Annotated in this window: 56 protein-coding genes; 21 read left to right on the top strand and 35 right to left on the bottom strand. The window is 65.4% G+C overall.

Annotated features, from left to right (window positions below):
• Window positions 1-43: 43 nt before the first annotated feature.
• On the bottom strand, window positions 44-1,042 hold the full coding sequence (locus FYJ28_RS15990) for a DMT family transporter (protein ID WP_326831775.1): 999 nt from the start codon (window positions 1,040-1,042) through the stop codon (window positions 44-46).
• 71 nt (window positions 1,043-1,113) lie between these two features.
• Here FYJ28_RS15990 and FYJ28_RS15985 point away from each other — a divergent pair, with 71 nt between their 5' ends.
• The gene (locus FYJ28_RS15985) at window positions 1,114-2,010 is read left to right on the top strand and encodes a LysR family transcriptional regulator (protein ID WP_154580022.1); all 897 of its coding nucleotides are present in this window, start codon (window positions 1,114-1,116) and stop codon (window positions 2,008-2,010) included.
• Between the two features lie 48 nt (window positions 2,011-2,058).
• Here the strand turns inward: FYJ28_RS15985 and FYJ28_RS15980 are convergent, their stop codons facing one another.
• Complete coding sequence (locus FYJ28_RS15980; RefSeq protein WP_154580021.1) at window positions 2,059-2,658, bottom strand: hypothetical protein; 600 nt, start codon at window positions 2,656-2,658, stop codon at window positions 2,059-2,061.
• Window positions 2,659-3,170: 512 nt separating this feature from the next.
• Window positions 3,171-3,638: a GNAT family N-acetyltransferase gene (locus FYJ28_RS15975; RefSeq protein ID WP_195840708.1), complete on the bottom strand. Its 468-nt coding sequence runs from the start codon at window positions 3,636-3,638 to the stop codon at window positions 3,171-3,173.
• A 171-nt stretch (window positions 3,639-3,809) separates the two neighbouring features.
• Between FYJ28_RS15975 and FYJ28_RS15970 the strand changes: the two genes are divergently transcribed.
• From FYJ28_RS15970 to FYJ28_RS15955, 4 genes are all read left to right on the top strand, one after another.
• Window positions 3,810-4,640, top strand: coding sequence for a class II glutamine amidotransferase (locus tag FYJ28_RS15970; RefSeq protein ID WP_154580019.1), 831 nt, complete (start codon window positions 3,810-3,812; stop codon window positions 4,638-4,640).
• Window positions 4,641-4,840: 200 nt separating this feature from the next.
• Complete coding sequence (locus tag FYJ28_RS15965; protein WP_195840707.1) at window positions 4,841-5,287, top strand: DUF2975 domain-containing protein; 447 nt, start codon at window positions 4,841-4,843, stop codon at window positions 5,285-5,287.
• The gene (locus FYJ28_RS15960; RefSeq protein WP_055240678.1) at window positions 5,287-5,493 is read left to right on the top strand and encodes a helix-turn-helix domain-containing protein; all 207 of its coding nucleotides are present in this window, start codon (window positions 5,287-5,289) and stop codon (window positions 5,491-5,493) included. Before FYJ28_RS15965 ends, FYJ28_RS15960 begins: the two co-directional genes overlap by 1 nt.
• A gap of 132 nt (window positions 5,494-5,625) precedes the next feature.
• Window positions 5,626-6,465, top strand: a complete 840-nt coding sequence (locus FYJ28_RS15955; protein WP_154580017.1) for a formate/nitrite transporter family protein — start codon at window positions 5,626-5,628, stop codon at window positions 6,463-6,465.
• Window positions 6,466-6,482: 17 nt separating this feature from the next.
• Here the strand turns inward: FYJ28_RS15955 and FYJ28_RS15950 are convergent, their stop codons facing one another.
• Together FYJ28_RS15950 and FYJ28_RS15945 are read right to left on the bottom strand one after the other, a co-directional pair.
• Window positions 6,483-7,265, bottom strand: a complete 783-nt coding sequence (locus FYJ28_RS15950) for a hypothetical protein (RefSeq protein WP_154580016.1) — start codon at window positions 7,263-7,265, stop codon at window positions 6,483-6,485.
• A 34-nt stretch (window positions 7,266-7,299) separates the two neighbouring features.
• Entirely contained in the window at window positions 7,300-8,319 is a 1,020-nt protein-coding gene (locus FYJ28_RS15945; RefSeq protein ID WP_154580015.1) for a helix-turn-helix transcriptional regulator, read from the bottom strand.
• A gap of 99 nt (window positions 8,320-8,418) precedes the next feature.
• Here FYJ28_RS15945 and FYJ28_RS15940 point away from each other — a divergent pair, with 99 nt between their 5' ends.
• On the top strand, window positions 8,419-8,886 hold the full coding sequence (locus FYJ28_RS15940) for a VOC family protein (RefSeq protein WP_055240681.1): 468 nt from the start codon (window positions 8,419-8,421) through the stop codon (window positions 8,884-8,886).
• Between the two features lie 922 nt (window positions 8,887-9,808).
• On the opposite strand, the gene FYJ28_RS17455 is transcribed toward FYJ28_RS15940, so the two are convergent.
• Window positions 9,809-10,768: an AfsR/SARP family transcriptional regulator gene (locus tag FYJ28_RS17455; protein WP_326831774.1), complete on the bottom strand. Its 960-nt coding sequence runs from the start codon at window positions 10,766-10,768 to the stop codon at window positions 9,809-9,811.
• A gap of 131 nt (window positions 10,769-10,899) precedes the next feature.
• Between FYJ28_RS17455 and FYJ28_RS15930 the strand changes: the two genes are divergently transcribed.
• Complete coding sequence (locus FYJ28_RS15930; protein ID WP_154580014.1) at window positions 10,900-11,691, top strand: SDR family NAD(P)-dependent oxidoreductase; 792 nt, start codon at window positions 10,900-10,902, stop codon at window positions 11,689-11,691.
• On the opposite strand, the gene FYJ28_RS17660 is transcribed toward FYJ28_RS15930, so the two are convergent.
• The 6 genes from FYJ28_RS17660 to FYJ28_RS15900 form a co-directional block, all read right to left on the bottom strand.
• Window positions 11,675-11,965 carry a pentapeptide repeat-containing protein gene (locus FYJ28_RS17660; protein ID WP_326831777.1) on the bottom strand — a complete coding sequence of 97 codons (291 nt, stop codon included), beginning with the start codon at window positions 11,963-11,965 and terminating at the stop codon, window positions 11,675-11,677. The genes FYJ28_RS15930 and FYJ28_RS17660 overlap by 17 nt on opposite strands.
• An 891-nt stretch (window positions 11,966-12,856) precedes the next feature.
• Window positions 12,857-13,651 (bottom strand): NAD(P)H-dependent oxidoreductase, encoded by a 795-nt coding sequence (locus FYJ28_RS15920; protein WP_326831773.1) that lies wholly within the window; start codon window positions 13,649-13,651, stop codon window positions 12,857-12,859.
• A gap of 1 nt (window position 13,652) precedes the next feature.
• Window positions 13,653-14,258: a TetR/AcrR family transcriptional regulator gene (locus tag FYJ28_RS15915; protein ID WP_154580012.1), complete on the bottom strand. Its 606-nt coding sequence runs from the start codon at window positions 14,256-14,258 to the stop codon at window positions 13,653-13,655.
• A gap of 150 nt (window positions 14,259-14,408) precedes the next feature.
• Window positions 14,409-15,890: a benzaldehyde dehydrogenase gene (locus tag FYJ28_RS15910; protein ID WP_154580011.1), complete on the bottom strand. Its 1,482-nt coding sequence runs from the start codon at window positions 15,888-15,890 to the stop codon at window positions 14,409-14,411.
• 80 nt (window positions 15,891-15,970) lie between these two features.
• Window positions 15,971-17,569, bottom strand: coding sequence for a benzoylformate decarboxylase (gene mdlC, locus FYJ28_RS15905; protein WP_154580010.1), 1,599 nt, complete (start codon window positions 17,567-17,569; stop codon window positions 15,971-15,973).
• A 262-nt stretch (window positions 17,570-17,831) separates the two neighbouring features.
• The gene (locus FYJ28_RS15900) at window positions 17,832-19,112 is read right to left on the bottom strand and encodes an ArgE/DapE family deacylase (protein ID WP_154580009.1); all 1,281 of its coding nucleotides are present in this window, start codon (window positions 19,110-19,112) and stop codon (window positions 17,832-17,834) included.
• 87 nt (window positions 19,113-19,199) lie between these two features.
• On the opposite strand from FYJ28_RS15900, the gene FYJ28_RS15895 reads away from it, so the two are divergent.
• Window positions 19,200-20,138, top strand: a complete 939-nt coding sequence (locus FYJ28_RS15895) for an MFS transporter (protein WP_154580008.1) — start codon at window positions 19,200-19,202, stop codon at window positions 20,136-20,138.
• A gap of 12 nt (window positions 20,139-20,150) precedes the next feature.
• Here the strand turns inward: FYJ28_RS15895 and FYJ28_RS15890 are convergent, their stop codons facing one another.
• From FYJ28_RS15890 to FYJ28_RS15885, 4 genes are all read right to left on the bottom strand, one after another.
• A complete protein-coding gene (locus FYJ28_RS15890; protein WP_326831772.1) occupies window positions 20,151-21,308 on the bottom strand; it encodes a N(5)-(carboxyethyl)ornithine synthase in 1,158 nt (385 codons plus the stop codon).
• Window positions 21,305-21,451 carry a hypothetical protein gene (locus tag FYJ28_RS17165; RefSeq protein WP_195840706.1) on the bottom strand — a complete coding sequence of 49 codons (147 nt, stop codon included), beginning with the start codon at window positions 21,449-21,451 and terminating at the stop codon, window positions 21,305-21,307. Before FYJ28_RS17165 ends, FYJ28_RS15890 begins: the two co-directional genes overlap by 4 nt.
• Before the next feature lie 142 nt (window positions 21,452-21,593).
• Complete coding sequence (locus FYJ28_RS17565) at window positions 21,594-21,719, bottom strand: hypothetical protein (RefSeq protein ID WP_268235039.1); 126 nt, start codon at window positions 21,717-21,719, stop codon at window positions 21,594-21,596.
• 197 nt (window positions 21,720-21,916) lie between these two features.
• Window positions 21,917-23,485, bottom strand: coding sequence for an LTA synthase family protein (locus FYJ28_RS15885; protein WP_326831771.1), 1,569 nt, complete (start codon window positions 23,483-23,485; stop codon window positions 21,917-21,919).
• A 210-nt stretch (window positions 23,486-23,695) separates the two neighbouring features.
• On the opposite strand from FYJ28_RS15885, the gene FYJ28_RS15880 reads away from it, so the two are divergent.
• Window positions 23,696-24,706 (top strand): NADPH:quinone reductase, encoded by a 1,011-nt coding sequence (locus FYJ28_RS15880; RefSeq protein WP_154580007.1) that lies wholly within the window; start codon window positions 23,696-23,698, stop codon window positions 24,704-24,706.
• 27 nt (window positions 24,707-24,733) lie between these two features.
• Here FYJ28_RS15880 and FYJ28_RS17450 read toward each other — a convergent pair whose 3' ends face one another.
• Both FYJ28_RS17450 and FYJ28_RS15875 read right to left on the bottom strand, forming a co-directional pair.
• Complete coding sequence (locus tag FYJ28_RS17450; RefSeq protein ID WP_326831770.1) at window positions 24,734-25,084, bottom strand: DinB/UmuC family translesion DNA polymerase; 351 nt, start codon at window positions 25,082-25,084, stop codon at window positions 24,734-24,736.
• On the bottom strand, window positions 25,021-25,806 hold the full coding sequence (locus FYJ28_RS15875) for a DNA polymerase IV (RefSeq protein WP_326831769.1): 786 nt from the start codon (window positions 25,804-25,806) through the stop codon (window positions 25,021-25,023). Before FYJ28_RS15875 ends, FYJ28_RS17450 begins: the two co-directional genes overlap by 64 nt.
• Before the next feature lie 83 nt (window positions 25,807-25,889).
• Here FYJ28_RS15875 and FYJ28_RS15870 point away from each other — a divergent pair, with 83 nt between their 5' ends.
• The gene (locus tag FYJ28_RS15870) at window positions 25,890-26,102 is read left to right on the top strand and encodes a hypothetical protein (protein WP_154580006.1); all 213 of its coding nucleotides are present in this window, start codon (window positions 25,890-25,892) and stop codon (window positions 26,100-26,102) included.
• Between the two features lie 19 nt (window positions 26,103-26,121).
• Here FYJ28_RS15870 and FYJ28_RS15865 read toward each other — a convergent pair whose 3' ends face one another.
• On the bottom strand, window positions 26,122-27,420 hold the full coding sequence (locus FYJ28_RS15865) for a hypothetical protein (protein WP_154580005.1): 1,299 nt from the start codon (window positions 27,418-27,420) through the stop codon (window positions 26,122-26,124).
• Between the two features lie 77 nt (window positions 27,421-27,497).
• Between FYJ28_RS15865 and FYJ28_RS15860 the strand changes: the two genes are divergently transcribed.
• From FYJ28_RS15860 to FYJ28_RS15845, 4 genes are all read left to right on the top strand, one after another.
• Window positions 27,498-27,989 carry a hypothetical protein gene (locus FYJ28_RS15860; protein WP_055240695.1) on the top strand — a complete coding sequence of 164 codons (492 nt, stop codon included), beginning with the start codon at window positions 27,498-27,500 and terminating at the stop codon, window positions 27,987-27,989.
• Window positions 27,990-28,670: 681 nt separating this feature from the next.
• Window positions 28,671-29,111, top strand: coding sequence for a helix-turn-helix transcriptional regulator (locus FYJ28_RS15855; protein ID WP_154580035.1), 441 nt, complete (start codon window positions 28,671-28,673; stop codon window positions 29,109-29,111).
• 14 nt (window positions 29,112-29,125) lie between these two features.
• Window positions 29,126-29,533 (top strand): VOC family protein, encoded by a 408-nt coding sequence (locus FYJ28_RS15850; RefSeq protein ID WP_154580004.1) that lies wholly within the window; start codon window positions 29,126-29,128, stop codon window positions 29,531-29,533.
• Window positions 29,534-29,665: 132 nt separating this feature from the next.
• The gene (locus FYJ28_RS15845; RefSeq protein WP_326831768.1) at window positions 29,666-30,271 is read left to right on the top strand and encodes a class I SAM-dependent methyltransferase; all 606 of its coding nucleotides are present in this window, start codon (window positions 29,666-29,668) and stop codon (window positions 30,269-30,271) included.
• 345 nt (window positions 30,272-30,616) lie between these two features.
• Here FYJ28_RS15845 and tatA read toward each other — a convergent pair whose 3' ends face one another.
• The 9 genes from tatA to FYJ28_RS15800 form a co-directional block, all read right to left on the bottom strand.
• Entirely contained in the window at window positions 30,617-30,841 is a 225-nt protein-coding gene (tatA, locus tag FYJ28_RS15840) for a Sec-independent protein translocase subunit TatA (protein ID WP_154580003.1), read from the bottom strand.
• Window positions 30,831-31,820, bottom strand: a complete 990-nt coding sequence (locus FYJ28_RS15835) for an alpha/beta hydrolase (RefSeq protein ID WP_195840705.1) — start codon at window positions 31,818-31,820, stop codon at window positions 30,831-30,833. The genes tatA and FYJ28_RS15835 overlap by 11 nt, the downstream gene beginning before the upstream one ends.
• On the bottom strand, window positions 31,817-32,491 hold the full coding sequence (locus FYJ28_RS15830; RefSeq protein ID WP_154580001.1) for an N-acetylmannosamine-6-phosphate 2-epimerase: 675 nt from the start codon (window positions 32,489-32,491) through the stop codon (window positions 31,817-31,819). Before FYJ28_RS15830 ends, FYJ28_RS15835 begins: the two co-directional genes overlap by 4 nt.
• The gene (locus tag FYJ28_RS15825; protein ID WP_154580000.1) at window positions 32,484-33,440 is read right to left on the bottom strand and encodes an ROK family protein; all 957 of its coding nucleotides are present in this window, start codon (window positions 33,438-33,440) and stop codon (window positions 32,484-32,486) included. The genes FYJ28_RS15830 and FYJ28_RS15825 overlap by 8 nt, the downstream gene beginning before the upstream one ends.
• A gap of 5 nt (window positions 33,441-33,445) precedes the next feature.
• Complete coding sequence (locus FYJ28_RS15820) at window positions 33,446-34,378, bottom strand: dihydrodipicolinate synthase family protein (protein WP_154579999.1); 933 nt, start codon at window positions 34,376-34,378, stop codon at window positions 33,446-33,448.
• Window positions 34,379-34,405: 27 nt separating this feature from the next.
• On the bottom strand, window positions 34,406-35,215 hold the full coding sequence (locus tag FYJ28_RS15815) for an ATP-binding cassette domain-containing protein (protein WP_154579998.1): 810 nt from the start codon (window positions 35,213-35,215) through the stop codon (window positions 34,406-34,408).
• Window positions 35,212-37,332, bottom strand: a complete 2,121-nt coding sequence (locus FYJ28_RS15810) for a dipeptide/oligopeptide/nickel ABC transporter permease/ATP-binding protein (protein WP_154579997.1) — start codon at window positions 37,330-37,332, stop codon at window positions 35,212-35,214. Before FYJ28_RS15810 ends, FYJ28_RS15815 begins: the two co-directional genes overlap by 4 nt.
• Window positions 37,333-37,334: 2 nt before the next feature.
• On the bottom strand, window positions 37,335-38,294 hold the full coding sequence (locus FYJ28_RS15805) for an ABC transporter permease (protein ID WP_326831767.1): 960 nt from the start codon (window positions 38,292-38,294) through the stop codon (window positions 37,335-37,337).
• An 84-nt stretch (window positions 38,295-38,378) separates the two neighbouring features.
• Entirely contained in the window at window positions 38,379-39,989 is a 1,611-nt protein-coding gene (locus tag FYJ28_RS15800; protein ID WP_229780517.1) for an ABC transporter substrate-binding protein, read from the bottom strand.
• 208 nt (window positions 39,990-40,197) lie between these two features.
• Between FYJ28_RS15800 and FYJ28_RS15795 the strand changes: the two genes are divergently transcribed.
• From FYJ28_RS15795 to FYJ28_RS15785, 3 genes are read left to right on the top strand one after another with little or no spacing between them, the layout of a single operon-like run.
• Window positions 40,198-40,932 carry a FadR/GntR family transcriptional regulator gene (locus FYJ28_RS15795; RefSeq protein ID WP_154579995.1) on the top strand — a complete coding sequence of 245 codons (735 nt, stop codon included), beginning with the start codon at window positions 40,198-40,200 and terminating at the stop codon, window positions 40,930-40,932.
• 11 nt (window positions 40,933-40,943) lie between these two features.
• The gene (locus FYJ28_RS15790) at window positions 40,944-41,672 is read left to right on the top strand and encodes a glucosamine-6-phosphate deaminase (protein WP_154580032.1); all 729 of its coding nucleotides are present in this window, start codon (window positions 40,944-40,946) and stop codon (window positions 41,670-41,672) included.
• Window positions 41,673-41,688: 16 nt separating this feature from the next.
• The gene (locus FYJ28_RS15785) at window positions 41,689-42,912 is read left to right on the top strand and encodes an N-acetylglucosamine-6-phosphate deacetylase (RefSeq protein WP_154579994.1); all 1,224 of its coding nucleotides are present in this window, start codon (window positions 41,689-41,691) and stop codon (window positions 42,910-42,912) included.
• Window positions 42,913-42,933: 21 nt separating this feature from the next.
• Here FYJ28_RS15785 and FYJ28_RS15780 read toward each other — a convergent pair whose 3' ends face one another.
• The 3 genes from FYJ28_RS15780 to FYJ28_RS15770 form a co-directional block, all read right to left on the bottom strand.
• Entirely contained in the window at window positions 42,934-43,221 is a 288-nt protein-coding gene (locus FYJ28_RS15780; protein ID WP_055243146.1) for a DUF1905 domain-containing protein, read from the bottom strand.
• A gap of 148 nt (window positions 43,222-43,369) precedes the next feature.
• A complete protein-coding gene (locus tag FYJ28_RS15775) occupies window positions 43,370-44,404 on the bottom strand; it encodes an isopenicillin N synthase family dioxygenase (RefSeq protein WP_154579993.1) in 1,035 nt (344 codons plus the stop codon).
• Window positions 44,405-44,613: 209 nt separating this feature from the next.
• On the bottom strand, window positions 44,614-45,507 hold the full coding sequence (locus tag FYJ28_RS15770; RefSeq protein ID WP_154579992.1) for a hypothetical protein: 894 nt from the start codon (window positions 45,505-45,507) through the stop codon (window positions 44,614-44,616).
• Between the two features lie 116 nt (window positions 45,508-45,623).
• Between FYJ28_RS15770 and FYJ28_RS15765 the strand changes: the two genes are divergently transcribed.
• Together FYJ28_RS15765 and FYJ28_RS15760 are read left to right on the top strand one after the other, a co-directional pair.
• On the top strand, window positions 45,624-45,923 hold the full coding sequence (locus FYJ28_RS15765; RefSeq protein WP_055239850.1) for a type II toxin-antitoxin system VapB family antitoxin: 300 nt from the start codon (window positions 45,624-45,626) through the stop codon (window positions 45,921-45,923).
• A complete protein-coding gene (locus FYJ28_RS15760) occupies window positions 45,916-46,593 on the top strand; it encodes a LytR C-terminal domain-containing protein (RefSeq protein ID WP_154579991.1) in 678 nt (225 codons plus the stop codon). The genes FYJ28_RS15765 and FYJ28_RS15760 overlap by 8 nt, the downstream gene beginning before the upstream one ends.
• Here FYJ28_RS15760 and FYJ28_RS15755 read toward each other — a convergent pair.
• Window positions 46,590-47,342: a DsbA family oxidoreductase gene (locus FYJ28_RS15755; protein WP_154579990.1), complete on the bottom strand. Its 753-nt coding sequence runs from the start codon at window positions 47,340-47,342 to the stop codon at window positions 46,590-46,592. The two genes, FYJ28_RS15760 and FYJ28_RS15755, sit on opposite strands and share 4 nt — an antisense overlap.
• 34 nt (window positions 47,343-47,376) lie before the next feature.
• On the opposite strand from FYJ28_RS15755, the gene FYJ28_RS15750 reads away from it, so the two are divergent.
• Window positions 47,377-47,748, top strand: coding sequence for a VOC family protein (locus tag FYJ28_RS15750; RefSeq protein ID WP_154579989.1), 372 nt, complete (start codon window positions 47,377-47,379; stop codon window positions 47,746-47,748).
• On the opposite strand, the gene FYJ28_RS15745 is transcribed toward FYJ28_RS15750, so the two are convergent.
• The 3 genes from FYJ28_RS15745 to aceA all read right to left on the bottom strand — a co-directional run bounded on the left by FYJ28_RS15745 (window position 47,745) and on the right by aceA (window position 52,479).
• A complete protein-coding gene (locus FYJ28_RS15745; protein WP_154579988.1) occupies window positions 47,745-49,223 on the bottom strand; it encodes an amino acid permease in 1,479 nt (492 codons plus the stop codon). The genes FYJ28_RS15750 and FYJ28_RS15745 overlap by 4 nt on opposite strands.
• A 184-nt stretch (window positions 49,224-49,407) precedes the next feature.
• Entirely contained in the window at window positions 49,408-51,042 is a 1,635-nt protein-coding gene (gene aceB, locus FYJ28_RS15740) for a malate synthase A (protein WP_154579987.1), read from the bottom strand.
• 129 nt (window positions 51,043-51,171) lie between these two features.
• Entirely contained in the window at window positions 51,172-52,479 is a 1,308-nt protein-coding gene (gene aceA, locus FYJ28_RS15735) for an isocitrate lyase (RefSeq protein WP_154579986.1), read from the bottom strand.
• A gap of 148 nt (window positions 52,480-52,627) precedes the next feature.
• On the opposite strand from aceA, the gene FYJ28_RS15730 reads away from it, so the two are divergent.
• Window positions 52,628-54,124, top strand: coding sequence for a helix-turn-helix domain-containing protein (locus FYJ28_RS15730; RefSeq protein WP_442778594.1), 1,497 nt, complete (start codon window positions 52,628-52,630; stop codon window positions 54,122-54,124).
• The last annotated feature ends 195 nt before the right edge of the window (window positions 54,125-54,319 follow it).

Genomic DNA, 54,319 nt, shown 5'->3' with positions numbered 1-54,319 from the left:
AGATGGCGTTGGCCGCACGTACTCGTACCGTCATCCTTACACCCTAAAGCGGAGGGTGCGTGACCTGCTGAGTCCGGCCGGTACGCCTTGGTTTGAGCCCGGTTCGGTGGCGGGCTTCCGCCCTTAACCCCAGATACGTGCCGGCGATGATGAGGGCAGCGCCGACGAAGCCCAGCAGGGCAAGCGATTCCTGGCCGATGGTGATTCCAATGAGGACAGCCCAGATGGGTTCGGTTCCCATCAGCAGGCTCGCCCGGGATCCTGATGTCTGCTGGATGGCCCAGGTCTGGACGAGGAACGCGAAGACACTGCACACCAGTCCGAGGTAGAGCACGCCAATCCATTCAGCTGCGCCGAAGCCGTCCACGGTCCGGAGCACGCCCGGGTAATCGGCGGCGGTGTAGAGGAAAGCGCAGACCGCGCCCTGAATCAGCGTCAGATTCAGAGCGCTAAAGCTGCGGCCCCGCGTAAGCGCGGACACCGCCGTGACATGAATGGAGCGCACGGCAGCTGCGGCAAGCACGAGCAGGTCCCCGGCCCCGGGCGCCGCGAATCCGTCTGCTGAGACGAGCAAACAGACACCCACGACGGCGATGACACCGGCGACGAAAACCATCCGCGGCAGCTTCACCCGGAAGGCAATGCTCTCGGTAACGGGCGTGAACACAACGACCAGGCTGATGATCAGTCCGGCGTTCGTAGCGCTCGTGCCCGCAATTCCGTGGGTTTCAAGGATGAGCACGGCCGCTTGGGTTAAACCCAGTACGACGCCGGTGACCGCCTCCCGGCGCGACGTCCGGCGGCGGTGCCAGAGCAGCCAGATCACCGCCAGCGCCACAGCGGTGATGAGGAAGCGCAGGGACAGGATGGCGGTCACGCTGACCGTGCCTGTAAGGGTCTTCGCCGCGAGATAACTGCTGCCCCAGACAACAGCGACGAGGAGGAGCAGCAGGTCCACTCTGCGCGCGGAAAGACGCGAGGCGACCCGGCGTCGTCGTTCATTGCGGAGGGCGGCTGCTGGATTCAGTATCGAGGAGGGCACTCCTCGAGTTTGATCAGAGGAGATTCGTAAGACTAGAGGCCAAAACCTGAAATGCCGGTTTAGTCTTTCTTATGGATCTTTATCAGCTCCGGCTTCTTCGGGAACTTGGCGAGCGGGGCAGTCTTGCCGCCGTCGCCCGTGCCTCACATGTCTCGCCGTCGGCAGTCTCCCAGCAGCTCACCGCCCTGCAGCGCCGCATTGAAGTCCCGCTCACCGAACGGCGGGGGCGGAACCTGGTCCTAACGGACGCCGGCCGGGCGCTGGCCCGGGCGGCGGTGGACATCAGCGTTGCCATGAGTTCCGCGGAGCAGGCCGTGGCCCGGTACCTGCAGGATCCCCGGGCGACGGTCAGTATTTCCGCTTTCAACAGTGTGGGCCTCACCTGGTTCCGCCCGCTGCTTTCGGCGCTGGCAGGTGAGGGGAGCCCGCGGCTGGTCTGCTCCGACAGGGACGTGGGACAGGAGAGTTTCCCCGTACTCGCTGCCGACTATGACCTGGTGATTGCGCACCGCCTCGAGCACAGCAAACCCTGGCCGGAATCAATGACCGTTCTTCCGCTGGTGCGCGAGCCGCTGGATGTCGCCATGTCGGAGAAGCACCGGCTGGCACAGAGACCGGGCGTCACTGTGAGGGACCTCGCCGGGGAGGAGTGGGTGTCCGTCCAGGACGGATTCCCGCTGATGCCTGCTCTGCAGGCTATTGCCGTTCACGCGGGGCAGCCCCTGAACATCACGCATCAGATCAATGAGTTCTTTATCGCGGCCGAAATCGTTGCCGCCGGCGACGCCGTGGCGCTGATGCCGCGGCACACTGCGGCACCGCGGCCGCGAAGCGGACTGGTTCTCAAACCGATCCGCGACCTGCCGCTTGCCAGGCATGTGGACCTTCTCTGCAGGCCGGAAGCGCTCCACCGGACTGCTGTGCAGCAGGTCGTCACAGCGCTCCTGGAGATTGTGGCTGCGCCCTGACCCCGGGACCAACCGCCTTCAAACTTTTTCCACAGGGTTCACCCGACGTCACTTTGGGCAGCCACCGTAAAACTCCCGCATGACGGCCGGGTCGCCAGCCTTTGCCGGAGCGATCACGCTGGCCTCAAAGTCCTGCGGGTTGGCATGGTTCTCCTGGATTGCCGGCAGCTGCACGTACCTGGACAGATACGCCATGCCGCTTTCCTGTCCCTGAGCGTCATTTCCGTCCACGGCCTGCAGATATGAACCCATCCAGGCACACAACCAGGTTTCGGCCACCGTTACGTCCTGGTTGCCGTCCAGGATTACAGGCATTTCGATCGAGGGGTTCTCTTCCGGATTCGAGTAATCGACGGAATCGAACGTCCAATCAGCACCCTGGGGCAGAGGCTCCGGAAACTCCTCAATGGCTTCCACCAACGCCTGGTCCATGCAATCCGGCTTGATGGACTGCATTGTTCCGCTGGGGTCCGGCTGGAAGATTTCACCGCCGGGGCAAGGGCGGGGCTCCCACGGGGTTGGTGCTGGGTTGGCTTTCACCTCCGCAACGGCCTGGGCTTCATTGATCTCAGCGTCCGTCGCCCCGCAGCCCGTCAGCAGCGCGCCCAGCAGAAATGCGGCCGCAGCGCCCGCAATTCGTTTCCCCATGTGTTCTTATCCCCCGTTTGTCAGTTAGTCAGACCCTAGACGGCGGCGGGCAGCTTGAACAGGCCCAGTTTCAGCGCGGTGTGCAGGTTGACTGGGGCATATGCCTATCCTTGCCAGTCGCCAGATCCATGCCTGCTCAGAATTCGCTTCTCGAGCGGGCCTGAGATTATGGGCTGGTGGAATCTGACCCGGTACACCCAGTTGATCAGGACGCGGCCATCCGAATGTGGCAGGACTACTCCGCCGCGCACCCGGAGGCTGTGGCCGCATGCCCGGACTACACCGTGGAGCATTTCGGGGATACACGGCGGCTCGCTGACGAGCTCCTCGCCCACGTGCTCAGCGGGAGGAACGCGCGACGTCGGAACTCGTCGCGGACTTCCAGGCCAGTGGTCTGAAGCCGACGAAATAGTCTTCGAACGGTTCAGGTCGTCTGGCCGCCTCAGTACGCAGATGAGGTGAGTGAGGACTGCTGACGGGCACAGTGCCCGCCGCCGCGCGCACTAAGCGCACTAAGAGGCCGAAGCCACGCCCAGCGTCTTGCTAAAGAGGAGGTAGTCGCCCTCCCGGCCCGCGGCGTCGTAACCCGTAACTTCGTAGAGCAGGCGGGCAGGATTGGTTCCGTGGACGCCAAGCTTGACGGCGCCGGCGCCGCCGAGACTTGCCTGCTGTTCGAACTCTTCCAGGAGGACCCGGCCGAGCCCCTGGCGGCGGTGGCTGGCGAGGACCTGGATGGAAACCAGGGTGGCGGCGTCGCCGCCGGGCAGCCACATCGCGAACCCGAGCGGCTGCCCGTCCGCGTCCACGCAGAAAACCGTATGGGGAAGGCAGCTGATCCAGAGTTCAAGGTTGCGGTCCAGCGCAGCCAGCCAGCCCGGAAGGGCCTCCGGCTCGATGGTCTCCATGTACCCGCGCTCCTGGCGGAAAATAAAGGGCAGGTCTCCCACCTCGGCGGGTCGAAGGCGTGCTGGATCGGTCATGGCAACGAGCATCTCACGGCGCACGTCTAGGGACGGCATATCCGGCGGCCAGTAGAACTTCCTCTTGTTCTGTGGTCGACTGAATTTGCGGCCCGGGCGTAAAGACGTTCGCGAAGCCCACCCCTCGGACCGCCGGTTTGGCAAACTCGGCTCGATCCGAAGGAGACGACCATGTGTCGTTGGCTAGCGTATTCAGGTTCCCCCGTCCGCTTGGATGACCTTCTCTATAAACCTGTGAACTCACTGGTCATGCAAAGCAAACACGCCCGCATGGGCGCGGAGACCACCAACGGGGACGGCTTTGGCATCGGCTGGTACGGCACGGAACCGACTCCCGGCCTGTTCCACAGCACGGAGCCCGCCTGGCATGACCGCAACCTGCGCGAGCTGGGACGGCAGGCATCGGCCAGCCGCGTCTTCGCGCACATCCGCGCCACAACAGGTACGGCCATCCAGCAGACAAACTGCCATCCGTTCCGGCACGGCAAATGGCTCTGGATGCATAACGGGGCGCTCGCGGACTTCCCGAAGGTCAAACGCGATATGGCCATAACGGTGGATCCGGGGCTGTATCCGGAGATCGAAGGATCAACGGACTCCGAGATGTTCTTCTACCTCGCACTGACCTTTGGGCTCGAGGAAGACCCCCGCACAGCGGTCGCCGAGGCCGTGGGATTCATCGAGGATGCAGGACGGCGCCGCGGCGTCGAGCATCCCGTCCAGATGACAGTCGCAACCACCGACGGCGACACCACCTGGGCGTTCCGCTACTCCAGCCAAGGCAAGTCGCGGTCCCTCTTCACCAGCAGGGACATAACGCCCCTTCAGGCCCTGTATCCGGAGAACGTGCTGCTGAATAAACTCTCGGACGACTCCCGGCTGGTGGTCTCCGAACCATTGGGCGATCTGCACGGGGCATGGCAGGAGGTGCCGGAATCCACGTGCGTCGTTGTCCACGGAGGCGAGCAGCAACAGTATTCGTTTGCGCCTGCGGCCCGTTGAAGCACGTTGAAGGAGTGCCCCACGGCGGTGTGAACCGGGGCGGGCGGCTGTCAGTCAGGTGCGCTCAGGGGAGGGCCTGCGTTCGGCACGATCCCGGATACCCGGCAGCATCCGCCCGCCGCGGATCTATTGACAATCAATCGATCGAATATCGATCATGAGGCATGGAAAAACTCCCGCAGAAAATTAGCCTCCAGATGGTGCTCGCGACACGTGCGGCACTTACTCTGCTCCTCCTTGCGACTGTCGCCGCGCAGATCGGCGTCGTGAGTACCGGTCGGTCGATGGCATCGGCCTATCCGGAGTTTGCCGATCTGGAAGCGCCGCTGGTTGGGGCGGCCATTCTGTTCGGAATCTGCGTTGACGTGGTACTCGTCATTACAGCAATCCTGGTTGGCTACATTCGGGACGAACGTATTTTCGGCTCAACATCACGCACGTTAATTGACATCATGGCGGCGGCTCTCGCTGCGGCAACTGCCATTGTGCTGGGAACCCTGTTCCTCATTCCCGGGCCCCCGGCGCTTGGCCTGCTGGTGATAGGCGGCGCGCTGGTTGGAGCGACACTGACCATGGTCCTGCTGGTGCTTCGTTCCCTGTTGCGCAAGACGGCGTTCATGCGGGCTGAGCTTGATGGAGTTGTCTGATGCCTATTCGCGTGGTGATCGACTCGCTCCTGGCTGAGCGCGGGCTCTCCGTGGGCGAATTTGCAGACCGGATAGGGATTACACCCGCAAACGTTGCTGTCCTGAAAAACGGGCGGGCAAGAGCTGTTCGATTCTCCACGCTTGACGCAATCTGCCGTGTCCTCGACTGCCAACCCGGAGAGATCCTGGTCTGGGAGGAGGACTGATTCCCCACTATGCCCGAGCCCCGAAGCTTGCACGGCGCGGGGTACTGTCAGCACCCACTCGCGGACGGCGCCGCTGAGCAGTTCTAATGGTCGGGACACGGAACGGTCAGCGCACGCACCGAAGGGAACGGCATGAGCGAAGAACGCCGCAGGGAAATCGGGGAATCTGAAGCTCCCGTCGAGGACGAGCTGCAGGAGTCCTTTGAGAACACCATTACCGAGGGGGCGGAGCGGCTGCACCGCACCTTCCGCAATGTTCTGGTGACCGGGGTTTTTGGCGGCCTTGAGGTGGGGCTGGGCGTCATGGCTTACCTCGCCGTGATGTACCAAACCGGAGATCATCTGCTGGCCGGAATTGCGTTCAGCGTGGGACTAATTGCCCTGTTCCTCGCACACAGCGAGCTCTTTACCGAGAATTTCCTGATGCCGATCGCCGCCGTGGTTGCCAAGGAGGCAAGCCTGCGGCAACTCGGTAAACTCTGGGGCGGGACGCTTCTGGGCAACCTTGCCGGCGGCTGGGTCATTATGTGGTTCGTCATGCAGGCCTTTCCGCAGTGGGAGGACACCATTGCCGAATCTGCACGGCACTTCACCGACGCACCGTTCTCCCTGCAGACCGTTGCGCTCGCGGTCCTGGGGGGAAGCACCATCACGCTGATGAGCCGCATGCAGCAGGGTACGTCCTCCGACCCGGCCAAGATCGTAGCCACAGTGATCGGGGGATTTCTTCTCGCCGGGCTCCAAATGTTCCATTCAATCCTGGATTCCCTGCTGGTCTTCGGCGCCATTCAGTCCGGTGCCGGCATTACCTACCTAGAGTGGCTCACCTGGTTTAGCTACACACTGCTCTTTAACGTGCTGGGGGGACTGGTGCTGGTCACAGCCCTCCGCCTGGTCCGGACCAAGAAACTGCTGAAGGAACGCCGTGCAGGAGCTCCCGCAGACCCGGATGCCTCCCGCCGGAACGGCTAGGCCAGTGGCGAGCCAGCCTACGGTTCCTCAGTGCCGGGCCGGACGCCTGACCACGACGCCGTGCCACCGGAACCGGGGAAAACGGCTTGTTTCATGGCACTGTCTCCGGCGACCGCCGTGGAGACGTAGTAAAGCGAAAGATCAGGCACCTCCGGGTTGTAGGGCCCGTACAGGCCCGGCGCGAGCGCCACGAGCCGGCCGTCCATAAGACTGCCGCTGAACCAGGCTCCGACGCGGTAGTCCACGGACGAGGCATTCACGACCATTGGGTAACCCGGGTACGCGGCACTGGCACCTTCCGCGGCCGGCTTTGCCAGGCCGACCTCGTAGCGGGCACAGACAGAGAGGATGTCCCCGATGGTGTCCGTCCACGCGAAGGGGTCGAAGTTTACGGCAGCCCCGGTTGATGGTTCGGCCAGCGTGAGAACGCCCCCCATCGCCTGGGTCAGCTCTGCCAGCTGTGGTTCCACTACGGGCGGCGCATCCGCCGCGAGGCTCCGGAGCGTTTCGTCGACGGAACCGGCGGCATCCGGCGATCCGGCGAAACCGAAGGTCCCGTCCTCGATCCGCACAAGGGAGATTGCCTGGTACAGCGGTCCCCTGCCGCCGGTCCCGAGCAGTTCGGAGCAGGTTTGCTCTTCCGTTGCCTCAGCCGCTTCGTCAGCTTCTGCGGACTGCCCGGCGGACGGCACGGAGGGCGCAGACGGTGATGCGGTCTGTGGAGAAGCCGCGGACCCGGCATTCGTGCACCCGGTCAGGAGCAGCAGAGCAAGGACAGGGACGGCAGCGGTTTTTCTCATGGTTCCCCCGGGGATCGCAGACAGTTGGATCATCCTAGCTGTCCGGCGGCCGGAGTTCTGCCGGACCGCGGGGAGCACGCCCGGCGTGTGAGGTGCGGGAAGTTCCCGGGCGGGGGCGGGCAGCGCTGATTCGGTCCGCGAAGCCGGAGAGGGAATCAATCAACGCCTCAGGGCCCAGTACAGAGAAAGGAGCGTCGAAGCGCAGGACCCAGGACATCAGCCCTGCCCAGGACCACGACCCGGCCCGCACCCGGCAGGTGCTGTCTGAGACCGGCTCCAGTTCACCGTCCCCTAGCCACGGTGCAACGGAGGCTGCGGGCAGTTCGAGGAGGAACTCGCCGTAACACGGCCACACGGCGTCGGACTCCGATCCCTTTTGCCGGGCGGCCAGGAACGCTGCCGCGTTCCCGCCCGGAAGAGGGCGCCGGGTGAAGGTGCCGCCGGCAGGGAACCTCGGCGTCAGCCGGTCCAGCCGAAAAATGCGCCAGTCCGTTTTGTCCAGGTCCCAGGCCACCAGGTACCAGCGGCCATTACGGGCGACGACGGCGTGCGGCTCCGCACGGCGGGCCGGGCCCGAGGTGTTCCCGCCGTAGTCGAAGCGGACAATCCGCCGGTCCCGAACTGCGGTGCTGAGAGCTTCGAGAACGCTCGGATCCACCTGTGCAGGGGATCCGGCGTCGGTAAAGCGGATGGCATCGATCCGGTGCCGCAGCCGTGAGGGCATCACCTGCCGCACTGTGGTTAGTGCGCGGTCAGCGGCGTCCCCCGTATCCACGCCGCTGGAGGGCGCGGTCTGCAGTGCGACGGCGATTGCCACCGCCTGCTCGTCATCGAACAGGAGGGGCGGCAGGTCGGACCCGGCAGCCAGCCGGTAGCCGCCGTCCGGGCCTTTGACCGCAGTGATGGAGTAGCCGAGCCCGCGGAGCCGGTCCACGTCGCGGCGGACCGTCCGCGGGGCCACGTCAAGGCGCTCGGCCAGCACCTTCCCCGGCCAGTCCCGCCGGGACTGCAGCAGTGAAAGCAGTGCGAGCATGCGTGCTGAGGTCCCGGACATTCTTCGAGTATGCCTGCAGAAGAGGACACATCCTGTCCGCTACCAGGTCCAGGCTGGTTTCAACGGCACAAACTGTGCTGAAACGAGAGGACAGATTCGATGAGCATCACCACCACTACCCACCTGAACTTCCGCGGCACAGCCGGCCCGGCCCTGGAGTTCTACCAGTCGGTGTTCGGCGGCATCCTCACCCGTGCCACCTACGGCGACTTCGGTATGCCAAAGGAGGTTCCGGGCGCGGACAAGATCGTCTTCGGACAGCTGGAAACCGGGAACGGCTTCCGCGTTATGGCCTACGACATCCCCGGCAAGGACAGCACCGACGTCACCGAGACTGCCGGAACCACCCGGCGCGAAAACGGCACCACGGTCACCGACCGCACGTTTTTTCAGTCCCTGCGCGGCCAGAGCCTGGCGGAGGTCACCCCGCTCTGGGACGGACTGGCCGACGGCGCGGACATCATCGAGCCCTTTGCCGCCTCTGCGTGGAGCCCCGGGTTCGGCATGCTGACCGACCGCTTCGGCGTCACCTGGGTGATCGACGTCGAGGCCCCCTACAACGGCTGATCCACATCCCCCGTGAGCTGTCGCAGAGCATCAATCAGCCGCTGGACCGGGCCCACGTCCACGGCACCGCTGCCGGCAGCACGTTCACCGGCGGCCGGCAGCAGGGCGCGAGACGCCCGGCGGCCGGCGGGCCGGTGACGGCTTTCAACCGCAGCAAGCCCGGTAAGGAACCACAGCACTTCCAGCAGCAGATCACGCGGCGGGTCGGGAAGGGTGTCCAAGGCGGAACGTGCTTCCTCCCGGAGCCCCGCCCGGACCAGCAGCAGCGGACGCACCCACTGCTCGTACGGCCCGAAGCCGCCGTCGGGCAGATCCGTGCCACTCCGGACGGCACGGGTCAGCTCGGCCAAAGCCGGAAGGCCAGTGTGGAAGCCCGGCATCTCCGTCCCGTCAGGCGGCGGCGGACCGTCCGTGAAGGTCCACCGGAACCAGCCGGTAAAGACTGTGGCCAAAGAGCGGTCGAACCGGGCCGCGAGGCCGTCGATCCGGTCAGCTTCCCGAGACGCAGCGGCGACATCGTCGATGGCACACAGTGCCTGCATCCGGAGCAGTCGTCCCTGAATTTCGAAGGTTGGCAGCTCCGCCTCCAATGCGACGGCGACGATCTCAGCTCCAAGCGCTTCGCGTGCGGACGCCAGCCCGGCAGTCTCAAAGCTCTGCTGGTACCGGGCGCTGAGGGCAAAACACATCAGGGACGGATCATTCAAATCCCGGGCGATCTGTTCAGCCTCGCGGGCTTCGGCCATCCGGGATGCGGTCCCGCGCGATTCCATCGCCACCGTGGCCAGCAGCCGCGCCCGTACCCGGGCCGAGGTTCCGGGCGGCAGGACGTTCAGCGTCCGTACCGCAGCGTCCACAATCGCGGCCGACTGAACCGGATCATCCGACCGGGTCCAGCTCCCCGGTACCTCGAAGCCGCCGATCACCCGGGCTGCCAGCTCCGGATCACCGAACTGCTCCGCGGCGGTGATGGCAGCCAGGCGCTGCTCCGCTGCCAGCCGGACCGAGCCTGACACCGCCAGCACCGGAAGCAGGCATGCCACTCCTTCAAGCTGCGCCCGTTTCCGGTTTGTCCCGCGGCCGCGACAGCCTGCCACAGGAGCGAGCTGCCGCCGTCGGGCACCAAATCCAGCGACGGATCCTGGCGCAGAATCCGCTGTTCAAGGTCAGCCAGCCGGTGCCCGGGATCCAGTCCCAGGTCATGCCGCAGGGTGGAGCGGGCTTTGGCCAGGAGAGCCAGCGCGTCGCCCTGCCGGGCAGAACGGTAGAGCGCCAGGGCAAGCAGCCGCCAGCCTTCCTCACGCCAGGGATGTTCGCTGACGTGACCATCGAGCAGCGTGAGGACATCCCCGGGGCGGCCCAGGCCCAGCCGGGTTTCCGCGAGTTGCTCAACTGTAGAGGCGCGGAGTTCAGCGGTCCTTGCCCGCTCCGCCCTGGCCCAGCGGCGGGTGCTGAATTCCTGGAACGCGGCACCGCGCCACTCATCCAGAGCCGAAGCCAGCAACTCCTTCCGGGCCGCCAAATCCAGCCCGGCAGCGGCCTGGACTGCATGCTCCGCACGCCAAAGGTCGACGTCGGCCATTTGCGGCGCGAGGGCATACCCGCCGGCGGTAGTCAGCAGAACTGCAGGGGGAGTGCGCGCAGGGCGGTCCGGTTCGAGGATGCGGCGCAGCTCTCCGATGAAGGTACGGACGGCGCCCACCGCACCGGGCGGGGCATCCTCCCACAACTCCTCGATGAGGTACTGGGTGGAAACGGACCTGCCGCGGGCCGCCGCCAGGATCCCCAGGACCTCGCGCTGGCGCGGCTTCGAGAGCCGGAGCGGGGTGTGCTCGATCTCCGCGCAGATTGGTCCAAGGACGCGGATTCGAAGCTTGCTCACCCGCTGATTCTAGTTCGCGTGCTCCCGCTGATCCGGCGCTGATTCAGCCGTGCGAACCTCACCCTAGGGCCGCAGAGGACGAACCGGCGGCCGCATACTCCGCGCTTTGCCAGCGCCAGGAAGGGATAACGATGGATCTGCAGCTTAGAGACAAAACGGCGTTCATCAGCGGTTCCACGCAGGGAATCGGCTACGCCATTGCCAAGACACTGGCCGGTGAGGGAGCGCGCGTGACGCTCAACGGCCGCGACCAGGGGAAAGTCACAGCCGCGGTCGAGGCACTGCGGCGGGAGATCCCGGGTGCATCGGTGGACGGACTCGCCGCCGACTTTTCCGATCCGATCCAGGTGGAGCGGCTCTGCACGGAACTCTCCGACACCGACATCCTGATCAACAACGTGGGCCTGTTCGACCTCAAACCGGTCGCGGACATTTCCGCCGACGAATGGCGGCGCTATTTCGAGGTGAATACCCTGAGCGGCGCACTGCTGTCCCGACGTCTGCTGCCGGGCATGCTGGAGCGCGGATGGGGCCGCATCGTCTTCATCGGCAGCGAATCGGGAGTGAACGTACCGGCTGACATGATCCATTACGGCGCGTCCAAAGCCGCGATGCTGGCCTTGGGAAACGGCCTGGCGAAGCTCACCAAGGGAACCGGCGTAACGGTGAACTCGGTCCTGGGCGGACCCACCTATTCCGACGGCGTTGCCGGCACAGTCGAAGCGCTCGCCGCCCAGACCGGGCTAGCGGCCGCGGAAATGAAACAGGCGATCATCGGGACGAACCAGACCACCCTGCTTCAGCGGTTCATCGAGCCCGAAGAGATCGCAGCCATGGTGACATTCCTGGCCAGCCCGCTGGCCTCCGCGACGAACGGGTCTGCGGTGCGGGTCGACGGCGGTGTGCTCACGGCGATGCTTTAGCTCGGGAAAGCGGGACGCAGCCCGGGTCCCTGCGGCTGAGCCAATGGGACGGGCGGACAAGTTCGACGGGCAGGAGCGTCTGGGCATTACCGCTGGCGGAGTTCAGCTGCGCCTGCGTCAGGTAGAGGGTTTGAGAGAGATCGGCCCCTTCGAGGCGCGCATCTCTGAAGTCAGCTCCGAGGACGTCCGTGCCCGAAAGGTTGCAGCCTCTAAGATCGGCGGCAATCAAATACGCCCCGCGCAAATCCGCTCCGCACAGCGACGCCCCTTTCATTTGCATGCCCATGAGGTCTGCTCCCGGGACAAGAGTGCCGTCCAGGTGATCGTCGCCGGTCGCGAGGTATGCGGAGCGGACTTCCTCACTGACTTCCATCAGCACAGCCCGGACCCGGGCGTGCATATCGCTAAGGTCGACGGAAAGTACCCCGCGCGCATCCGCCGTCACCTCCTCAATTTCCATCCTGATGCTGTCGACCAGGTGCGCCGTGTCCGGGTCGAAGGTTCTGCTGGACGCTTCCGTGAGGTACCAGAGCATTTCATGAAGCTGCCGGACAACTTTGAACGCCGCGAACATGTGTTTGGCTGTTTCCGGCTTGGCTTTCCAACTGATTCCGTGGAAGAGGTCTTGGGCTACATATTGGCCGGCACCGAAGCAGTCGAAGGTGATGCATCCACGAAAGCCCCGCGGAGTCAGGCTGTCATGGATGGTGCATGAGAAGTCGGGACCAAGGTTCCGGCAAGGAGTTCCTGCGGGTTTGTCGATAGCGAAATCCGCAGTGCGGGAAAACCCAGTGCGGTACAGCAGAGCGCGAAACAGTTGCCGCAATCAGGGCGCAGTGATTCCCGGTCAGTGGCAGGTGAGAAAGGCGTGGTGGGGTCGTTCGATGTGACGGGCATGTGGTCTTCTCTGGATGGGTTCGGTGAGGGTCCGGGTGCCAGGGGAACTCATGGAGGAGCTCCCCTGAAGGGCGCACAGAATCACCGCTCCGAATGGAAGCGGACGGGAACCGCTGCATCGACTCTGGTTCACAGAGAAAGTAAGAATGTCACTGCGGAGAAATCTAGCATCAGTCCGGCTGCCCGTCAGCCCGTCCCGGGGAAGCGCAAGGACTCCGATGGATTCGTCCCCGTGTTGAACGGATCAGCCGTGGCGCTCGGCAGCGGGTTAGTCCGCCAGATGAATCCCCAAATCGGTGCGGCCGGGCAGGATGTCCGACTGCAGGGCACGGGTGCTGCGGTAATCGCCGTCGCGCAGGCTCCGGAACCGGTGGGGAGCCTCTTTGTCCAGTGAATCCAGCCGCTCCCGCAGCCGCTTCACCTCCTGGTCCACCTGCGTGGAATCCAGGGCATCGGCGTCGTACACCACATGCAGGTCCAGTACCTCGATCCCCGTGTACCAGAGCACCCCGTGGGTAAGAGGGAAGAGCAGGGAGTCAAGGTCGCCGCTGATGCCGCGGGGGCCAATCGACCGTTCGTCTTCCCCGGCCGTCACGATGACGAGCGCCCGGCGCCCGGCCAGTCCGCCGTCGCCGTAACGCCGAGGAACACCAAGCTCCGGATCCAGGTCCCCGTAGGCGAACTGGTCGGTGAGCACGCGGTCGAACCAGCCCTTCAGGATCGCCGGGGGGCCGTACCACCAGAGCGGGAACTGCAGGACGAGCAGCTCCGCCGCGGCGAGCTTGGCCTGCTCCGCCTGCACGTCAGCCGGCAGCTGGCCGGCGGCATAGGATTCCCCGGCCTGGACTGCGAGGTTGCCCGGTACGCCCGCAAGGTCGCCGAGATCGCCGTCGCCCAGAACGGGGTTAAATCCCTGGGCATAGAGGTCCGACGTCGCCACCTGGTAGCGGGTCGACAGCGCGTCAACCCCCTCAAGGAACAGCCGTCCGTTGAGGGACGCGGCGCGGGGATGGGCGGTTACCCACAGTACGTTGCCCGGCGTCGGGGGATGGGTGATTGGCACGTCAGTCCTCCTTGAAGCCGTTGCCGCCGACGACGGCGAGAACAACCGTGGTGAGTGTGCTGCGGGCCTGGGCGGCACTGATTCTGCCGTCAAGTGCGGTCCGGGCCAGGGCGTCTCCGGCACCGGTGACGGCCTGGAGCCCGGCGAGGCCGAGCGGTCCCGTGAACGGTTCCAGCGCCGTCCGGCACATGGCCAGGTAGGCATCCTCGGCTTCCTGCCGAACTCCGCCCAGGGTGGAGAAACCCGCCAGGGCGGCAACGACGTCGGCCAGCTCCCTGCCTTCGGCAAGGCAGCAGTCGATGTAGGCGCCGGCGACCAGCCCCGCCACCACGGAAAGCTCAGGCTCCGCATCCGCGAGGGCAGCAGCCAGTGTCTTGCGCTGCTGTTCCTCGAACTCGCGGTACAGCTCGGCGAAGACTCCGGCCCGGTCGCCGAAGTGGTCGTAAACCAGGGGCTTAGTCACGCCGGCGCGTTCGGCTAGCCGCCCGAGGGTGAATTCGTCGGTCCCGGCGTCGCGGATCAGTACGCGGGCCACTTCCAACAGCTGGGTACGGCGCTCCTGCTTGGAAAGGCGCCGTCGTGGTGCTGCGCTGGACACTTCGCTCATGCTGGCTCCCGGGAATCGGTAACTTACTAGTGGCAACTTACCGTTGGTAACCGGGAGTGTCCAGGGGTGGCCGCATTATGGCTGACAGCCAACAAGCTAATGGCCGCGGGCGGATTGCTCCGACCGCGGCCACCAAAATACCGGTTGAGTTTAGAACGGGTACGGCGCAATGTCCGGACGCACGGTGAGCCACTGGGTCTCGGTGAAGGCCTCGATGTTGGCGGTGTATCCACCGAACCGGGAACCTGTCCCTGAAGCGCCGACACCGCCGAACGGGGCATTGGATTCGTCCATGACGGTCTGCTCGTTGATGTGGACCTTGCCCGAGTGGACCATGTCCGCGAGCTTCATGGCCTCACCGACGTCACCGAGGATGCTTACCGACAGGCCGTACTCTGACGAGTTCACGATTTCGGCTGCCTCCTCCAACGTGGAAAAGGCCATCACGGGCGCCACCGGACCGAAGATTTCCTCGGCCCAGGCAGGGTTTTCCTTGTCCAGGCCGGTGAGCACGGTGGGGGAGTAGAACAGGTTGTCGTAGGTTCCCCCGGCCTCAACCGTGGCACCCGCCGCCTTCGCTTCCTCCACAATCCGGTGGATGTTGTCCCGCTGGCGGTCGTCGATGATCGGGCCAAGTGCAACCTGCCCGCTCATCGGGTCACCGACGGGCAGGTGCTCTGCCTTCTCGCGAAGGGCAGAAACGTAGTCGTTCGTGAGCGATTCGTGGACCAAATGCCGTCCTGCCGTCATGCAGATCTGGCCCTGGTGAAGGAAGGAACCGAACGCACCGGCACTGGCAGCCTTGGCCAGGTCGGCTCCCGGCAGGACGATCAGGGCGTTGTTGCCGCCAAGTTCCAGATGGGCACGCTTGAGATTGCGTCCGGCAGCCTCGCCCACCTTGCGGCCGGCGGCGGTTGAACCGGTGAAGGAGATGATGCGGACTTCCGGTGCCTCCGTCAGTGCCGCGCCCGTCTCCGCGCCGCCGTTGAGCAGCTGCAGGACGCCGGCCGGGAGCCCCGCCTCTTCGAAGGCGCGCATGATCATCACGCCGCCGGAAACCGGAGTCCGCGGGTCCGGCTTGAGGATGACGGTGTTGCCCAGGGCCAGTGCGGGAGCAACGGAGCGGATGGAAAGGATTAGGGGGAAGTTGAACGGTGAGATGACTGCGACCACACCGGCGGGGGTGCGCCGTGCGAAGGACCAGTGATCGGCATTCGAGGTGAGTACGTCACCGGCCGGGTGGTGCGGCAGGCCGGCGGCATCGAAGCACTCGTTGGCAGCTACGTGCGTCTCCAGGGCAGCCTTGGCTCCGATGGCGCCTGTCTCGCGCTGAACCCATTCACCGAGCTCGGCTGCGTGGGTGACGAAGAAATCTCCGGCCCGGCGCAGTATCGCGGCACGATCCTCGGGCTTGGTGGCTGCCCATTCCTTTTGTGCTTTTGCGGCCCGGGTGGCTGCCGCGAATGCGTCGGCGGCGGAGGCCATACCGACGGTGGCCAGAACAGAACCAGTCGCCGGCTCTTTGACCTCGATTGGTTCTGCAGATCCGGCGGTCCAGCCGGTGGTGTAGATTTTTCCGTCCCACAGCGACGGGTTCAGGATGGAGGTCTGCTCAGATTCGGTGGCGGTCATGATGCTCCCTTGCATTGTTGGTGGGTTGCGCGTTCTGACTGTCTGTGTGGATGACTAACCGTGCCGGTCCAGCCGTCCGGTTAGTCATTGACGATTCGGGCGTCGATCAGCACCGGGCCCTCGGAGGCCAGGGCCTGCCGGTAAGCCTCTTCGAATTCCTGCCGGGTGGTCGTTGCGCTGGCGGGGACACCGTATCCGCGGGCCAGGGCCACGAAGTCGATGCCGCCCAGGGTCAGCCCGGGAACGTCGGGCACGCCCATTCGCTTGGCGAATCCGGCCAACGCGCCGTATCCCGAGTTATTGACGATGACGAAGACGGTACGGGTCTGCCGCTGGGCCGCTGTGTACAGGGCGGTGATGCCGTAGTTGGCTGACCCGTCTCCCACCGTGGCCACCACAGTTGCCCCCGGGTCTCCCAGCGAGAAGCCGACGGCGGCCGGCAGCCCGAAGCCCAGGCCACCCGACGCGGGGAAGTGGTAGCGGCCCGGTTTGTCGATGCAGATCCGTTCCAGGTAGTCCAGGTCCAAGGTTGTCGTCTCGTTGATGTAGACGACCTGCTCGGTGACATGTTCATTCAGCACTTCAAGGATTTCGGTGCCTGTCATCCCTTCAGCGGAGGTCTTGGCCTGCGGCAGCTCGCGTTCGGGGCGGCGGACACCGCGGTCAGTCACACGCTTTGCCAGCGTAGTGATGGCCCGGGCCACATCGGCGACGACGGCAGTGCCGAACGGAGCCCGCGTCGCCTCTGACGGATCCTGGGTCAGCTGCCAAACCTGGGTTCCTTCCTCCAGGTATTCCGCCGGCTCCCATCGGTGATACCGGAACACGGGTGCGCCCACCACCAGCACCAGGTCATGCTCCGAAAGCCGCCGGCGAACCGAGTCGATACCGGGGACGATCACTCCGGCGAAGTTTGCATGCGTGGTCGGGAACGGGCCGCGGGCAGGTGACGGGGCAACATAGACGCTGGCGTCGGTGTGCTCTGCCAGCTCTATCACCGCGTCCCATACGGATGAATCGGAGACGGCAGCTGCATCGACCTGCGGGCCCAGCACCAGCGCCACGCTCCGGGCGCCGTCAACGGCGGAAACCAGCTCAGCGGCGATTTCCTCCGACAGCACTCCCGCGGTGCGCACGGAGCGCTGGGTGAGCAGCCTGTCGGCAGGAAGGGCCGGCTCGTTCCAGTCATCCAGCGGAACCGACACGTAAACCGGGCCCGCCGGCTGTGTTGAGGCCTCCAGGATTGCCTGGGACAGGGTCCGCGGCACATCGGCGGCGGCAAGGGGCTCGTGCGCGTACTTGGTCAGCGGGTAAGTCAGCATGCCCGCATTCACATTTGCGAGCATCGTCTCCTGGCCCACGGTGCGCCGAACCTGCTGGCCGGCGAGGATCACCAGGGGGATGTTCGCGTACCTGGCATTGGTCAGTGCTCCCATGGCGTTGCCGGTGCCCGACGCCGCATGCAGGTTCACCAAAACAGGCTTGCCAGTGGCGCGGGCGTATCCCTCGGCCATTCCCACCACAGCCTGCTCATGCAAACCGAGCACAAAATCGAAATCCTTGCCCAGGCCGGCCAGGAACGGCAGCTCATTGGATCCTGGATTGCCAAAAATCGTCGTCATGCCATGGGCACGGAATACCTCAGCTGAGGTGTCTAGAACGGTCGGACCCTCCGACATTATGTGTCTCCTATCGTCGATACGGGTCATGCCCGCCACCGCAAGGTCGTTGTGCCTCGAATGCGGCACTTGAAGCCCTGTTGTCCTCCCCGGGCCTGCCTCGCTGCGGGCTGCAGGGGATAGTCAGGCGGCGGATCAAGCAGGGCAGCCAGTGTGATTCAGATCATACGTGCCCGGCGGTATGCCGCGCGAAAACCGTTCAGATCCGAACGTCACGCAGTGTCTCGCATCGATGTGCCGGAGGAGTCGTTACCTGCCGCCGCTACGCCCGCGGCGAGACCCCGCACCAGTCGGCAATGAACAGCGCGATCGACTTGGTCACCCTGCGCACGGACTCGAGGTGGACGCGCTCGTCGAAACCATGGATGTCTTCGCTGCGCGGCCCGTAGACCAGTGAGGGGATGCCTGCGTACAAGGTGAAGACCCGCGCATCCAGGTATCCCGGGGTAGTGAACGACTCCAAGTCCGTCCCGAAGGCAGTCTGGTGGGCCTCGGCCAGGGTGCGTTCGGCGTCGCTGCCGGGCTCCAGCACATAACCTTCGGCGTTGAACCCGGTGCGTTGGGCCGCCGGAACCGTCCCGGCCAGTTCGGGGCGTCTGGCTGCGGACCGCAGCGTCTCTTCAATCTCGGCCCAGGCCTCATCGACCCCCTGTCCGGGGTAGATGGAGACGCGCATCTGCAGCTCGCACCACGCAGGTACGCTGGACGGCCAGTCGCCGCCCGCGATGCCGCCCACGTTGAAGTTGATCGGATGGTCCAGGTCGGAAAAGTACTCGTGCCTGCCCCGCTCTGCGTTCCAGCGTTCCTCCAGTTCACGAAGTTCGGCGATGACGGCATAGGCGGCGTCAACAGCGTTGAATCCCTTGGCCATTTCCCGCGGGTGCGTGGGCTGCCCGGCTACCCGGACGGTGAACCAGATAACCCCGACGTTGGCACGGACCAGCATGTTCTCTTCCGGTTCCGGGATGAGCACCGCGTCGGCGGTGTAGCCGCGCATCAGGGCCGAAAGCGAACCGTTCCCCGTGCTTTCCTCCTCAACCACGGACTGGAAATGGATGCGGCCGGCGGGGTCGAAACCGGCGGCACGAACGGCGTCGAAGGCAAAGAGCGCCGCAGCGTGGCCGGCCTTCATGTCACCGGCGCCGCGGCCGTGCATCCACCCGTCGACCACGGCCGGATCCCATGGCGACCGGGACCAGTTCTCCAGCGGTCCGGTGGGCACCACGTCCACGTGTCCATTCAGGATGAGCGACCGGCCGCCGGGCCCCGCCGGTTCATACGTCCCAACGACGTTGCCCGCTTCCGCATAGGAGACCGTTACCGGACCGAACCCGGGATGGGAACTCAGCTCATCGACGTCGAGCGTCCACCTGTCCATGGCCAAACCGCGTTCCTCCATGGCGGAGTACATCAGGTCCTGGGCGGACCTTTCCTGGCCCCGGAGGGATGGAACAGCCACCAGTTCGGCGGTGAACGCAAGCTGCTTCTCGAACGCCGTGTCGACGGCATCGAGGATCTGCCGCCGGATATTCGGCTCCAACATTGTTCTGCCTCTCGGTAGGGTCCCCGGATGTGAAGTGCCCGGCGCTGCCCGGGCCCGTGCATTTGTTCGCCAACCTAAGCACGAACCATGTATTTCACGCACGGATTCGGGAAGGGCGGAGCGACCCTGATGGCCGTCGAATCCGCGCCGGCGCACAAGCGGGGCTTTTACGGCGCCGTCGTGCAGCTTGGTTCACCCACCGGAACCCTGCTGTCCACGCTCATCGTTGCCGCCGTCGTCGCTTTGACCGGACCGCAGTTCCTTGAATGGGGCTGGCGCATTCCCTACCTGGTGTCGATCGTCCTGGTGGGGGTGGGCGTCTGGCTGCGCCTGCGGGTGAACGAGACCATCGACTACCGGGCCGCGTCAGGCACGGCAGCTGCCCACGAGAAAGTACCGTTCCTGCGGCTGCTTGCCGAGGCTCCGGCCCGGCTAATCGTCGGAATCTGCGCCTACCTGATGAACAATGCCGGGTTCTTCCTGCTCACCACATACATGATCAGCTACGTCACCGGAACGCTGGAGCTGGAGGCGACCGTGATCCTGACGTCCATTTCCTGGGGTGCTGTTGCCCAGCTCATCGTCACGACGATCATCGGGAAGATCTCTGACCGCTTCACCCCGTCGAGGATGCTCATCATCGGGTACGCAGTCAGCGTGGTGACGGCCTTCCCGATTTTCTGGCTCGTGGATACCCGGCAGTCACTGGCGATCAGCGCAGCAATGTTCCTGGCCCTGGGCCTGGGATCCATTTCCTACGCAGCCCTCGGCACAACCCTGACGCAGCTGTTCCCGGTTCGGCTGCGCTATTCCGGCATTGCACTCTCGGCGAACATCGCCGGGATCATTGCCGGTTTTATGCCGGCGCTGGCGGCCTGGATCCTCACCCTGACGGGCGGGTCCTCCATCGGTCCCGCCCTCCTGCTGCTGACCGTCGCCCTGATCTCGCTCGTCGGATCGATCATCGCCCGGCGCATGATCCTCGCCGACCAGCGCACCGGGCTTCCGGGCGGCGCTCCGGCCTGAGCCGGTGCTTTCCTAGCCCAGCGGCAAATGCGGGTAGGCGGCCCCGCGCTGCTGGAACTGCAGCACATCCTTGTTCCGGATGACGCCGTCCTGGATTTCGATGGCTTTCCGGATGGTCTCATTGCCCTGCCATGCCTCCGGCCCGGAAAGAACAGTCTCCAGGAACGGAAGCAGCGCCTCACTGATTTCCCAGCTGGCGGAGTTCCAGAGGTAGGACGGACTGTGGTCAACCGCGTAGTAGTTGATGCGCTCCCCGACCTCAAACATCGGCTCCGCGAAGCTGGTGGATTTTGCCCACTCGAAGCCCATGCCCTCGTCGCAGGAGACGTCCACGATCAGGCTTCCGGCCCGAAAAGCCGCCAGGTCCCCGGTACTCAGGTACGTCAGCGGTGCGTTGGGATCCTGAAGGGTGCAGTTGACCACAATGTCGCTTTCGGCGAGGAACGGGGCCAGCGGCACCCGGCCGTCTTCGGTAATGACTTCACTGAGGAACGGTGCCTGCGGATCATGGTCGAACTGGATGATCCGCGCCGAGTGGATCGGGGAGCCAACAGCGGCGACATCGCGGTTGGTCAGCACCTGGACGTCGTGGATGCCGTGGGCGTTCAGGGCGGTGACGGCACCGCGGGCGGTGGCACCGAAACCGATGACGACGGCGCTCAGCCGCCGCCCGTAGTCGCCAGTGGACCCGGTCAGCGCCAGGGCATGGAGCACGGAACTGTAGCCGGCCAGCTCATTGTTCTTGTGGAAAACGTGGAGCCCAAAGCCGCCGTCGCTTTTCCAGTGGTTCATCGCCTCAAAGGCAATCAGGGTCAGCTTCTTGTCGATGGCCAGCTGGGTAACGGACCGGTCCTGCACGCAGTGCGGCCAGCCCCAGAGCGTCTGGCCGTCCCGGAACTCGGCCAGGTCCTCCGGCTGCGGCTTCGGCAGGAGGACGACGTCGGCCTCCGCCAGCAGCTGCGTGCGTGGAAGCATCGCTCCCACGAGGGGCTTCAGGAAATCATCTGAGACGCCGAACGTTTCCCCGTAACCTTCTTCGAGGATGAGCCGCTGCCGGAGCCCGGGGTCGATCCGCTCAACATGCAGCGGGTGGATTGCCAGCCGCCGCTCAGCTGGTTTGCGTGTGCTGGCGAGAATGCCCAGCGTGAGAGCGTTCGAAGGGGCGCTCACTTTTTGCGGCTTGCGGCCTGGGAGCCGGTGGCTTTCTCGGCGGGGCTGGGCGACGCTGCCGCAGCCCTCTTATCGGCACGCTTTTCCTTGATGGACTTGCTGGACTTGGCGGATGCTGATTGGCGCGGGGACTTGTCTGACATGTTCGCTCCTGTAACGGAACCGAAGAGGTTCCTGACTCCGAACCCTACAGGCAGGGTCAAGCGGCCGTTGACCGGCGCCGGGAGTGGGCAGCAGAAAGCCGGGCCGCCCGCATGGGAGGCCCGGCTCCGGAACTGCTGGTGTTTACTTCTGGTCGTCCTTGTTGCCGTCGACCGTGTCCTTGATCTTGTCCTTGGCCTGGTCAACCTTCTCAGGGTTGTCCTGTGCCGCTTCTTTGGCCTTGTCCGCCATGCCACCGATATCTGCCATGGGGATTCCCCTTCCAATCGGGTGCCGGGGCGTCGGGAAGTCCCGGCCGGTACATCCATGGTCCACCTGGACTGCGGGCGGTACCACCCCTTTGGGCAGATGAGGTAAGCAGATGTTTGGGCGGTTGGTGCCGCTCCGGTGCCAGCCAGCGCCGGCCAAGCGGCGGCACCCGTGCGCCGCCGTCGGGCAGTGCGGTGTTAGCGTGCCAGCGCTTCGCCGGCCCAGGCTCCGGCGAAGAAACGCGCGGAATTGGAGTCCAGCAGGTCCGCGTACAGGTCAGGTTCCAGGGCCTGCGCGGAGTCCTTCGGGATTACGGAGGAGTAGGCGGAGACGCCCAGTCCGGCTTCGCGGTCCTTTACGGTGAGGCCCGCGGCTTCGAGGATGGTGGGGAACATGCTCAGCTGGTCGACGCCGGCACGCGGCTCGGTCTCCGTACCGCCCGGGACCCAGATGCGGTTGAAGATGGTGCGGTTTGCGTGGTGGTCGAGCTGCTCGTGGAAGGCATCACCGGCGCTCATGTGCTTGAGGTGGTCGCCCATGATGACCACGGCTGTGTCTTCCAGGTAGCCCTGGGCCTCCATATGGTTCACGAAGTCGGCTACCTGGATCATGGAGCAGTGGAACGCGGACGTGACCACGTTCTCGGTGTCCACGGTGCAGTAGTCGTAAATGTGCACGGGTTCGTGTGTGTCCAGGGTGAGGACGGAGAGGTTGAACGGCTGACCGGTCTGCTCCGCGTTGGCGTGCAGTTCATCGACCTTGTCCTTGGCGTTCGCCATCAGGCGCTCGTCGCTGAGGCCCCAGTCCGGGCGGAAGTCTTTTTCGGCCTCGCCCGCGGCCCGCCAGTCCGCCAGGCCGAGCACCTCGGAGTAGCCGTGTCCGGTGAGGAAGGTCTTCTTGGCAGCAAAGGTTGAGCTGGCGCCGCCCATAAAGACGTTGGTGTAACCGTTGTCCTGCAGGATGTCGCCCAGGCAGGTGGTACCGCCCAGGTAGGTGTCCACGTCGCCGTCACCCACGTTCCGGGCGTCCGTGCCGGAGCTGCTGTTGCCGCCGCCGAGTCCGGTTCCCTTCAGCGGAATGCCGCACTGGGTGGAGACGATCCCGGCCATGGTCCAGCCGCCGCCCTTGTACTGCTGGAAGTCCTCGATGGTCTGCCAGCCCTTGTCGGCAGTGGTGGCTTCCTTCAGGGGGACAAAAGCGTCCTTCTCGAACAGCTCGTCATCGGCCAGAGTCTGTTCGCCGGACTCCAGGTAGACCAGCACTAGGTTGCGCTTGTTTTCCCCGGCGCTAACGGACGGTTTCGCGTAGTAGCCGCCGACGTCGTACTTGGAGGTGGCTGCCTTGATGTAATCCGGGAGGCTGACCGTGGTGGCGAACGCGGTGGTGCCGCCGACCACAACGGCGGAGACCAGGAATGTGGCCACAACACGCACGATCCAATTCGGACGCGGGGCGTGCAGATGACCGCCGTTTACCCGGCGGCTGCGGCGGCGGTGCCGCTGCCAGAGGAATGCCGCCAGGGTGATGACTACGGGGACAACGCCGATCCAGAGGATGGCGGTCCAGACAATTGATCCGCCCCCGCCGTCAGGTTCCACGGACATCAGGTTCAGGAGCATCTGGCCTACGGAGATCCGGCCCCAGTTGAAGTGGATGACGCCGGCGGCGCCCAGCATCACCAGGCCGGCCCAGAGCAGGACGTAGACCAGAATCTGGCCCGCAATGGCGGCGCTGCGGCGCGTTGCGGAGCTAAGCCGTCCAGCCACAGCAGTCCTCACATTCCTGATTCGGGGATTTCACCGAGCCTCTTGACAATTGGCCGTTCTCGGTCCAAGGCATCTTAGTGCCCTTTTTCCTTTGGTTCAACAATCGTTCAGCTGTGAGCCACCTGCCGTTCAGACAGAAATCGGGTCCCGGGGTGTGTGGATCCGCTGCTCTGGGGAATGGATCACAGACTGTTCTGCTTGGATTCCCCTATGAAAGCAATCGTCTACTCCGAGCCCGGAGCGTCCTCTGTCCTCTCCCTCGCCGAGCGTGAGGTTGCCGATCCCGGTTCCGGTGAAGTGCGGGTCCGCATAGCCGTGTCCGGGGTGAACCCTACGGACTGGAAAGCCCGTGCCGGCAGTGTTCCCTTTCCCGAAGTGGTGCCGAACCAGGACGGCGCCGGCATCATCGACGCCGTCGGCGAGGGGGTGGACGGCCTGCAGCCCGGGGACCGGGTCTGGGTGTACCTCGCGGCACACGGCCGGCCCACCGGCACGGCGCAGGAATTCGCCGTCCTTCCCGCCGAGCGCGCGGTTCCGCTGCCGGAAGGTATTGGGTTCGACGTCGCTGCCAGCCTGGGTGTACCGGCCATGACCGCGCACCGCGCCCTCACCGTGCATGAAGCCGGTCCCCTCCGGCTGGCACCCGGAGCCCTCGCCGACCGGACCGTGCTGGTCCAGGGCGGAGCCGGGGCCGTTGGCCATGCTGCTATTCAGCTGGCCGTTTGGGCCGGGGCCACTGTAATTGCCACGGTCAGCAGCGACGAGAAGGCGGAGCTGGCCCGCGCCGCCGGAGCCCACCACATCGTCCGCTACCCTGACGAAGCGGAAGCCGACCGTATCCGCGAAATCGCGCCCGACGGCGTCGACCACATCGTGGAGGTCTCGCCGGCGCAGAACGCGGCACTCGACGTCGAGGTGATCGCCAACCACGGCAGCGTCGCCTACTACGCGAACAACAACGGCGAGGCATTCACCGTGCCGATCGTGGCCAGCTTCGCCAAGAACGTCCGCTGGCAGGGTGTGCTCGTCTACACGGTTGGCGAAGCGGCACATCTGGCCGCGGTGGAAGACATCACCGCTGCACTGCAGGACGGCGCACTTCCGGTGGGTGAGGAAGCGGGCCTTCCACTGACCTGGTTCCCGCTGGAGGAAACCGCCGCCGCCCACGATGCGGTGGAGAACGGCACCACCGGCAAGATCCTGATCCAAGTAGGGGACTGACCTACTGCTTCCGGCGCGCGGCGGGCTTCACCACCCGCCGCGTGTAGGCGTGTGTCCCTGCCGGGCGTCGTCGGGCATTGTCATTTCCGCCCGCAGGCCCAGCAGACGGATGGGGCGGCCCGGCTCAATATTCCCTGCCAGATCCAGCGCCCGCGCCAGCACGTCTCCCCGGTCGAAGGTCTCGGGGATTTTGCGGGCGTGGGTCTTGGTGGTGAAAGGGGCGTAGCGGACCTTCAGGGTTAGGCCAATAACCGGCCTCCCCTCGGCTTCCACGTCCTTCAGGACCTCGGCAGCCAGCTGTGAAACGGCGTCGTTCACCTGGTCCGGCTCGGTGAGGTTGGTCTGGAATGTGGTCTCGCGGCTGTGGCCGCGCGCCACCCACGGTGTGTCATCGACGGTACTGGAGCCGTCCCCACGTCCAAGCGAGGCATACCAGGGGCCATTTTCGGCCCAAACTCCGGGACCAGCGACTGCGGGTCAGCCGCTGCCAGCTCATCGACGGTCTTGATCCCGAGCTTCGCCAGCCTGGCGGAGATCTTGTTGCCAACGCCCCACAGTTCCTTCGTGGGTTTGGCTCCCATCACGGTGAGCCAGTTCTCTGCCGTGAGCCGGAAGACGCCGGCAGGTTTCCCGAAGTCGGTGGCGTTCTTGGCCCGGACAAGGGTGTCGCCCACGCCCACGCTGCAGTGCAGCTGCGTCCGTTCAAGCACGGCGGCCTGGAGCTGCCGGGCATAGGCTTCCGGGTCCTCTGTATTGACGCCAACGAACGCTTCGTCCCAGCCAAGGACCTGCACGACGGCGCCGGGCTGGGCGCGCAGGGTGGCCATCACCTCGTCCGACGCCGCGAGGTAGGCTTCGGCATCCACCGGGAGCAGGACGGCGTCGGGCACTTTGCGGGCCGCGATGCGCAGCGGCATGCCGGAACCGACTCCGAAGGCGCGGGCTTCATAGGACGCGGTGGAGACCACGGCCCGCTCGGTGGGATCGCCGCGGCCGCCGACGATGATCGGTTTGCCGGCCAGCTCAGGGCGCCGCAGTACCTCGACCGCGGCGATGAACTGGTCGAGGTCAACGTGCAGTACCCAGGGAATTGAGCTCACGCGACCTAGTGTGCCTTAGAACAGCTCCGTGGTCACCGGGTGGCGTAGGGTGGTCCGAACGTTGCCGACGGGGAGGACAGACTATGCGAAACGGCGGCCGCCCGTCCGGGAAGGAAGACCGGATCCCACATCCGCTGATGAGCGTTTCGACCATTCTTCTGGCCGTGCTGTTTGGCGTCTTCGACCCCTTCACCTGGTGGAGGACAATCGCCGTGATATTTCTGTTTTCCATCGGCGTCTACGGTCTGTATCAGTGGTGGAGTTTCCGGCGGGAGCAAACGCGGGAGAGTGCCTGAGACGCTTTCGGCGTGGGTATTATGCGCCCTGAAGGACAGCCGGGCTCTGCGAAGGCCGAGCGAAACACCAGACCAGCAGCGCCCCCGCCACTATGGGTGCGATAAAGCCCGCAGCAGCCACAACGTTCAGGCCCACAAATGCTGCAGCCAGTCCAGCTGCCGCGGTCGCGCAGACGCGAACCGCCATCGAACCCGGTATGAGCCGTGCAAACGGCAACACGAGCGCGACGCCGAGCAGAAGTCCCGCAGCCACGGTCAGCGGCCACTGGACCGGATGCCCGGCGCCGGCCAGCTGGGCCGCGGACTCCGTGGCGAGGCCAGCGCTCGCCAGCACCGCCGACCCCGTAAGGACCCGGCCGAAACGCGGAACGAGGACCATGCCCAGGGCCAGGACTACCGGAATGGCGTTGAGGGCACCGGCGGCCAGACCCAGGTTCATGGCTTCCGTTGAATTCCCTGCCAGGGACGTGCCGCTGCCAAACTGGGCGAACCATGCGCTCAGCAGCCCAATGAGGAGGGTGGCCGCCGCGATCCCGGCTACGGAGGTCCGCACGGCGCGGGATACCGGAACCGGTTCGGGCCGTGCCGCCACGGGGTGAAGGAGATCCTGCGAATTACTGCCCTGGACTGCACCCTCCGTGCGGTGCGCGTCCGGTCCATGGCTCTCCTTGGCCTGGCTCTCCCTGGCCTGGCCTTCCTTGTCCTGGCCTGACCGAAGCGCGAGGAAGAGTACTGCAGCGGCGGCGAGCGGTCCGGCGGGAAGCACCGTGACATAAAGGAGTCCCAGTGCGAGTGCCGCCACGGCCGCGAGCAGGACAATCTTTGCAGTGCGGGCGTAGTCGGATCGAAGCCGCAGCAGGCAACTTACAGGAGGGCTGAGGGCTGCCGTTCCGGCGATCCATGCTGCGCCGCCGAGCGGCACGGATGAGGCTTCGAACCAGGTGAACACTCCGCCGGCATCCGCGACCGCAAAACCGGCTGACCAGCTGGCCAGTGCCAGGGCAGCCAGCGCCAGGGCAGGAATTGTCAGCACCGCGGTGACCAACGCCGCCGGAGCGGATATTCCGCCGGAACGGAACCACAGCACCAGGACGGCGAAGGTCAAGGCGAGCGGGCCGAGGAACACCGAAGCGATGAGCTGGAAGATTTCAGCGCCGGGCCAAAGCAGGGCACCCGTCATGACCAGGGCAGTGGAGGTGAGGAAGGCTGCCAAGGCCACGGCTGCGCATACCGGTGCCCAGGAGGGCCCCGCGTGCCCGCCCAGACGTTCAGCACGTTGCGACCATGCCTCGGAGAATGACAGAAAAGGATCGCCCATGGCGCTGAACATACCTGCGGCTAGGTAGTTTGGAAAGGAACACCCCACGATGGGGCGGGCGAGAGAGCAGGCAGAAGATGGACATTGAGCAGTCTCAGGCAAAGGCGCAGACCGAAGCTGCTCCCGGCTCGAAGTGGCAGGACCGGATGGACTCGGTCGGCAGGAGCCGCCGTCGAACGGCCCTGGCGATGATTGCCCTCGCCGTGCTCAGCGCCGGACTCTGGTGGGGCTGGTTCGGGTGGGACACCCAGCGGGACATTGATCCGGTAACCGGTTCGTCGTCCGGGCCGTATGAGTGGTGGCAGGTCCGGTCCTGCCTTATTTCCTGGGCGTTCCTCGCCTGGCTCGGCACGGAGGTGCTGAAGCCGTCCGCCGTCATCCTGATCATGCCTGCGGCGTTCACGGCGTCATGGATCCTGAGCGCTGCACTGACGGATGACTCCGGGCTGTGGGCAATCGGTGCGGTGCTGGTCGCCGTCGGGACCCTTGCCGGGAATGCCCTCTTCGTCGGGCTGCTGCATCTCCTGTTCCGGTGGAGAAGGAAGCCCGCCCTTCCGCCTGCCGGGTAAGCGGCCTCCCGAACGAACAGCGCCGGTGCTGCTTCTGCCTGGCGGATGCTGTCCAATGGCCGGCTCTGCCATATGGCCCTGCGGGCCCTGCGCCTGTGTGGCTGAGGCTGTCGAACCGCCGGCCCTGCCAGATGACGGTGCTGCGCCTGTTTGGGGGGGTGCTGCCGAACGGCTGGGGTCGCCAGATGGCCCTGCCAGGAGGCCGTCCCTGCCAAGTGGCCAGCGTTGCGGCGGGTGCTGCAAATGGCCCGGGTGGTTTTCCTGCGCTTTGTGTTTTTCCCTGCCGTTTGGGGACATTCCTGACACGGCGCCGCGCAGGGAAGACCCAAACCGGCAGGGATGTCCCGCAACGGAGGGAATACAGGCCTTCTCAGGTCCCAACATGGCAGGGATGTCCCGCAACGGAGGGAAATATGAGTGGGCCGGTGCCCAAACCGCAGGGGTGTCCCATTTCGCAGGGAAACGGACACGGACTGGCCGGCCGCGGAGGGCAGCCCTCTAGGGCTGGCGCCAAAATCGGCAGGGGTGTCCCGCAGAGGAGGGAAATATGACTGAGCCGGTGCAAAACAGCGGTGATGTCCCGCAGCGCATGAAACAACGACCGACCGCACTGCCGGACCAGGACGCTCGACTTTGGGGATCCGTCTGGTGCCAGACACAACCCGCCGCTACCGTGACGGCATGTCCAGCCGCGGAGCTACCGAACATCGACTGCGAGACCTGGCCGTCCTGCGCCGGGTACGGGACCGGATCGACCGGGAATACGCGCAGCCGCTCAACGTCGACGCGCTCGCACGCGATGCCCACATGTCCTCCGGCCACCTGAGCCGCGAGTTCAAGCGGGCTTTTGGCGAAGCACCCTATTCCTATCTGATGACCCGTCGGATCGAACGGGCCATGGCGCTGCTGCGCCGCGGGGACCTGTCCGTCACCGAGGTGTGTTTCGCCGTCGGCTGTTCCTCGCTTGGTACCTTCAGCACCCGCTTCACCGAACTGGTTGGCGTCCCGCCGAGCACCTATCGTCGCGAGCAGGCGGACGCAACCAAAGGCATTCCGTCCTGCGTGGCAAAAAACGTGTCCAAACCGGTCAGGAATCGAGAAGCGCACGCCGCGGAACGGTAGCTAGCGTTCCCCGTATGAACCTGAACATCCAGAACAGTTTCCTGCCTCAGACCGATCCGGACGAGTCGCTCGCCTTCTACCGTGACGCCTTAGGCTTCGAGGTGCGGAACGACGTCGGCTACGAGGGAATGCGGTGGATCACCGTAGGCCCGCCGGACCAGCCGGAAGTCTCCGTGGTGCTCTATCCGCCGACGGCGGACCCGGCAATAACGGACGAAGAGTCCCGCATGATCGCCGAGATGATGGCCAAGGGGACTTTTGCCACCCTGGTCCTGTCCTCCTCCGACGTCGATGCGGCCTTCGACAGCGTGATGTCCGCCGGCGCCGAGGTGATCCAGGAACCCACCGATCAGCCCTACGGCATCCGCGACTGTGCCTTCCGCGACCCCGCCGGCAACCAGATCCGCATTAACGGCGTCTAGGCACTCACCAGGCCGCCGTCCGCCGGGGCTGCGGCGGCACGGTACGGTCAGGCAGCTGCGCGCTGGGCGGGTCCTTCAGGCACCGCGCTCTGCTGGCCGGCACCCCAGTGCCGGGACCCGTAGGCTGGAGGGGTGCGCAAAGAAACCCTGTGGGAAGCCAAAAAACGCCAGAACCCGGAGCATTCAGCCTGGTACATCGAACGCTTCGAAAAGATGCGCGAAGACGGCGCCGACCTCGCCGGTGAAGCCCGGTTGGTGGACGCGATGCTGCCGCGCGGCGCCCGGATCCTCGACGCCGGATGCGGCCCGGGCCGTGTGGGCGGAGAACTCGCGCGGCGGGGACACGACGTCGTCGGCGTTGATGTTGACCCCGAACTGATTGCCGCCGCGAAGAAGGACTTCCCGGACCTGCCCTGGTTCACCATGGACCTCACCGAGCTGGACCTGCCCGCGCAGGGAATCTCCGCGCCGTTCGACCTGATCGTCAGCGCCGGAAACGTCATGGCGTTCCTGGCTCCGGGCACCGCGCCGGACGCCCTGGAACACATGAAGCAGCATCTGGCGCCAAACGGGCGGATCGTCGTCGGCTTCGGTGCCGGACGCGGCTACGACTTCGGCACGTTCTTCGAAGATGCTTCCTCCGTAGGCCTGACGGTGCAGCAGAAGTTCTCCACGTGGGACCTGCGCCCGTTCGACGTTGAATCCGACTTCCTGGTCGCTGTGCTGGGCCGTCGCTGATCCATAGGCGCCTCCGAGGGTCCGGGACGGCCGTGGAGCTGGAGCCGGCTCATCCTTCGGGGAGTTAACGCTCTTATGAGCCGAACGCCCGCGACCCTCGGGGAGATAACGCTGCTTTGGGTTCGGTCAAGGGACGGTATCTCCCCGAAGGATGGCGCGAGACCCCTCTAAACGACGCCAACTCCCCGAAGGATGGCGCGAGACCCCTCTGAAGCCGGACGATTGCAGCCGGAGATTCCCCGAAGCCTCCGTCCAGCGAAGGCCGGCAGCTAATTCCGAGGTGCCCTGCCACCCGGGAGTCCCCGCAGCGACTGCCTTTTGGGCTCCTTCCCGTCGAGAGGGCAGTTACGGCTCTTTTGCGGCCTCATTAGAGCCGTAAGTGCCCTCTCGATGAGTTGTGGCCGCAGCAGCGGGAGCCGGCGGATCCTCGTCCTTGAGCTGGCGCACCTCGGACTTGAAAATCCGCGGCGACTGGCCGACGCTGCGCGCCAGGCCGGGAAGCTTGGGGGCGCCGAAGAGAAGAATCGCCAGAACGACGATGATGACGATGTGCCAGCCTTCAAGCCTCATGAGCGCCTTTCATAGCGTTGGTCAGGGAAAAAACTGCCGACGGGCCGTGCAGTGCCCGGAACAGGGCCTGGTTCCGGTCCCGCAGGCTGCGCCGGCTGGCCGCTGAGTCCGGGCAGCTCAGCTCGAAGCCGTGGTAGGCGCCGGGATAGACCAGCAGCTCAGTGGACACGCCATCCTGCAGCAGCCGCATGGCGAAGGAAATGTCCTCATCCCGGAACAGGTCCAGTTCACCGGTCTGAATGAGGACCGGCGGCAGGCCGGAAAGATCCGCTGCCAACATGGGCACTGCGTACGGGGACGCGTGGGACGCAGGGGATCCTGCCAGATAGCAGTCCCAGGCGAACTCGCTGTGCGTCCGGTTCCAGGTGGGAATCCCGGCGAACTCCCGGGCTGACCCCGAGGTATGGGTGGGATCCAGCATGGGGTACATCAGGTACAGGAAAGCCAGCGGAGGTCCGGACCGGTCACGGTTCAGCAGCGCCAGCCCGGCAGCCAGTCCACCGCCGGCGCTTGAACCGGCAACCGCCACTCGCTGCGGGTCCACGCCGAGTTCGGCTGCGGAAGCAAACAGCCATTCCAGGCCGGCGAGGGCATCTTCCAAGGGCACGGGAAACGGGTGCTCGGGAGCCAGCCGGTAGTCCACCGCCACCACTACGGCATCGATGCTGGAGCACAGGGAAGCGCAGTACGCCGTTTCCAGCTCAACGCTGCCGGCAATCATTCCGCCGCCATGCAGCCAGTACACCGCCGGATGCGGTCCCGGACCGGCGGGTGTGAAGACCCGAAGGGCCAGCCCGCCGAGGACTGTGTCCCGGATCTGCACGTCCGCAGCATCCACGGCGGCAGGAGGAGGTGCCTGGTTCCGGAAATCCGCCAGTTCCGCCCGGGTTACCGGTGGGGGATAGGTCTCCGAATAAGCCAGCCCGGGCAGCAGCTCGGGGTCCACGCGGTCCCGAAACGGTTTCACGGAAGTCTTCACGGCGCGAGTGCGTCCGCGAACCAACCGGTGATCGTTGCCGGATGGGTAATGGCAGTACCCACAACGACGGCGAACGCTCCGGCATCCAGCGCAGCCCGTCCCTGTGCAGGGGTATGGATGCGGCCTTCGGCGATCAGCGGCAGTCCGAGGTCCAAGGATGCGATTTCGGCGAGCAGCTCCAGATCCGGCCCGTCCGTTTTTGGCCGTTCCCCGGTGTATCCGGCGAGCGTGGTGCCGAGAATGTCCGCACCAGCCTCCGCGGCTGCAACGGCGTCGGCTGCTGATCCGCAGTCGGCCATCACCAGCGCGGGGGAGCCCTTGTGCACCCCAGTGATGGTTTCCGCCAGGGACAGTCCGTCCGGACGTTCCCGCCGGGTGCCGTCCAGCGCCACGATGTGTGCGCCCGCTCCCGCGCAGGCCAGGGCGTGGTGCAGGGTGGGAGTGATGAAGACGCCGTCGTGCCCGTCCTTCCACAGCCCGATCACCGGAACTTCGACGGCGGAACGCACCCGGGCGATATCGCTGAGGCCCTGCACCCGCACAGCTGCGGCGCCGCCGATCACAGCGGACTGGGCCACCTGCGCAGTAGTGCGCGGATCCCGCATCGGTTCGCCGGGGTAGGCCTGGCAGGAAACGATCAGGGAGCTGCGGAGGGTTTCGAGATTAAGCATGGGAGCCTTCGGTAGCGGGGATCAGCGTCAGGGCACGGCGGGCGGCGCCGCGGATGGCTGCGGTCTCGCCAAGCTGCGCGGGAACGATCTTTAGGCCGGACAGTGGAGGCAGCAGCTCCGCGCGGGCCTGGTTTTCCATGGCGTCCCACCAGAGCGGACCGGCAAAGGCCAAGCCGCCGCCCACCACCACGATGTGCGGATCCAGGACGTTGGCCAGCCCGCCGATCGCAGAACCGGCCGCCGCTGCACCGCGGCGCAGTGCCTCTGCGGCGACAGGGTCGCCGTCGGCCGCCAGGGCATAGACGCCGCGGGTGTCCGCGGCCGTGCTGCCGCCCAGCCGGGTGTAGAGGGCATGGATCCCCGGGCCGGACGCGACAGCCTCCACGTGCCCGGCGCCGCCGCAGCTGCAGGGCAGCGGCTGCCCAGACTCGACGGCGAACGGCGAGGCGAGGTGCCCCGTGTGCCCGGCCGCGAAGGACGCGCCTTCCAGCGGCTGGCCGTCCAGCACGTAACTGCCGCCAACGCCGGTGCCCATGCCCATAAACAGGACACTCGGAACACCGGCACCGGCGCCGAGCCAACTCTCGCCCAGGGCGTGGGCGTGGACGTCATTCAGAACCGTGGCGGGCAGGCCGGTGCGTACGGTGAGCTCGGCAGCCAGGGCTGTCCCGGCCCAGCCCCGGATTGAATCCGTGGCGGAGAGCACGACGCCGCGGGCTGAGTCGATCACGCCGGCGGAGCCGACGCCCAGGGCATCCACGTGCAGGCCGCGGCTCTCCGCCTCGGCCTGCAGCGAAGCCACCAGCCCGGCGGCAGCCTGCAGGACCTTGCCCGCACCGGCCTGCGACGGCGTCGGTACCGCGGAGGAGAACAGCACGTTCCCGGCGCCGTCGACAATTCCGCCGGCAGTCTTGGTGCCGCCCAGATCGATCCCGATGACGTGGCGCATGGGACTCAGAGCAGTCCGCTGCGTTCGAGGATGGTGCGGATCGCTGCGGTCTCGGCCTCGTTCAGGGCCGCCATCGGAGCGGACATAACGTTCGTTTCGATGACACCGAGCAGCATCAAGGCGGTCTTGAACGCTCCCAGGCCAGCCGCGCCGGGGGAGACCCGTCCCGGAGTGGGGGTATAGACAATGTCGAAGAGGCCTGCCAACCGGTCCTGCACGCGTGCCGCTTCGGCATAGTTGCCCGCCTGCGCGGCAGAGTAGAGCGCTGCGTAACCGGCCGGGTCCACGTTGCCCAGACCAGGAACCACACCGGCTGCGCCGCCAAGCAGCGCGCCGTCCACTACTACTTCGTGGCCGGTGAAGACGGCGAAGTCCGGCAGGCCGCGGGTTGCCAGCAGCAGCTGGCGGAAAGATACGTCATCACCGGAGGAGTCCTTCACGCCGGCCAGCACACCGTCCTGCGCCAGCTGCACCAGCAGCGGCAGCGGCAGCTTGTAGTGGGTGCGGACGGGAACGTCGTAGGCGAACAGCGGCACGTCGAAGGCAGCGTGCAGGGAACGGAAATGGGTCTCGGTCTCGGCGGCATCGGAGATGGCGTAGAACTGCGACGTCGCCACGATGGCGTCCGCTCCCAGGCCAATCAGGCGGCGGCCTTCCTCGATGGTGCGGGCCGTGGTCTGTTCGCAGGCACCGGCGATCACGGGGACTTCACCGGCGTTGACGCCGGCCACTGTGCGGATGACCGTGTCGCGTTCCTCGTTGGTGAGGTAGGGGACCTCACCGGAGGAACCGAGGATAAAAAGCCCCGTGACGCCGCCGTCGAGCAGGTATTTGGTCAGCTTCTCCAGCGACGCCGTGTCAACGGCGCCGTCCGCCGTGCGGGGCGTGACGACCGGCGGGATGACGCCGTGGAAGCTGGGCTTGGATGCGTGTGACAAGTGGTTCTCCAGTGCTTGGTTCTAGTTCTAGACGTGCAAAAGGCTGGGAGCCGCGCCGAGCAGGCTCTTGGTGTAGTCATCGGCGGGCCGGTCAAAGACTTCTGCTGCCGGTCCCTCCTCGACGATGCGCCCGTAGTACATGACGCAGATCCGGTCGGAGACGTAGCGGACGGTCTGGATGTCATGCGAGATGAAGACCATCCCCAGGTTCAGTTCCCGTTTCAGGTCCGAAAGCAGGTTCAGGACCTGTGCGCGGACGGAAACGTCCAGGGCGGACGTCGGTTCATCAGCGACGATCACCGAGGGGCCCAACGCCAGGGCCCGCGCGATGGCCACACGCTGGCGCTGGCCGCCGGAAACCTGGTGCGGGGTAACTTCGGCGGCGGACTGCGGCAGCCCGACCAAGCTCAGCAGCTCCTTGACCCGTGCCAGCCGGGAGGCCTGGGTGCCGATTCCGTGGACCTGCAGCGGGTCGGTGAGGATGTCCTGGATGGTCATGCGCGGGTTCAGCGCAGTGGCCGGGTCCTGGAAGACGACGCCGACGGCGCGGCCGAAGGTCTTCTTCGAAGAGGAGGCCCGCGTGCTGACCTTCTGGCCGTTGAACAGTACTTCACCTGCCGTGGGCTCCTGCAGGCCCACCAGCACGGAGGCCAGGGTGGACTTGCCGCAGCCGGATTCACCCACGATGCCCACGGTTTCCCCGCGGCGCACGGTGAAGTCCACCCCGTCCACGGCCTTGACGATGTTCGGGCGGAACAGCGAGCCGGTGCGGGCCCGGTGATGGACCTTGATGCCCTTCAGCTCCAGGACGGGGGCGGTGCTGTTTTCCGTGCTCATGCTTCCTGCCTTGTGCTTGTGCCGGATTCCACCAGGTCCTGTGAACCGGCGGTTTCGTGGCTGGCCCAGTAGTGCGTGCTGTCCCCAACCTGGACGAATTCAAGGACCTGGTTCGGATCGGCGTCGGGCCGCAGGGAACGTTCAGCGAACCGGTCGCCCGCCGCGAAATCCCGGGGCGAGGGAACAGTGCCCTGGATCTGGTGCAGGCGTTCGGCGCCGGCCTCGATGGAGAGCACCGCACCGAGCAGGCCGCGGGTGTATTCGTGCCGGGGGTCCTGCAGCAGGTCCGAGACGTCGCCGGATTCAACCACCTGCCCGGCGTACATCACCGTGACGCGGTGCGCCAGGGACGCCACCAGCGCCAGGTCGTGGCTGACGAACACCATGGCGAAGCCAAGCTGCTCACGCAGTTCGTTCAGCAGGTCCACCACCTGTTTCTGCACGGTCACATCCAGCGCTGTTGTCGGTTCATCCGCCACCACGATCTTCGGCGAACGGGAGAGCGCCATGGCAATGAGCACGCGCTGGCGCTGGCCGCCGGAGAGCTCATGCGGGTAGCTCTTGAGCGTGCGGTCCGGGTCCAGCTTCACCAGTTCCAGCAGTTCGCGGGGGCTCTTGCGGCCGCCGCGGCGGGTGAGCTGGGCCATCTGGTCCTTGATGAGCATGGACGGGTTCAGGGAGCTGAGGGCGTCCTGGTAGACCATGGCGATCTGCTCGCCGCGCAGGCCCTTGTAGAGCCGGTCGCGTTCCTTCGGAACGTTGGTAAGCAGCTCCTTGCCGTTGAACCGGATGGAACCGCTGAGCTGCGCGGTGCGGGGGAGCAGGCCCATGATGGCAAGCGACGTGATGGACTTGCCGCAGCCGGATTCGCCGACCAGGCCCATGGTCTCGCCTTCGCGGACGGTGAAGCTGACCCGGTCCACAATGGCGGTGTCGCCGTAGCGTTCCGGGAAACGGATGGAGAGGTCCTTCACTTCCAGGATTACCGGCGCATCCGCTGCCACGGCGGGCAGGCGGTCCGTGCGGGAAGCCTCGACGGCGGCAAGCCGGTCCAGCTCCACGGCGAGGGCTTCGAGCGAGCCGGGTTTGTGGACGTTCGCGCCCACGGAAGGTGCACCGGCGCCGGCATCCGGAGTGGCGCCGTCGTGCTCCGTCAGCGAGGTGCCGGCAGCATCCAGTGCGGAAGGCTGGGCAGCGGTGGCGACGGCGCCGACGGCGGCCGGAGCGTGCGTGCGCGGCTTGCGGCTCCGCGGGTTCACCATGGCGTCGGTCAGGCCTTCGGCCAGGATATTCAGCGCCAGGACGGTCAGCAGGATGGTGATGCCGCCGAAAGTGGTGGGCCACCAGGCGCCGCTGAAGACCACGTTGCGGCCGTCGGCCATGACGTTGCCCCAGGAGGCTGCGGGCTGCTGCACGCCTGCACCCAGGAACGAGAGCGACGCTTCCAGGATGATCGCGTCGGCGACCATCACGGTGGCGAAGACCAGCACCGGGGCGGCGCAGTTGCGGGCAATGTGCTTGAGCAGGATGTAGGTGCGGCCGGCGCCGATCACGCGTTCGGCACGGACGTAGTCCTCGCCGTACTGGGCGAGCACGTTGGCGCGGACCACGCGGGCCAGCTGCGGCGTGTAGACAATGGCGATCGCCAGGATCAGCACCGGAACGGTGGAGCCGAACAGGTTCAGCGAGTGGTCCCGCAGCGCGAACAGCAGGGCAGCTGCCAGTGCGATGCCGGGGAAGGCCATCAGAATGTCCAGGATGCGCATCACCGTCTCGCTGACGGCTTTGCGGGAGGTCGCGGCGATGGCACCCAGGATCGAGCCGAGGACCAGGGCCAGGGCAACGGCGCCAAGGCCGATCGCGATTGAAACGCGGGCGCCGTAAAGCAGGCGGGAGAACACGTCATAGCTGGACCCGTCGGTGCCGAAGAGGTGTTCGCCGCCGGGAGCGAGTACGGGTGCGCTGGATTCGTTCTCCCCGAAGGGAGCGAAGAACGGCCCGACGATGGCCACCAGGACTATGAAGCCCAGGAAACCCAGGGCGAGTTTGGAGCTGAGGTTCAATGCGGTGAAGCGGGCACCGGTGCTGCTGAGCCGCTCGGCCAGTGAGTTGCGCATGGTTACACCGTCCGGATTCGGGGGTTGATGGCCAGGTAGAGCAGGTCAACCACGATGTTGACCAGGACAAAGGCGACCGCGATGGTCAGGACCGCGCCCTGTACCAGGTTGGTGTCCGACGTCGTCAGGCCCACCACGATCAGGTCGCCCATGCCGTTGAGGCTGAAGATCTTTTCAATGACGACGGCGCCGCCCAGCAGATAGCCCACACGGAGGCCCAGCACGGTGACGGGAGTGACGAGGGCGTTGCGCAGCACGTTGCGGGCAACCACGGTGCGGTAGGGCACGCCGTTGCCAATGGCGGTGCGGACGTAGTCGCGGTCCAGTTCCTCCACCATGGAGGTGCGGACCACCCGGATCAGCGACGCGGAAATCGGAATGCCCAGTGCCAGGGCGGGCAGAGCCATGGAGTAGAGCCAGCCGACGAAGCCGTACTGGTCTGCCCAGGCGAGGCCGCCGGTGGGGAAGATCGAGCCTTCGGGAAGGGCAAACCACTGGATCAGCAGGATGGCCAGCCAGAAGGAGGGGGTGGCGATTGCTGCGATGGAGAAGATGCGGATGGCCTGGTCCGGCCAGCGGTCGCGGTACAGGGCGGCGGTGATGCCGAGGCTGAGTGCCAGGACGACGGCCAGCAGGATGCCCAGGAAGGTCAGCTGCAGGGTGACGGGGAAGGCCGAGGCGATCTTGGTGGCCACGGATTCTTCCGGTGGGTTGGTGACGCCGAAGTCTAGGCGGATCACGCCGCCCAGGTAGCGGAAGAACTGGACCACCAGGGATTCGTTGAGCCCGCGTTCCTCACGCCAGGCATCCTTGGCCTCTTCGCTGGCATTCTCCCCGAGGACAGCGGTGGCGCGGTCAGCGGGGATCACGGACAGCACTACGAAGACCATGACCGTAACGCCCAAGAGCATAATCGGCAGGACTGCGAGCCGGCGCCCCAGGAGGCGGATAAACATTGTCACTCAGGAACTCCAATGTGCGGGAAAGAGCCGGCGGGGTGCCTGGGGGGAGGCACCCCGCCGCGGGTGGTGCTTAGTGCCGGAGGTTTACTTGCGGCCGACGCCGACGAAGGAGACGCCGGTGGTGGGCAGCGGCGCGAAGCCGTCCAATGCATTGGTGTCCCAGGCAGTGGGCAGCTTGCGGTGGAGCAGCGGGTACAGCGGAACCTCTTCGGAGACAATGTCCACCACGGAGGAATGGATGGCCTTGGCTTCTTCCGGATCCAGCTTCACGGCCTCGTCCAGCTTCGCCTGTACGTCGGCGTATTCCGGAGTGGTGTTCCAGCCGGCACGGTTCTCCATCCAGGTGGCGCCGCGGTAGAACCAGCTGAGCAGGATGTCACCGTCGTTGCCGAAGACGGACGGGTCGCCGGGGGCGCAGAGCACGTCGAAGTTCTTGCCACCCACCTTTTCCGGTGCGTAGACGGCTGCGGACTGGAGGATCTCAAGGGTGGTGCTCACTCCGATGGCGTCCCAGTATTCCTTGATCAGCGGCACCACACGGGTGACCCAGCCGGTGTCGGTGGAGGTCAGGGTGATGGTCAGGTCCTGGACGCCGGCTTCCTGCAGCAGCGACTTGGCCTTGGCGGCGTCGTACCCGTAGACCCCGGCTGCTTCGCTGTAGGACGGGTGGCCCTTCTGGAAGTAGGACGTGGCGGCAGTGGCGTTGCCCAGCAGCGCCTTGGTGATCACGGCTTCGGTGTCGACTGCGTAGTGCAGGGCCTGCCGGACGCGCTTGTCGGTGAACTTGGCGCAGTTGAACATCAGGAACAGCAGGCCGAAGGACTGGACGGATTCCACCTCAACCTTGGTGGCCAGCTGGTCCACGTCCAGGTAGGGAACATCCTCGATGGCCTGGGTGCGGGAAGGGACGGAGGCCACGCGGGCGGCCGGGTCGGCCAGCAGCAGCCAGGTCATGTCCGCGACGCGGGCCGGGTACTTGCCGTTGTAGTCGTCGAACTTCTTGAAGACGATGCGGTCTTCCTTGACGGCGGAGACCAGGCTGTACGGTCCGGAGCCGACCGGCTTCAGGTCGAAGCCTTCAGGATCTGCGGTGACGACGGCCTTCGGCACAACTTTGATGACTGAGATGCGTGAGCTGAAGCCGGGGAACGGGTACTTCAGCTTGAACTGGACGGTTGAGTCGTCCTTTGCACTGACAGAATCGATGAAGGGGATGAAGCCGGCGAAAAGCGACTGGTTCGCCGGATCCAGGACGCGCTCGTAGGAGAAGACGACGTCTTCGGTGGTGACCGGATCGCCGTTGTGGAACTTCGCGCCGTCGCGGAGCTTCACTTCCCAGGTGGTGTCATCGACCTGGGTGGGTTCGGCGGCGGCCAGCGCCAGGAACGGTTCCCGGGTTGCCGGATGCAGTTCGGTCAGGCCTTCGAAGATGTGCAGGTTTGCTGCCTGCGGAGTGGCTCCGGTGGAGATCATCGGGTCGAAGCCCGTCGAGAGTTGGTAAGAGATGCCGGCCTCGATGGAGCCCGTACCCTCGGCTGCGGCAGCGCTGCCGGCCGGGGCGGGACTTCCGCCGGGGCTGCAGGCCGAAATAGAGCCTGCGAAAGCTGCGGCGGCACCCATGACGCCTGCCAGCTTGAGGAAGTTGCGGCGGCTTGAGTCGTTCAGCAGGCCGCTGGTGTCAAGAGAATTATTCATCTGTTGCCTCGCCATCCATGTCACTTATCGGACGTAGGATGTCCGATGCTTGTTCCGAGAACTGTAAGGTTCCTCACATAAGAACGTCAAGCGATCTCAAGACACTCTTTTTGTAACTCTGTCCTAAAGATAGGACATCCTATAACCTGTGGTGCTATCGGCTAAGTTTTATTCCATAGCCCATCGAATTGCCGTCCCAGGAGGACTTATGAGCCTGCCCCATGCTTCACTGCCGCCGGCGCGGTTCAGTGCCCAGAACCGTTCGCGGGCCCTGCAGGCTGAAATCATGGAACTCATCCTGGAGCGCGACCTCAAGGCGGGAGACGCCCTTCCCACCGAGGCGGAGCTGGCCGCGGCACTGGGGATCGGCAGGAACACGCTGCGTGAAGCGCTGAAGGTCCTGCAGGCCCTCGGTGTAGTGGAGATCCGGCACGGTTTTGGGATGTTCGTGGCTCCGGCCAATTTCGATGCGCTGGCGGACGGCCTGACCTTCCGGGGGCGGCTCTCGCTTCGGCACGAGGGCAAGGAAGCGCTCCAGCTGGTGGACGTGCGGCAGGCATTGGAAGCCGGCCTCATCGGCGAAGCCATGGACCTCTGGACTCCTGAGCACCTGGCGGAGATTGAAGCTACGGTCCAGGAGATGGAAGCCGCGGCCGCCGATGGAAACACCTTCACCGAGGTGGATGAGCGCTTCCACTACCAGCTCTTCGAACCCCTGGGCAACGAACTGCTTTCAAACCTGATGTCTGTCTTCTGGCAGGTCTACCGCAAGATCCATCTGGAGCTCGGCGGAGACCCGCTGGTCAACCTGGAGGAGAACGCCGCCGTGCACCGGGGAATCCTGGAAGCCGTCAAGGCGGGGGACAAGGAACTCGCTTCTGAACGGCTCCGCCGGCACTTTGACGGTATTCGTGGCCAGCTCGCGAAGCTGCGTGACGCGTGAGCGCCGGAACCATGGACCATCCCGCTGCTCCGCTGCTGCAGATCCTGGACCAGGCAGAAATCGGGTCCGCCGCTGCCCGGCTAGTGCTGGATGCGCTCTCCGCCCGGCCTGCGCCCGTGATCGGTGTGGCCACCGGCTCATCGCCGGCGCCCCTTTATGAGGCGCTCGCGGGCACACATGCGGACTACCGTAATGCAGCCTGGTTCGCCCTGGACGAGTACGTCGGCCTGCCGCCCGGTCATCCGGAAAGCTACGCGGAAGTCCTGCGCCGGGAGATTATCGAACCCCTGGGGCTTGATCCGCAGACCGTGCACGTCCCGGATCCGCACCGGGCTGACCTGCAGGCAGCCTGCGATGATTACGAACGGCTGATCGCGGAGGCGGGCGGAATCGACCTTCAGATTCTCGGTATCGGACGCAACGGGCACCTGGCGTTCAACGAACCCGGCGGAGCGCTGGATTCCCGGACCCGGGTTGAAGTCCTCACCGAAGACACCCGGCGTGCCAACCGGCGGTTCTTCGACTCACTCGACAGTGTGCCTACCCGCTGCCTGACCCAGGGGCTGGGCACCATCCTCGAGGCAGGGCAGCTGCTGCTCATCGCCCAGGGCGAAGACAAAGCGCAGGCACTGCACGCGGCGCTGAAGGGTCCCGTGAGCCCGGAGTGCCCGGCATCCGTCCTGCAGCTGCATGGGCGGGTTGCCGTCCTGGCCGACGCTGCCGCCGCCTCCCTCCTCTAGCCAAAGGACCATATATATGACGGCCACGAATCCTGTTCCGGAGTCCGCCGACCGCCCACGCCTGGTGCTTCGCGGTGTGGCAGTTCTCGAGACGCTGCTTCCGGATGCAGCAGTGGTGCTCGACGGCGGTGTGGTCACCTATGCCGGTCCCTCCGCGGATCTGGCACCTGCTCCGGCAGACGACGTCGTGGATCTCGCTCCGGGGCAGGTCATGGTTCCGGGGCTGGTGGACCTGCACTGCCACGGAGCCTACGGCGTCGACTTTTCCCGCGCCGACGCCGCAGCGATCCGCGGTGCAGTTGCCAGGCTGCACGCTGCCGGAAGCACCACGGTGATGGCGAGCCTGGTCACTGATGAACCTGAAGTGCTGCTGCGGCAAGTGGCGCTGCTCGCGGGGCTGGCCGAGGAAGGCCTGGTCGCGGGCATCCACCTGGAAGGCCCCTTCCTGTCCGAAGTCCGCTGCGGGGCGCAGGATCCGCGCTGGCTGCTGGCACCGGACCTGGAACTGGCGGAGGCACTGATCCGGGCCGGGCGCGGCTGGCTGCGCACCATGACCTATGCGCCGGAGCTGCCCGGCGCCGACGCCCTGGTGGAACTGCTTGCCGGGAACGGCGTAACCCCTTCCCTGGGACATACCGCCTGCACGGCCGAGCAGGCCCACGAGTCCTTGGGCAGGGCGCGCCAGCTCCTTGCTGCATCCGGGCAGTCCGGTGCCCGGCCCACGGTCACGCACCTGTTTAACGGAATGGATCCGATGCACCACCGGGCACCCGGGGCTGTTTCGGCCTGCCTGCGCGCTGCTGGGGCGGGCAACGCCGCCGTCGAGCTCATTGCGGACAATACGCATCTGGACCCCTACCTGGTGGCGACCATGTTCGACCTGCTGGGAGCCGGAAACATCGCTCTGGTTACCGATTCGATGGCAGCGGCAGGCCTGGCTGACGGCCAGTACCGGCTGGGTCCGGCTGAAGTCCTGGTCCAGGACGGCGTAGCCCGGCTGACAACCACAGGTTCGATTGCCGGCGGCACTGCGGCAATGGTGGACCTGGTGCGGAACGCCGTGGGCGCAGGAGTTCCCCTGACGGACGCCGTTATCTCTGCCGCCGCCGTGCCAGCGAGAGTACTGGGCCGCGGACAGGGGCTGGGCTCACTGATTCCCGGGGCTTCGGCTGATCTGATCGTGCTGGATGAGGCGCTGGTGCCTGTCCGGGTGATGCGCCGGGGCAGCTGGCTTTCCTAGCCCCGACGGACTTTGGGGCGGTTAGCTGAGCCGCTCGGTGAGCCGGACGGTGACCGTGTCCCCGATGTCCTTGCCCAGTTTTTTGCGCAGCTTGGCGCTGATTGAAAGCATGTGGCCGCCCTGTCCGGTGGGCATAAGGCCGCCGCGCACAGGTTCGTTGTCTACGGTGGCGGCAACCTTCACGGTCTTTCCGGTACCGAAGAACTCAGCAGATCCCGGCATCTCCACGCAGGACCAGACATCGCCTTTGACCTTCACCCCGATGGGGGCAGTGAATGTGTGATCAAGCGGGCCCGGGACTGTCGCCATTCGTATTCTCCTGTTCAGAGCCGGCGTCGCTGCCGGTCCGTTCACCCTATCGGGTTCGGGTGGGGAGAGGAACGGGCACCAAAACGCCAACGGCCCGGCAGCCAGATGCCGTAAGCACCTGCCCGCCGCGCCGCCGTCGTGCGTTTTGCTACTTCTTCGCTGGAACCAGCTCCGGGTGGTGGATGGCAGCGACCTGGGGGTGGGCGCGGAGCCAGCCCTTCAGGACATTGGCGCCGTAGGAAGCCAGCATCGGGTTCTGCGGGTCGTCGGAAATGCCGCGGGACTGGTCCGCGAGGGCCGGAGGCAGCTGCACCGGATCAATGACTGAATCCAGGCGCGGGGACCAGAAGAACGGAATGGCATAGCGGTCGACGCCGGGCGGCGGGGCCTGCACACGGTGAATGGTCGCGGAGAGGTAGCCCTGGGTGGCGACTTCCAGCATCTCGCCCAGGTTCACGACCAGCGCACCGGGGATCGGCTCAACCGGAATAAACTCGTCGGATTCGTGCGGCTTGACCTCCAGGCCGCCCACCTCGTCCTGCAGCAGCAGGGTCACAAAACCGTAGTCAGCGTGGGCACCAACACCCTGGGTGCCGGCTTCCTTCACGACGCCGCCCACGTAGTGGATGAGCTTGGCCATCCAGGCAGGGGTGCCCTCGAACGGTTCGGTGAAGTGGTCCTCCGGCAGCTCCAGCGAAACGGAGATGGCGGCGAGCAGTTCGGCGCCGACCTCGCTCATCAGCTCGGCCCACTCCATGGAGGTCTCGCGCAGTTCCGGCAGCACCGTGTCCGGGAAGAGGTTGGGTCCCTGCACCAGCCAGTACGGCTGGTCTGCGGGGTAGTCCGCCACGGGCTCGCGCTCCGGACCGAAGTCGACCTGCTCGCGGGCGTCGGGGCGGCCCTGGGTCAGTTCGGTGCCAAGCCGGGTGTAGCCGCGGAAGTGCGGCGACTTGCGGTTATCCAGCTCAAGGCGGTCCTCAAGCGGGAGGTCGAAGAAGCGCTTGGTGACATCGAAAAGGTCCTTGACGCGTTCCTCGCCTGCACCGTAGCCCACCAGCTGGAAGAACCCGATCTTGTGGGTCGCTTCGCGGAGCTTGTCGATGAATTCGGTGTTGAAGGTGCCGTCCGCGTTGCGGGCCGTGCTGAGGTCCAGGACAGGAATCGATGTGGGGTTATCGCTCATTCCGGAAACGTAGCACCGGGGCCTGTCAACTGGGAACCAAATGTTACGCAACATGGCGTCATTCAGCTCTGACCTGCGGCTTTGATGTGTTGCGCGTGGGGCGTGGCGTAACAAACACGGTTTAAGGACGCTCCGGTCCTGGAACGGCGGGTGCTTTGCCCGCCTGTTCCCGGTTCTCCTCGGCCATCCTCAGGGGGTTGCGCCTGCGCCTAGACCACGGCCGAGTCGTCCGAAGCCTCCCCAGCCGCCATCTGCGTCCACCGGCGCAGGAAAGCCTCGCCGGCGTCGTCGTGAATTCGTTCTCCGGCGGTGAGTACCGGATACGGTTTGGCGGGCACACCGTCAGCCGGACGCACGTCCACATGCGCGACGTCGTAGCCCAGGGCATGCAGTTCATCAGCCATTGCGTAGTCGGTGCGTGAGTCGCCGACCGTCCGCCATGTCCGCGGGACAGCAGTACCGTCGGCCTCCAGCAGTGCCAGCGCCCGCCGGGCGCCAAGGTCCTTGCCAACGCCGAGGGCCTCGATGTCCGTGGAGATGATGGTGGGGTCGATCCGGTAGTCGACGGAATCGTCGGAGTTCGGCGCGTGGTGGTCCAGCCGGCACACACCCATGTCGAACTCAGACATCAGCGCCAGGGCATCGGCGTCGAACTCTTTCTGCTCCGCCAGGTAGTCCGCGTTGGCAACGTCCACGTTCTGCTCCACCGAGACCATGGACCGCTTCGTCTCGTCGAAGAACATGTGCCCGGTGTACTTCCGGGCCACCAGCTCCCGAATGGCGGCAGCGTAGGGTTCCGGCAATGCCAGCTCCTCATCCACGCTCACCTCGCCCTGGCCGGTTCCGTTGAAGGAGAACCAGACGCCGCCCTTTTCGCAGATGGCATGCACCTGGACGCCGGAGGGAAGGCCGGCGGCGATCATCGGCTCCATGACCTGCTTGCGGATGAAGTCATCCGATCGGCCGGTATTGAACACCACCGGCCACCCTGCGGAGGCAAGCGAAACGAGGTGGCTAATCACGGCAGGGGAGACCGAACGGGTAACCGGCGATGCGACCGGACCGTCGACGTCGAGCAGGAGTCCAAAACGTGCAGAAGTCATGCTTAAGTATCCCCGGACCTGCGCACATGCCGTATTCGGCCCCGATCGGCGTAATCCTGCGGGTGCTGGCGGGGCGTCCTGTTTCCTTGGGTGCGGAACTTCTCTACTCTGGATTAGTGATCTTCAAAGCTGTTGGCGACGAGCGCCCCTACCCCGACCATGGATACGTAACTCCCAAGGACTGGGCAGCGGTACCTCCCCGGCAGGTCCGGCTGGACGAGCTGGTGACCACTAAGGCCACCCTGGATCTCGGTGCTTTGCTGGCCGAGGATTCGACCTTCTTTGGAGACCTTTTTCCGCACGTAGTGCAATGGAGGGGCACCATGTACCTGGAAGACGGACTGCACCGGGCAGTCAGGACGGCACTGCATCAGCGCACCATCCTGCACGCCCGTGTGCTGGTGATCGATGACTAACGAGCCCCTTCGAGGGCAGCGCAAGGGAGCTCAGGAAGAGGGCGACCCCACGGAGTGGCACGGCCACCGAATTGTCACCGAGCAGGATCTGGGTGCCGTTTTTGACGATGACGAAAGCACCGAGGCCGCAGAGGAGCGCGCACGCCGCAAGCGCACGCTGCACACGGTAGTGCTCGGCCTGCTGATCGCCGTGCTTATTGGAGCCGCAGTGGTCGCGCAGGGAATCACGGCAGGCTGGATCGCACTGCCCCGCGCGGAACCCCGCCCGGCAGTGGAATCAGGATGTCCCGCAGGCCCCTACACGTACCAGCCACCGGAGTCCGTCACGGTAAACGTCTACAACACGACGGCGACTCCCGGGCTCGCCGGGCAGGTTGCCGAGGCACTGAAGACCCGCGGCTTTGCGATAGGCGTAGTGGGCAACAGCACCGTGAACCGGGAAGGAATGACGGCCATCATTCTCTCCGGACCGGAAGGCGAACCCGGGGCCTTCACCATCCAGCAGCAGATCCCGGACACCCAGTACATCCAGGACGACAGGGAGGATGCCTCAGTGGACGTTGTCCTCGGCTCCGGCTACAGCGACCTGATTCCGCTTGAAACAGCGCAGGCCGCAGCTCCCGGTCCGATCACCTGCCCCTGGAAGAGTGAAGGAGCGGACGCAGGCTAGCAGCCGCTGCCGTCCACGGCGCAGGCTCCGCCTTCCGGTACTACGGGCTGAAGCGGCCGGTGCCCGTCCTCCCAAGCCTGTGTCAGGGCCTGCAGGAACAGGTCTTCAGGCTGGGCGCCGGAAAGGCCGAACTTCCTGTCCAGGACAAAGAACGGCACGCCGGTGACTCCCAAGGCACGCGCCTCGGCAATGTCAGCGTTCACGGAATCGGTGTAGTCGGTGCCGGAGAGGGCTTCGCGCACTGCTTCCGGCTCCAGCCCGGCATCAGCACCGATGCCGGCCAGCACCGCCTTGTCCGAGATGTCCAGGCCCTTTTCGAAGTGCGCCGAGAGCAGCGCTTCCTTCACGGCAGCAGCGGCTTCGGGGCCGCGCGTGTCACGTGCAAGGTGGATCAGCCGGTGCGCGGTAAACGTGTTTGCGACCTTCAGCTCATCAAAGCGGTAGCTCAGCCCTACGCCGGCGGCCTGCTCGGTGACATGCTGCAGCATCCCGGAAACCTGCGCGGGATCCATTCCCTTGACCTTGCTCAGGTACTCGACCTCCGAGCCTTTGAAACGCTCGGGCAGGGTGGGATCAAGCTGGTAGCTGCGCCAGCGGACTTCCACCTCCGGGGCATGCTCGAAACGGGACAGGGCAGCCTCAAAGCGCCGCTTGCCAATAAAACACCAGGGGCATCCGATATCGGACCAGATTTCTACCAGCACACTGTCGGCAACTACGGGACGAACCTGATCTATTCCCGGCACCATTCCCTGCCCCGGTTTCCTGTGGCATGATCCCGGCATGAAAATTCGCAGGCAGGTACTCGCCATAGACGCACCGGACCTCAACGTGGAGAGCACGTTCTGGGCTTCAATGCTCGGCGGAACGATTGTTGAAACAGACTACGACTGGCACAGCATCCGGGTGGACGGCGAGAAAGTCCTCGCCATCCAGCTGGCACCGGACCACATCAGGCCGCAGTGGCCGGACGGACAGCCGCAGCAGATGCATCTGGATCTCTACGTTGAGGACCTGGACTCAGCCCACGCCGAAGCCCTGGTTCTGGGAGCGGAGCTGCTGCAGGCAGCCCCGGACACGACTGTCCCCAACGGCTTCCAGGTGTACGCAGATCCCGCCGGCCATCCGTTCTGCCTCTGCTGGGGCGAAGGCTAGCGCTGCTCCGCCGCGTCCGTCGCCGGGGCGTCCGCCGCGTCCGCGACCGGGGCGCCGGGCCGGGCAGCGGCGTCGTACTCCGTGCCCGTCTCATCAGCCAGCTCTGCGCGCTGCCGGCCGGTGCCGCGGACCCAGATCCGGTAGGCGGCAAAGAGGAAGCCGATCCACACAACCCCCACGATCAGGGCGACACGGGTGTCCGGCATGATGCCCAGCAGCACCACAATGAAGACCATGAAGGCCAGCGCGGCGTAGGAGGCAACCGGCCAGAACGGCACGCCGAACTCCGAGGCCGGCAGGGAATTGCGCTTGATCTCACGCTTCATGGCGATGTGGGACAGCAGGATCATCAGCCACACCCAAACGGTGGCGAACGTGGCGATCGAGGCGATCAGCAGGAACAGGGATTCAGGCAGCACGGCGTTGAGCACCACGCCAACCAGCAGGACGGCAGCCATGACAGCCACGGTCATCCACGGCACGCCCCGGCGGGAAATCCGGGCGAATCCGGCCGGGGCCTGGCCCTGCCGGGCGAGGGAGAACATCATGCGCCCGGCCCCGAAGGTGTCCGAGTTGATGGCTGAGAGAGCGGCGGTAATCACGACGGCGTTGAGGATGTGCGCGGCGGCCGGGATGCCGAGTGAATCGAAGATCTGCACAAACGGGCTGGTTTCCCCGTCGATCTGCTCCCACGGGAAGATCATCATCAGCACAGCGAGGGCGCCGATGTAGAAGAGCAGGATCCGTACCGGAACGGTGTTCACGGCAGCGGGGATGGCCTTCTTCGGGTTCTCCGCCTCACCAGCGGTGATGCCGATGGTTTCAATGCCGCCGAACGCAAACATCACTACGGAGAAGGACGCCAGCAGGCCCCAGAACCCGTTGGCGAAGAAGCCGCCGGAGCCCAGCAGCGTGTCCAGCCCCGGATTGGCGGCATCCTCCAGCCCAAATCCGAAGACGATGATTGCTGCCCCGCCGGCAATCATGGCGATGATCGCTGCCACCTTGATGATGGAGAGCCAGAACTCGGTCTCCCCGAACACCTTCACCCGCATGAGGTTCAGGGCTGCAATCAGGAGCACGACGGCGAGAATCCAGATCCAGCGCGGGACGTCCGGGAACCAGAAGCCCATGTAGATGCCAAACGCCGTGACGTCGGCGATGGCAACGATGGCCATCTCGAAGGCGAACGTCCAACCTGTGATGAACCCGGCGAACGGGCCGAGGTACCGGCTGGCGTACTGGCCGAAGGAGCCAGACACAGGATGCCGCACGGCCATTTCGCCCAGCGCACGCATTACCAGGAAGACCGCTGCTCCGCCGATGATGTAGGCAAGGAGCACGGCGGGACCGGCTGCCTGGATGGCGGCAGCGGATCCGTAAAACAGGCCCGTGCCGATGGCCGAGCCGAGTGCCATAAAGCGGATGTGCCGGACGTTGAGTCCGCGGGCCAGCGCTTGGCCGAAGGAAGACATGGAGAAACACCTTGAACTGGGGGATTAGCCGCAGCGGCGGCCTATCAATGCTACGCCTCCCAACTTGTTCCATGCTGTGAGCTGGACCCGTACTGCCGTGGCATCGGCCACAGATGATCCGGTTTAAAGCGATAAGCGGGACCGGACGCTTTCGCGTCCGGCCCCGCTCTCGATGACTAACTGCCTAGGCAGCCGCAGCCGGTTCCCGGGATTCGTGCAGGAACCGGGCGTAGGCCGGAACGGTAAGGAAGGTCGGGAACTGCTCGCCGCAGGCCACTTCCTCGAACAGCTCCAGGGCGTCCTCGAAACGGTCGCCGTCGAAGCGCTCCAGCTTGGCGAACTCGTCGTCCATGAGCTCCTGCACCCAGTGCTGGGTCACAATCTCGCCCTCGTCGGTCACGGCGGAGGAGTGGATCCACTGCCAGACCTGCGAACGGGAGATCTCCGCAGTGGCGGCGTCTTCCATCAGGTTGTTGATGGCAGCTGCGCCGTTGCCGCGGAGCCAGGACTCGATGTAGCGGATTCCCACCTCGATGTTGCTGCGGATGCCGGCTTCGGTGATCACGCCCGGGGTGGCTGCAACGTTGAGCAGCTCCTTGTCGTTCGGGATCACGTCCTCGCGGGAACGGTCCAGCTGGTTGGGACGGTCGCCCAGTACGCCGTCGAACACCTCCATGGCCACCGGCACCAGGTCCGGATGGGCAACCCAGGAACCGTCGAACCCGTCGTTGGCTTCACGGGTCTTGTCTGCGTGCACCCGCTCCATCGCGACGTCGTTCGCTGCCTTGTCCCGGCGGTTGGGGATGAAGGCGGCCATACCGCCGATTGCGTGGGCTCCGCGGCGGTGGCAGGCCCGAACCAGCTGCTCGGTGTAGGAGCGCATAAACGGAGCGGTCATGGTCACCATTGAACGGTCCGGGAGGATGAAGCGCGGACCGCGGGTGCGGAAGTTCTTGATCACCGAGAAGATGTAGTCCCAGCGGCCGGCGTTCAGGCCTGCAGCGTGGTCCCGCAGTTCGTAGAGGATCTCTTCCATCTCGAAGGCTGCGGTGATGGTTTCGATCAGCACGGTGGCGCGGATGGTGCCCTGCGGGATGCCGAGCAGGTCCTGGGCCAGGATGAAGATGTCATTCCACAGCCGGGCCTCGAGGTGGTTCTCGATCTTCGGCAGGTAGAAGTACGGGCCGCGGCCTTCAGCGATCAGCCGGTGCGCGTTGTGGAAGAAGTAGAGGCCGAAGTCCACGATTCCGCCGGCAATCGGGGTGTTGTTTACCAGCATGTGCTTTTCCGGCAGGTGCCAGCCGCGGGGCCGGACCACAATGGTGGGCAGGTCGGTGAGCGTGGTGCCGTTGATCTTGTATTCCTTGCCCTCGGGCGAGGTGAAGCCAAGCCTGTTGTTCAGGGCATCACGCAGGTTCAGCTGCCCGTTGATCACGTTGGACCACGACGGCGTGGAGGAGTCCTCCATGTCCGCCAGCCACACCTTGGCACCGGAGTTCAGGGCGTTGATGGTCATCTTCCGGTCCACGGGGCCGGTGATCTCCACGCGGCGGTCTTCCAGGCCCGGAGCGGTGGGAGCCACCTTCCAGGAGTCGTCTTCGCGGATGTGGCGCGTCTCCGGCAGGAACGAGGGGTCAGCGCCGTTGGAGATCTTCTGCCGCCGGGCCTGGCGCTGCTGGAGAAGCTCCTGACGGCGGGTGTGGGTGGCCTGGTGCAGCGCCTTGACGAAGTCCAGGGCCTGCGGGGTGAGGATCTCCTCCTGCCGGCGGACCGGCGAAGCGGTGAGGGAAATACCGTTCAGGGTGATGGGATCGTTCATGGCGTGCTCCTTGGCGTGTTTCAAGAATTTGGGTTTCCCGCCCGCCCATCGAGATAACAGAAAGTGCTCTTTTCGAGGCCCTAACGGGCAGTTTCTGCTATCTCGATGGGGCGGGGAGAGTGGTGCTGGTTAGTGGAACTGGGCGGTTTCGGTGGAGCCGGCCAGTGCCAGGGTGCTGCCCTCAGGGTTCAGGGCGGTGGCAATTGCGTCGAAGTAGCCGGTGCCGACTTCGCGCTGGTGACGGGTAGCGGTGTAGCCGCGGTCTTCGGCGCCGAACTCGCGCTCCTGCAGTTCCACGTAGGCGCTCATGCCGGACCGGGCGTAGCCGTGGGCCAGGTCGAACATGGAGTAGTTCAGGGCGTGGAAGCCGGCGAGGGTGATGAACTGGAACTTGAAGCCCATGGCACCGAGTTCGCGCTGGAACTTGGCGATGGTGTCATCGTCCAGGTGCTTCTTCCAGTTGAACGACGGCGAGCAGTTGTAGGCCAGCATCTGGTCCGGGAATTCCGAACGGACAGCTTCGGAGAACTTGCGGGCCATTTCCAGGTCCGGGGTGCCGGTCTCCATCCAGATGAGGTCGGAGTACGGTGCGTAGGCCTTGGCCCGGGCGATGCAGGGCTCAATGCCGTTGCGGACCTTGTAGAAGCCTTCAGCGGTGCGCTCGCCCGTGATGAACTCCTGGTCCCGCTCGTCGACGTCGGACGTGATCAGGGTTGCTGCCTCGGCGTCGGTGCGGGCGATCACCACGGTGGGTGTGTCTGCGACGTCGGCTGCCAGACGGGCAGCGTTAAGGGTGCGGATGTGCTGGCTGGTGGGGATCAGCACCTTGCCGCCGAGGTGGCCGCACTTCTTCTCCGAGGCGAGCTGGTCCTCCCAGTGAACGCCCGAGGCGCCGGCCTGGATCATGGACTTCATCAGTTCGTAGGCGTTCAGCGGGCCGCCGAAGCCGGCTTCGGCGTCGGCCACGATCGGCACCAGGTAGTCATCCACGGACTGGATGCCTTCGGCGAACTCGATCTGGTCTGCGCGGAGCAGGGCGTTGTTGATGCGGCGGACGACGGTGGGAACCGAGTTGGCCGGGTAGAGCGACTGGTCCGGGTAGGTGTGGCCGGAATTGTTGGCGTCAGCGGCAACCTGCCAGCCGGAGAGGTAGATGGCCTTCAGCCCGGCCTTGACCTGCTGCACGGCTTGGTTGCCAGTCAGGGCACCCAGTGTGTTCGTGTACCCCTCATCGCCGGCGTTGCGCAGCTGGTCCCACAGCTTCTCGGCACCGCGGCGGGCCAGGCTGTGCTCCTCCTGGACGCGGCCACGGAGCTTGACGACGTCTTCGGCAGTGTAATCGCGCTCGATGCCGTCCCAGCGGGGATCGGTGGCCCAATCCTGGGCGAGCTGCTCTGCGGTGCGTGCTGTCTGTTCGTGGCTGGGTACCTGCGTCATTGCCTTACGTCTCCTAGGTTGCGATGCGTTGCCGGCGGTGCGTGGATCCGGCATTTCCTTGCTGTGCAATCAACACTCGGGCAAAAACAACCCCCTTTCTAGAGGTTTTCTATGGAAAGAAACGCAGTTCTTCGCTTATTGTGAATTTGTGACCAGCGCAACATGGAACCGGCCCATTTCAACCGGCAAAGCGAACGACGACGGCGCTGCTGACTCCACGCTCGACGTCATCTCCCTGGGCCGCCGGGTACGCCACCTGCGCAAGGGCAAAGGCATGACACTCGATGACCTGGGCGCCGCCGTCGGGACCGTGGCATCACAGCTCTCGCTGATCGAAAACGGCAAGCGTGAGCCGAAACTTGGCCTGCTGCAGTCCCTGGCCAAGGCGCTGGACGTGAGTATCGACCAGCTGCTCGGCTCGGAGCCGCCCAGCCGGCGCGCGGCACTTGAAATCGAGCTGGAACGTGCCCAGCGCGGACCGCTGTACCAGTCCCTGGGCCTTCCGAAGGTTCGCATTTCTTCGCGTTTGCCCCTGGACGTGCTCGAATCACTGGTGGGTCTGCAGGCGGAACTGGAACGCCGCCTGAACGAACAGGTAGCAACGCCGGAGGAAGCCCGCCGCGCCAACGGCGAGCTCCGGGCGATGATGCGGGAGCGGAACAACTACTTCCCGGAGTACGAACAGGCGGCACAGAAGGTCCTGGATTCGGTGGGGCATACCAACGGTCCGCTGTCCCAGCACGTTATTGCTGACATTGCCGCGCACCTGGGCTTTAGCCTGCACCACGTCTCGGACCTGCCGCACTCCACCCGTTCCGTCACCGACCTGAAGAACAAACGGATCTACCTGACCCAGTCCCAGCGCTCCGAGCATGATCCGCGCTCAGTACTCCTGCAGGCTCTGGGGCACTACGTCCTGGACCACCAGACACCGCGAAGCTACGGGGAGTTCCTCAGCCAGCGCGTGGCCACCAACTACTTCGCCGCAGCCCTGCTGCTGCCGGAGAAGGCGACGGTCGAGTTCCTGCAGCGGGCCAAGGCAGCCAAGGAAATCGCCGTCGAGGATATCCGTGACGCGTTTGCGGTCTCCTACGAAACAGCCGCGCACCGCTTCACCAACCTGGCCACTGAACACCTGGGCATCCACACCCATTTCCAGAAGGTCCACGAGAGCGGCATTGTCTACAAGGCCTACGAAAACGACGGCGTGACGTTCCCTTCCGACCACACCGGCGCGATCGAGGGCCAGCCGATCTGCCGGTACTGGACCAGCCGTGAGGTGTTCTCGGTGCCGGACAAATTCAGTGCCTACAACCAGTACACCGACACTCCGGCGGGCACGTTCTGGTGCACCGCCCGGACCGAGCGGAGTTCCGGCGGACTGTTCTCGCTGAGCATCGGCGTTCCATACGCCCATGTGAAGTGGTTCCGCGGGCGGGACACCACCGAGCGGTCCAAGTCACGCTGCCCGGACCCGGACTGCTGCCGCACGCCGCCGTCGGAGCTGGCCACTGAATGGTCGGGCATGGCCTGGCCGAGTGCCCGCGCGCACTCGCACCTGCTGGCCGCCCTGCCGCCGGGCGCATTCCCCGGCGTTGATGAGACCGAGGTCTACAGCTTCCTGCAGGCGCACTCCGGGGACTGACGCGGTTCGCCCATGTCACCCATCGAGAGGCCAGTTACGGCTCGTTTCACGCGGCTAAGTCAAGTGGGGGGTGCAACGCTGGGGGGTTAGGCTGCCGGTTGCAGCAGCATGTTCAGCCGGTTGGCTGGGGTATCCATGTCCAGGGTTGGTCTGGGTCTGCGGTTGAGCTTTGCGGCGATGCGGTCCAGATCGTTC

The sequence above is a fragment of the Arthrobacter sp. BL-252-APC-1A genome (assembly GCF_009696625.1).
Classification (GTDB): Bacteria; Actinomycetota; Actinomycetes; order Actinomycetales; family Micrococcaceae; genus Arthrobacter_B.
Note: the sequence above shows the minus strand (reverse complement) of the source record. Positions and strands in the feature narration are given on the sequence as shown.

What these genes read in the sequence shown, in the direction of transcription:
- FYJ28_RS15985 (WP_154580022.1), top strand. Translation starts at nt 1,114, where the DNA reads ATGGATCTTTATCAGCTCCGGCTTCTTCGGGAACTTGGCGAGCGGGGC.
- FYJ28_RS15980 (WP_154580021.1), bottom strand. Translation starts at nt 2,658, where the DNA reads ATGGGGAAACGAATTGCGGGCGCTGCGGCCGCATTTCTGCTGGGCGCG.
- FYJ28_RS15975 (WP_195840708.1), bottom strand. Translation starts at nt 3,638, where the DNA reads ATGACCGATCCAGCACGCCTTCGACCCGCCGAGGTGGGAGACCTGCCC.
- FYJ28_RS15970 (WP_154580019.1), top strand. Translation starts at nt 3,810, where the DNA reads ATGTGTCGTTGGCTAGCGTATTCAGGTTCCCCCGTCCGCTTGGATGAC.
- FYJ28_RS15960 (WP_055240678.1), top strand. Translation starts at nt 5,287, where the DNA reads ATGCCTATTCGCGTGGTGATCGACTCGCTCCTGGCTGAGCGCGGGCTC.
- FYJ28_RS15955 (WP_154580017.1), top strand. Translation starts at nt 5,626, where the DNA reads ATGAGCGAAGAACGCCGCAGGGAAATCGGGGAATCTGAAGCTCCCGTC.
- FYJ28_RS15950 (WP_154580016.1), bottom strand. Translation starts at nt 7,265, where the DNA reads ATGAGAAAAACCGCTGCCGTCCCTGTCCTTGCTCTGCTGCTCCTGACC.
- FYJ28_RS15945 (WP_154580015.1), bottom strand. Translation starts at nt 8,319, where the DNA reads ATGTCCGGGACCTCAGCACGCATGCTCGCACTGCTTTCACTGCTGCAG.
- FYJ28_RS15940 (WP_055240681.1), top strand. Translation starts at nt 8,419, where the DNA reads ATGAGCATCACCACCACTACCCACCTGAACTTCCGCGGCACAGCCGGC.
- FYJ28_RS15930 (WP_154580014.1), top strand. Translation starts at nt 10,900, where the DNA reads ATGGATCTGCAGCTTAGAGACAAAACGGCGTTCATCAGCGGTTCCACG.
- FYJ28_RS17660 (WP_326831777.1), bottom strand. Translation starts at nt 11,965, where the DNA reads ATGAAAGGGGCGTCGCTGTGCGGAGCGGATTTGCGCGGGGCGTATTTG.
- FYJ28_RS15915 (WP_154580012.1), bottom strand. Translation starts at nt 14,258, where the DNA reads ATGAGCGAAGTGTCCAGCGCAGCACCACGACGGCGCCTTTCCAAGCAG.
- FYJ28_RS15910 (WP_154580011.1), bottom strand. Translation starts at nt 15,890, where the DNA reads ATGACCGCCACCGAATCTGAGCAGACCTCCATCCTGAACCCGTCGCTG.
- mdlC (WP_154580010.1), bottom strand. Translation starts at nt 17,569, where the DNA reads ATGTCGGAGGGTCCGACCGTTCTAGACACCTCAGCTGAGGTATTCCGT.
- FYJ28_RS15900 (WP_154580009.1), bottom strand. Translation starts at nt 19,112, where the DNA reads ATGTTGGAGCCGAATATCCGGCGGCAGATCCTCGATGCCGTCGACACG.
- FYJ28_RS15895 (WP_154580008.1), top strand. Translation starts at nt 19,200, where the DNA reads ATGTATTTCACGCACGGATTCGGGAAGGGCGGAGCGACCCTGATGGCC.
- FYJ28_RS17165 (WP_195840706.1), bottom strand. Translation starts at nt 21,451, where the DNA reads ATGTCAGACAAGTCCCCGCGCCAATCAGCATCCGCCAAGTCCAGCAAG.
- FYJ28_RS17565 (WP_268235039.1), bottom strand. Translation starts at nt 21,719, where the DNA reads ATGGCAGATATCGGTGGCATGGCGGACAAGGCCAAAGAAGCGGCACAG.
- FYJ28_RS15880 (WP_154580007.1), top strand. Translation starts at nt 23,696, where the DNA reads ATGAAAGCAATCGTCTACTCCGAGCCCGGAGCGTCCTCTGTCCTCTCC.
- FYJ28_RS15870 (WP_154580006.1), top strand. Translation starts at nt 25,890, where the DNA reads ATGCGAAACGGCGGCCGCCCGTCCGGGAAGGAAGACCGGATCCCACAT.
- FYJ28_RS15865 (WP_154580005.1), bottom strand. Translation starts at nt 27,420, where the DNA reads ATGGGCGATCCTTTTCTGTCATTCTCCGAGGCATGGTCGCAACGTGCT.
- FYJ28_RS15860 (WP_055240695.1), top strand. Translation starts at nt 27,498, where the DNA reads ATGGACATTGAGCAGTCTCAGGCAAAGGCGCAGACCGAAGCTGCTCCC.
- FYJ28_RS15855 (WP_154580035.1), top strand. Translation starts at nt 28,671, where the DNA reads ATGTCCAGCCGCGGAGCTACCGAACATCGACTGCGAGACCTGGCCGTC.
- FYJ28_RS15850 (WP_154580004.1), top strand. Translation starts at nt 29,126, where the DNA reads ATGAACCTGAACATCCAGAACAGTTTCCTGCCTCAGACCGATCCGGAC.
- tatA (WP_154580003.1), bottom strand. Translation starts at nt 30,841, where the DNA reads ATGAGGCTTGAAGGCTGGCACATCGTCATCATCGTCGTTCTGGCGATT.
- FYJ28_RS15830 (WP_154580001.1), bottom strand. Translation starts at nt 32,491, where the DNA reads ATGCTTAATCTCGAAACCCTCCGCAGCTCCCTGATCGTTTCCTGCCAG.
- FYJ28_RS15825 (WP_154580000.1), bottom strand. Translation starts at nt 33,440, where the DNA reads ATGCGCCACGTCATCGGGATCGATCTGGGCGGCACCAAGACTGCCGGC.
- FYJ28_RS15815 (WP_154579998.1), bottom strand. Translation starts at nt 35,215, where the DNA reads ATGAGCACGGAAAACAGCACCGCCCCCGTCCTGGAGCTGAAGGGCATC.
- FYJ28_RS15810 (WP_154579997.1), bottom strand. Translation starts at nt 37,332, where the DNA reads ATGCGCAACTCACTGGCCGAGCGGCTCAGCAGCACCGGTGCCCGCTTC.
- FYJ28_RS15800 (WP_229780517.1), bottom strand. Translation starts at nt 39,989, where the DNA reads ATGAATAATTCTCTTGACACCAGCGGCCTGCTGAACGACTCAAGCCGC.
- FYJ28_RS15795 (WP_154579995.1), top strand. Translation starts at nt 40,198, where the DNA reads ATGAGCCTGCCCCATGCTTCACTGCCGCCGGCGCGGTTCAGTGCCCAG.
- FYJ28_RS15790 (WP_154580032.1), top strand. Translation starts at nt 40,944, where the DNA reads ATGGACCATCCCGCTGCTCCGCTGCTGCAGATCCTGGACCAGGCAGAA.
- FYJ28_RS15785 (WP_154579994.1), top strand. Translation starts at nt 41,689, where the DNA reads ATGACGGCCACGAATCCTGTTCCGGAGTCCGCCGACCGCCCACGCCTG.
- FYJ28_RS15780 (WP_055243146.1), bottom strand. Translation starts at nt 43,221, where the DNA reads ATGGCGACAGTCCCGGGCCCGCTTGATCACACATTCACTGCCCCCATC.
- FYJ28_RS15775 (WP_154579993.1), bottom strand. Translation starts at nt 44,404, where the DNA reads ATGAGCGATAACCCCACATCGATTCCTGTCCTGGACCTCAGCACGGCC.
- FYJ28_RS15770 (WP_154579992.1), bottom strand. Translation starts at nt 45,507, where the DNA reads ATGACTTCTGCACGTTTTGGACTCCTGCTCGACGTCGACGGTCCGGTC.
- FYJ28_RS15760 (WP_154579991.1), top strand. Translation starts at nt 45,916, where the DNA reads ATGACTAACGAGCCCCTTCGAGGGCAGCGCAAGGGAGCTCAGGAAGAG.
- FYJ28_RS15755 (WP_154579990.1), bottom strand. Translation starts at nt 47,342, where the DNA reads ATGGTGCCGGGAATAGATCAGGTTCGTCCCGTAGTTGCCGACAGTGTG.
- FYJ28_RS15750 (WP_154579989.1), top strand. Translation starts at nt 47,377, where the DNA reads ATGAAAATTCGCAGGCAGGTACTCGCCATAGACGCACCGGACCTCAAC.
- FYJ28_RS15745 (WP_154579988.1), bottom strand. Translation starts at nt 49,223, where the DNA reads ATGTCTTCCTTCGGCCAAGCGCTGGCCCGCGGACTCAACGTCCGGCAC.
- aceB (WP_154579987.1), bottom strand. Translation starts at nt 51,042, where the DNA reads ATGAACGATCCCATCACCCTGAACGGTATTTCCCTCACCGCTTCGCCG.
- aceA (WP_154579986.1), bottom strand. Translation starts at nt 52,479, where the DNA reads ATGACGCAGGTACCCAGCCACGAACAGACAGCACGCACCGCAGAGCAG.